Genomic DNA, 57,671 nt, shown 5'->3' on the forward strand with positions numbered 1-57,671 from the left:
TGAAGACCCAAGTGACATTTTTGCCGAAAGCAAACCTTTAAGAGGTTTCGGCTAAATGCTTCCAGGGGATAAACACACTTCGAAGCTGGAGTGAAGTCGATTCAGGGGTAGGGGAGCGTTGTATGTAGGTTGAAGGTGTACCGTAAGGAGCGCTGGACAGCATACAAGTGAGAATGCCGGTATGAGTAACGAAAAGATCAGTGAGAATCTGATCCGCCGAAAGCCTAAGGGTTCCTGAGGAAGGTTCGTCCGCTCAGGGTAAGTCGGGACCTAAGGCGAGGCCGAAAGGCGTAGTCGAAGGACAACAGGTTGAAATTCCTGTACCACCGTAAACCGTTATGAGCAATGGGGTGACGCAGTAGGGTAGTGACGCGAGCTGATGGATGCTCGTCCAAGCAGTGAGGCTGATGTGTAGGCAAATCCGCACATCGATAAGGCTGGGCTGTGATGGGGAGGGAAAATTTACAGTACCGAAGGTCATGATCTCACACTGCCAAGAAAAGCCTCTAGCCAGGTGAAGGTGCCCGTACCGCAAACCGACACAGGTAGGCGAGAAGAGAATTCTAAGGCGCGCGGAAGAACTCTCGTTAAGGAACTCGGCAAAATGACCCCGTAACTTCGGGAGAAGGGGTGCCCCGGTAGTGTGAATAGCACGAGGGGGCCGCAGTGAAAAGGCCCAAGCGACTGTTTAGCAAAAACACAGGTCTGTGCGAAGCCGCAAGGCGAAGTATACGGGCTGACGCCTGCCCGGTGCTGGAAGGTTAAGGGGAGTGGTTAGGGGTAACCCGAAGCTATGAACTGAAGCCCCAGTAAACGGCGGCCGTAACTATAACGGTCCTAAGGTAGCGAAATTCCTTGTCAGGTAAATTCTGACCCGCACGAATGGCGTAACGACTTGGGCGCTGTCTCAACGAGAGATCCGGTGAAATTTTAATACCTGTGAAGATGCAGGTTACCCGCGACAAGACGGAAAGACCCCATGGAGCTTTACTGCAGCTTGATATTGGACTTTGATACGATTTGTACAGGATAGGTGGGAGCCTAGGAAGCCGGAGCGCCAGCTTCGGTGGAGGCGCCGTTGGGATACCACCCTGATCGTATTGGAGTTCTAACCTGGTACCGTGATCCGGTACGGGGACAGTGTCAGGCGGGCAGTTTGACTGGGGCGGTCGCCTCCTAAAGAGTAACGGAGGCGCCCCAAGGTTCCCTCAGAATGGTTGGAAATCATTCGAAGAGTGCAAAGGCATAAGGGAGCTTGACTGCGAGACTGACAAGTCGAGCAGGGACGAAAGTCGGGCTTAGTGATCCGGTGGTACCGCATGGAAGGGCCATCGCTCAACGGATAAAAGCTACCCTGGGGATAACAGGCTTATCTCCCCCAAGAGTCCACATCGACGGGGAGGTTTGGCACCTCGATGTCGGCTCATCGCATCCTGGGGCTGAAGTAGGTCCCAAGGGTTGGGCTGTTCGCCCATTAAAGCGGTACGCGAGCTGGGTTCAGAACGTCGTGAGACAGTTCGGTCCCTATCTGTCGTGGGCGTAGGAAATTTGAGAGGAGCTGTCCTTAGTACGAGAGGACCGGGATGGACGCACCGCTGGTGCACCAGTTGTTCCGCCAGGAGCATAGCTGGGTAGCTACGTGCGGACGGGATAAGCGCTGAAAGCATCTAAGCGTGAAGCCCCCCTCAAGATGAGATTTCCCAACTAGTAAGACCCCTTGAAGACCACGAGGTTGATAGGCCTGAGGTGGAAGTGCAGCAATGTATGGAGCTGACAGGTACTAATCGGTCGAGGGCTTATCCAAAACAACTCCAAAAAGTGGCGTCAGGCTGAACAAGCCGATATGAGCACTTGAGGAGACTAACCGCAAATTCACGTTTCGTATCCAGTTTTCAAGCGATTAAGATGCTTGAACCGTTTGGTGGCGATGGCGGAGGGGTTCCACACGTACCCATCCCGAACACGACCGTTAAGCCCTCCAGCGCCGATGGTACTTGGACCGAAGGGTCCTGGGAGAGTAGGACGCCGCCAAGCAATGAAGAAGAGCACTGCCGATAACCTCGGCGGTGCTTTTTTGCTATTTAGGACTATCTCAACAGCAACTTAGCTGTAAAACCTGCAGTTATTTTCGCAAGATGAGCTTGTTTGAGACAAATAACTGTAAAATCTACAGTTAATTTGGAGGATTTGAGCTCTTATAGAGGAAAAGAGTGAAATTAGCTGTAGGTTATACATCTAATTCACATCATCAGCCTCACAAGACAAAATTAGCTGTAGGAAATGCATTTAATTTGCCAGGTATCCAATGTAGAACCGGTATCGTGCGGGCCCCCTAACAAATTTATGATAGGAGGTCAGGTGGCGCGAGGTGCTCGAACCGATACATCTAAGAAGGATGGTGCTTTAACTGTAAAACCTACAGTTATTTTCGCTAGAACAATTCTTTTGAGACAAATAACTGTAAAACCTACAGTTAATTCTGCGGTTTCCACTCGGAATGGCCTAAATCCTCCGAAATAGCTGTAGTTTTTGTAATTAATTTAACCCGGGAACCTGCTGGAGTAAAATTAGATGTAGGAAATACAGTTAATTTAAATAAGGTTTTAAGTGAGATTTGAGTATGATTAGTTTAAGTGAGGTTTAAGTATGATTAGTTAAGTGAGGTTTAAGTAAGGTTAGTTTAAGTAAGGTTATTTTAAGTGAGGTTAGTTTAAGCAAAGTTTGCAAAATGTGCAGTTTTGCAATTTGCGGTTTAGCAATGTATAAATTAACAATGTGTAGATTAGTAATGTATAGATAACAATGTGTAGATCACATGTGTAAATCAACAAAGTACAGATTAGCAATGTGCCCGATTATCAGCATGTTTATTGATAATGCGACTGAGTAACGGGTTGTAAAACGAGCGACTTCGGCCTTCATGCAGCCAAACCATACGCTGGGCTCATTAGTGCGCTTTAAATTAATTTTTGCATATCGTACCGTATCTACAAGATGCGTTTTTTCGTTTATAACAATGAGATCGAGGAAGATCTTCAGGAGGTGAGCCAAGATGCATAACGAAATAGAGGAAGGTCTGTCGGCGACTGCGGATCGAAAGGGTCTGTCGGATATATCGGAGTGGATAGGAGCGCACCAGCAGGCACTTCGGCTATACTGTCGTTCCTTAGCGGGTTCACCTTGGGAGGGCGACGATCTGGCTCAGGATACCTGGCTCAAAGTATGGTCAGCTTTGTTAGGTGGGAAGGATGACGAACAAATTACACGCGCCTATTTATACCGCATAGCCCGTAACGCTTGGATTGACCGTAGCCGTAAGAGAACGGTATCGACCGTGCGTGAACCGCTGGAAGACGAGTTACATGTGCCCCAGGTAAGTCCTCTAGAGATTTATACGGCTATGGAAACTCTGGTGCAGACGCTGGTCCCTGCACAGCGTACGGCTTTGCTGCTGATCGATATTTTGAAATATAGCGCAGCGGAAGCAGCCAAGCTTACAGGCTCTACGGAAGGTGCGGTAAAGGCAGCTCTACACCGGGCGCGAACGAAGCTAAAGATGGCCGTAGCAGTGAATAACGACGACAAAGGGTATCGAGCTAAGGATGGAGCCAACGAGAGAACCAAGGATAGAGCTACCGAAGGAGACAAATCGGAGACCGATGAGTTGATGACTTATGCCTATCTGGAAGCTTTTCGCCAGCAGAACACCACGGCCATGGTTATGCTGATGAATGATTCCGCGCCTAAAGAAGCCGTTGTTTCCTTGTTGCATGCCCGGCAAAAAGCCGAGCGTCCACAGATCCGCACCCATTCGTCGAGCATTCACAACCTCTATATGCAATTGGCCGCCTAAAAATAGGAGGTGTAGGTATGAGCACGGTAATTCCTTATGTTATTGAGCAAACGGGACATGGAGAAAGGTCCTATGACATTTACTCTCGTTTGTTGAAGGACCGGATTGTGTTCTTGGGCTCCGCGATTGATGATCAGGTGGCCAACAGCATTACGGCGCAAATGTTGTTTCTCGCGGCGGAAGATCCTGAAAAAGACATCCATTTTTATATAAACAGCCCCGGCGGCTCTACTTCTGCAGGCTTTGCGATCTACGATACGATGCAATATGTGAAGCCCGATGTTCAAACGATATGTTCGGGTATGGCTGCTTCCTTTGCCGCCATTCTGCTCATGTCCGGTGCCCATGGCAAACGATTTGCGCTTCCTAACAGTGAAGTGATGATTCATCAGCCGCATGGAGGGGCGCAAGGCCAAGCCAGCGACATCGAAATAAGTGCCAGACGGATTATCCGCACCAGAGAACGTTTGAATCAAATCGCCGCCGAGCGAACAGGTCAACCGATCGAACGGATTGCTCAGGATATGGACCGGGATTATTTTATGACGGCGGAGGAAGCAAAAGCTTACGGTATCCTCGATCAAGTCATTCAAAATCCAAAAGCGCTAAAATAACATATCCGGTCATAAGCCCGGCCAAACTGAACCGTTATCCAGGGGATAACGGTTTTTTCATATGCGTAATACCTCGTCGGGAATGGGATTCGGTGGTTTAGGGCAGTTTATTTTCAAATCGAATATATACGCTCAAGATAGAATGTGCATTCCCAAGAGACAGTAGTGTGCGCTGAAAAGGCGATTCGTATTTCCACAGGCTTATCCTTGACAGCCTATAGGCCCTTTGCTAAGATGGCAATAATATATTTTCGTAAGTAACCATTCGGCCTTGATTTATAAGGAAATTAGACCGGAAACCGATCATAAACAAGGAGGAAAACCAAAGGTGTGGGAAAGTAAATTTGATAAGGAAGGCCTTACATTTGACGATGTATTGCTCGTTCCTCGCAAGTCGGAAGTATTGCCAAAAGAGGTGGACGTGTCCACAAAACTGAGCGACAAGGTGAAGCTCAATCTGCCACTGATCAGCGCAGGAATGGATACGGTAACTGAGGCGGCGCTGGCGATCGCTATGGCGCGTGAGGGCGGTATCGGGATTATTCACAAGAATATGCCGATCGAGCAACAAGCGGAGGAAGTGGACCGGGTTAAACGCTCGGAGAGCGGCGTTATCACGAATCCGTTCTCGTTGTCGGCGGATCACCTTGTTTCTGATGCAGAGGCCGTCATGGGCAAATTCCGGATTTCCGGCGTGCCGATCGTGGATGACGAGCATAAACTGATCGGGATTTTGACCAACCGTGACCTGCGTTTTGTTCATGACTACAGCATTAAAATCAGCGAAGTCATGACTCACGAGAACCTGGTAACCGCTCCGGTCGGCACGACCTTGCAGGAGGCCGAAGTAATCCTTCAACAACACAAAATCGAGAAGCTGCCTTTGGTGGATGAGAATAATGTGTTGAAGGGCCTTATCACCATTAAGGATATTGAAAAAGCAATTCAATTCCCGAACGCAGCCAAAGATGCCCAAGGCAGACTGCTTGTAGGTGCGGCTGTCGGGATTTCCAAGGATACCTTTGACCGGACTGAAGCTCTTGTAAAAGCCGGAGTAGACGTAATTACGGTCGACTCCGCGCATGGCCATCATATTAATATTCTGGAAGCCGTAGCCGAACTGCGTAAACGTTACCCGGATCTCACCATTATCGCGGGCAATGTCGCAACTGGCGAAGCGACCCGGGCTTTGATTGAAGCCGGCGCTTCTGTAGTCAAAGTCGGGATCGGCCCAGGCTCCATTTGTACGACTCGCGTTATCGCAGGTATTGGCGTACCGCAAGTTACGGCTGTATATGACTGCGCAACGGTAGCCCGCGAATACGGCGTGCCGATCATCGCGGACGGCGGAATTAAATATTCCGGCGAGATTACAAAAGCGATTGCCGCAGGTGCTCACGCGGTTATGCTCGGCAGCTTGTTTGCCGGCACCGAAGAAAGCCCTGGCGACTCTGAGATCTACCAAGGACGTCGCTACAAAGTGTATAGAGGAATGGGCTCCCTCGCTGCCATGAAACAAGGCAGTAAGGACCGTTACTTCCAGGACGACGATAAGAAGCTGGTTCCGGAAGGAATCGAAGGCCGCGTGGCTTATAAAGGCCCGCTTTCCGACACAATTACCCAACTGATCGGCGGTTTGCGCTCCGGTATGGGATATTGCGGCACCAAAACATTGGACGAACTGCGCAATGATACGCAGTTTGTACGGATTACCGGTGCTGGTCTCCGGGAAAGCCATCCGCACGACGTACAAATCACAAAAGAAGCGCCAAACTACTCTCTCTAAGATTCCAAGCTCCGGTTTGCGGACATGGGAGAAGGCAGGCGCCAATATATACCAAGACAGGCAGGGCGAAATAGGCCCTGCCTGTCTTTTTTTGCGGTAGGCCCTGTGATAGAATAGATAAAGCAAATGAACGAGAATATGAGAGGAGCTTTAAGAACATTGAAACTGAAAGAAAACAACCGCACAACTTCGAAATCAAAACGGAAATTACTCCGTAAAGGGGTAGCGTCCGTTCTGTTGCTGAATATGCTGTGCTTCTCTCTGGTCCCGGCGATGGCGCTGGCTGAGGGTGAGCAGACCGAATCTACCACTTCTACCAAACCTGCTTCAGTACAAGCTGGGGCTACTCAAATTCCATCCGCCGAATCCCTGGATCTGCAAGTAAGCTCCGCGGTTTTGCTGGAGCCGGTCTCGGGACAGGTCCTTCTCAATATTAATGGAAACCAGCCTCTTCCTCCGGCAAGTATGACGAAAATGATGACGGAATATATCGTTGCGGATCTCGTCAAGCAAGGCAAATTTAACTGGGACGATGTAGTAACGGTTCAAAAGAATGCCGCTAACACCGTCGGTTCCCGGATCTTTCTTGCTGAAGGAGATCAACATACTATAGAAGAATTGTATACGGCGATGGCTATGGCATCCGCGAATGACGCAACGGTAGCGCTAGCGGAGCATGTTGCCGGTTCAGAACAAGCTTTTGTTAAAATGATGAATGATGAAGCCAAGAGAATGGGAATGAAAACTGCGCATTTCGCCAATTCGACCGGATTGGACATTGCCGATATGCCTGCAGAATTCAGAACGCAAGACGGCAAAGAGACCGTAATGTCGGCCATGGATGCAGCGATTCTTGCCAAATATATCGTAACCGATCACCCTGATTTTACCCGTTTTACCACGATTCAAAGCAAAAAGTTTCGGGAGCGCGATAAAGCGCCTATGTCGAACTTGAATTGGATGCTGGAAGCCAATAAAGATGTAACTAATTTTAAGCAGTTTGCCTATGAGGGCCTTGACGGTCTGAAAACGGGACATACGGCTAATGCCGGCAATTGCTTTACCGGGACGGCCGAACGGAACGGTATGCGTTTGATCAGCGTAGTTATGGGAACAAAAACAGAGAAGGCCCGTTTCGTAGAAACCCGCAAAGTTCTCGATTTCGGTTTTAACAACTTTGAAACCAAGCAAATCATTCCGCCCAAATCGACGGTAGCAGGTACGGAAACCGTTACCGTGAAAAAGGCGAAGAATACCTCTGTGCCAGTCGTCAGCGACCAAGGCGTTAGCTTTGTTATTCCTAAGGGCGCGGACATTAGCGGAGTTCAAGCTACAGTTACATTGGGTAACGAGACCTTGACGGCACCGTTGAAGCAGGGCACTAGCGTGGGAACGGTTAAGTATTCGTTTAAACCTGCGGGCATGGATCAGACGCTGGAGAAAACAGTGAACCTGATTACAGCTGAAGACGCTGAGAAAGCAGGCTGGTTCAAGCTGTTTATGCGCGCTATCGGCGACTTCTTCCGCGATTTGTTCAACGGTATCAAAAACCTGTTCTAGCAAATTAGTATTCCGACTATACGGGTTGTATATTTGAGGGGAATATTGTAAAATATCAAGTTAGATTATTATCGGGGGGCATGGATATGGAAACTGGAACATCGCGAGTAAAAAGAGGCATGGCTGAGATGCAAAAGGGCGGCGTCATCATGGACGTCATGAATGCCGAACAAGCTAAGATCGCTGAAGCCGCTGGGGCAACTGCCGTTATGGCATTGGAGCGGGTTCCTTCAGATATTCGTGCAGCAGGCGGGGTAGCCCGCATGGCGGACCCTACTATTGTAGAAGAGGTTATGAAGGTAGTGTCCATTCCTGTTATGGCTAAAGCGCGGATCGGACATTATGTCGAAGCGAAAGTTCTGGAATCTCTCGGGGTAGACTATTTGGATGAAAGTGAAGTATTGACTCCGGCAGATGAAGTGTTCCATATCGATAAACGTGATTTTACTGTTCCATTTGTTTGTGGAGCTAAGGATCTGGGCGAAGCCTTGCGCCGGATCAGCGAGGGAGCATCCATGATCCGTACCAAAGGAGAACCGGGAACAGGTAATATCGTGGAGGCTGTTCGCCATATGCGTTTGATCAACAGCCAAATCCGCAAAGTGAAGAATATGTCTAAGGACGAGCTGTATGCCGAAGCAAAAAACCTGGGCGTAGCTTATGACCTGCTGCTCGAGGTTCATGAGAACGGCAAATTGCCGGTTGTTAATTTCGCCGCGGGCGGTGTGGCCACTCCGGCGGATGCTGCTCTGATGATGCATTTAGGTGCGGACGGCGTATTTGTCGGGTCGGGGATTTTTAAATCCGACAGCCCGGAGAAATTCGCCCGCGCTATTGTGGAAGCTACGACGCATTTCACCGATTATAAATTGATTGCCGAAGTGTCCAAAAACTTGGGCACACCGATGAAAGGCATCGAGATTTCGAAATTGACCGCGGCTGAACGGATGTCGGATCGCGGCTGGTAATCATAGCGCTTAGTGTTTAACGCGCAGAGATAGGGTCAGACAGCCTGGGCAAGGGAAGAAGGGTAAAAGGATGAAGGTAGGCGTATTGGCGCTTCAGGGCGCTGTTGCAGAGCATATACGAAGTATTGAGAGTGCAGGCGCCGAGGGCGTTGTCGTGAAGCATCCCGAACAGCTGGACGAGCTTGAAGGGCTGATTATTCCTGGCGGGGAAAGCACAACCATCGGGAAGCTGATGCGCAAATACGGTTTTATTGAAGCGATCCGTTACTTTGCGGAGAAAGGTAAGCCGGTATTCGGAACTTGCGCAGGGCTGATCGTCATGGCCAAGGAAATCGAAGGCGGGGAAGAAGCGCATCTCGAACTGATGAATATCAGAGTCTCCCGTAACGCCTTTGGGCGTCAACGGGAGAGCTTTGAGACCGATCTGGACGTAAAGGGGCTGGAGAAGCCTCTTCGTGCGGTGTTTATCCGTGCTCCGCTCATAACGGAGGTCGGGAAGGATGTAGAGGTGTTGTCCACGTATAAGGATGAGATCGTAACGGCCCGTCAGGGACATTTACTGGTTTCTTCCTTTCATCCGGAATTGACGGACGACTACTCCCTACACGGCTACTTTTTAGAGATGATTAAGACGAACAAAGCAGTCGTGAATTAAAGCTATAGGAAAACCTTGACTCTTTTCCAAGGGTTAAGGTTGTTTTCTTTCTTAAATTAATGTATGTTTTCCTGCGATCCCGGCGGTCATGTTCTAGCGTAGAACGCCGGCATGGCTGCAGGTGGGATGATTCTAGGAGGGACTACCCATGTTGGATGTTAAAATATTGCGAAATGATTATGCGCGTGTCGAAGAGGCGTTGAAGAACCGGGGCAAATCCTTGGATTTGATCTCAGGCTTCCCGGAGCTTGACGAGAAGCGCCGGGAGTTGCTTCAAGAGAGCGAAGCGCTTAAAAACCGCCGTAATACCGTGTCTGCAGAAGTGGCACAGCGGAAGAAAAATAAAGAAAACGCAGATGAGCTCATTTTGGAAATGAGAGAGGTAGGCGACCGGATCAAGCAGTTGGACGATGAAGTCCGGGAGCTTGAAGTCAAAATCGATGAGCTGACGATGAATATTCCGAACATCCCTAGCAGCAGCGTACCGGTTGGTGCTTCAGAGGAAGAGAATGTGGAGATCCGTCGTTGGAGCGAGCCAAGGAAATTTGACTTCGCGCCTAAAGCGCATTGGGACGTTGCTGGAGAACTCGGCATTCTTGATTTTGAAGCCGGAGCGAAGGTGACCGGATCCCGGTTTACTTTTTACAAAGGCTTGGGTGCGCGTCTCGAGCGTGCGCTGATCAGCTTTATGATGGATTTGCACAGTAATGACCACGGTTATGAGGAAATGCTGCCACCATATATTGTGAACCGGGACAGCCTTTACGGTACCGGACAGCTGCCGAAGTTTGAAGAGGATCTCTTTAAGCTGACTGAAAGCGACTATTATCTTATTCCGACGGCTGAGGTGCCGGTCACGAACTATCATCGTGACGAGATTCTGAGCACGGAAGACTTGCCTCGCAAGTATGTAGCCTACAGCTCTTGCTTTCGTTCCGAAGCCGGTGCGGCAGGCCGGGATACGCGAGGCCTTATCCGCCAGCACCAGTTCAATAAGGTCGAGATGATCAAAATCGTTCATCCCGAGACCTCTTATGATGAACTGGAGCAAATGACGGCCAATGCGGAGCGGGTCCTTCAGCTGTTGAACCTGCCTTATCGCGTTCTTGCGCTGTGCACAGGCGATCTTGGCTTTACGGCCGCGAAGACCTATGACCTCGAGGTATGGCTGCCGGAAAGCGGCGTATACCGCGAGATCTCGTCGTGTTCCAATGTGGAGGACTTCCAGGCACGCCGGGCTAACATTCGTTTCCGTCCGGAGCCGAAGGCCAAACCGGAATTCGTGCATACGCTGAATGGATCCGGATTAGCGGTCGGACGTACGGTAGCCGCCATTTTGGAAAATTACCAGCTCGAAGACGGCAGTGTAGAAATTCCTGAAGTGCTTCGTCCTTACATGGGTAATTTACAGGTTATTTCCAAGCGGAAATAGCTTGATATCGTTTATGGTCTGTGATAGAATCTGATTTGTTACTCGAATCAGATTCACTTTTTGGAGAGGTACCGAAGCGGTCATAACGGGGCGGTCTTGAAAACCGTTAGGGGGCAACTCCACATGGGTTCGAATCCCATCCTCTCCGCCAGTTATATCCTTTAATAATGAATACAGTTAAGAGGGCGATGAGTCGCCCTCTTTTTATTTTTTGCGGCTACCCTTAGGGTTCTTACTATAGATGAATTTAACAGTATAAACCGGGCTTCAATGTTGCAGGTTAAATACCGTAATGCATTCTATATGAAGGGGGAGTTTCTGGTGAGCAAGCCAAAGACTTATACTACACCCGGAACACAACCGGATACGAACCGAAACCGGGAGCGGGGACATGGAGGGCCGGAACCGTTGTCCGGTTCGAAAAAGGTCAAGACGGCCAATCATGTCAGCCATAACAACCCGGAAGGAAGCTAATTCGTTGAAAAGAGGTAACCCGGCATAACGTGCCGGGTTATTTGTGTACCGGGTGGGCAATTTTATACCAATTTTGAATTAAGCAAGACATAAAGCTCATAAAATGTCATAATAAAGATAGGGATAATTTTGTTTAACCGATGGTTTATGAAACGGAGAGATGGAGAGAAAAGCTATACTTATTTTGAAAGGATCGTGATGCGATTGAACCTTGTAGAGTCTAACATCCCTTCCCCAGAGTCCTTTACTAAATCGGAGCCGCGCCAACATAAACAACGGAGCGTGGGCAGCATTGTGCTCAGGTTCATCTTCATTATTATCGGCGCAATATTGGTTTCGGTTGCCCTGGAGCTATTCCTTGTTCCGAATAAGATTACGGATGGCGGTGTTACCGGTATTTCTGTGATGTCCTCCTATTTGTCCAAATTACCACTGGGTATTTTTCTATTCCTCTTTAACCTCCCTTTCCTGATTGTCGGATACAAACAAATCGGCAAAACTTTTGCGATTTCTACTTTGGTTGGTATTACTGTCATGTCGATCGGCACAGCCTTGCTGCATCCGGTAGAACCCTTTGTCACGGACACCTTGTTGGCTTTCGTGTTTGGTGGCATTTTATTGGGTCTGGGCACAGGTATCGTGATCCGGTTCGGCGGTTCGCTGGACGGTACCGAGATTGTAGCCATCCTGATTTCGCGCAAATCCCCGTTCTCCGTCGGAGAAATTATTATGTTCTTTAACTTTTTCATTTTGCTCAGCGCAGGATTCGTATTCGGTTGGGAACGTGCTTTATTCTCCCTGTTGGCCTATTATATCGCTTATAAGACGATAGATATCGTCGTAGACGGTTTGAACGAATCGAAGTCGGCATGGATCATCAGCGACCAGATCGATGAAATCGGCGATGCTATTGTAAATCGTTTAGGTCGTAGCGTTACTTATTTATCCGGTGAAGGCGGTTTTTCCGGCGATCCGAAAAAAGTGATATTTTGCGTGGTTACTCGTTTGGAGGAAGCCAAGCTTAAGGAAATTGTAAACCATTTTGATGAAAATGCATTTCTGGCTGTAGGAAATATCCATGATGTGAAAGGCGGACGTTTCAAGAAAAATGCAATTCACTAAATTTTTCAGAAATGGGTTTCCGCTTACATGAAAATGGTTTATGATATGGAAGGGTTTGTATTTTTGCATGTCTTTTTATGACGGAGAGGAGTTTGTAATGTCAAGAAAGTTTTTTATGTCGGTTTTGGTATTGATGATGTCGGCGGTTCTGGTGCTGTCCGGCTGTAATGCCAAAAAGGAGCCTAAAGAGGCGCTGGGGAGCGCTGCAATTCAGGCACTGAAAATGGATTCTTATGTATCTACAAATCAGATTAAAATTGTCGATCTGACATTTGATGCAGGATCTTCCGCAAATGCGGAAATCGGCGCTGTGTTCTCTATGTTGAAGAATGCGGAAATCAATGTAAATCAGATTTATCAAAAGGATCCAATGCAAACAGAGGCTACGCTGGAGGTCAAATTGACCGGCGATATGTCCACGACGATTACGATTCCATTCGTAATGACGAAAGAGAAAATGTTCATCAAGATCCCGAACATTCCGTTCCTCCCTATGCCGGAGAGCGTAGTTGGGAAGTTCCTGGTCATGGACCTAAAGGAATTGGCTGAGCAAAGCGGCGAGGAATTCAATCCGGAGATGTTCAATCCGGAGAAATCGCAAAAGCTCGCAGGGGAAGTATCCAGCGCGGTTCTGGCCGAATATGACTCGGCAACCTACTTCAAAAATGTAGAGTCGAAGGATGTAGAGCTTCCGGACGGCTACAAAGCGAAGCAAATCGTTCAGTTCAGCGTGACTAATGACAATGTTAAGGAAGCATTGACGATTCTGATCAACAAAGCGTTGCCGAAAGTACTCGATATTATCGGCAAAGAGGAATATCGTACCTTGATGAACCTGGAGCCTAGCGATATTGAAGAGTTGAAAAAAGAGCTGCAAGAAGGCAACCAGGATGAGCTTGGCAAAGCATTGGATGAGATGAAGGATTATTTGAAGATCAACACGTTCACCGTAAACACGGCGATCGATAAAGATAACTATCCTTCTTATACGGATATGAATATGGACGTTGAAATCAATGATCCGGAAACGAATCAAAAGATGAAGCTGGCGCTGCAAGCGAAGAGCACGTTCAGCAAAATCAACGAGAAGCCGGCATTCACGATCGGTATTCCGACGGATACGATCACAATGGAGCAATTCGAAGAGGAAATGGGCGGCCTCGGCTATTAATATTGCGCCCTCAATGACAAAAACGTGCGAATCCTTGGATTCGCACGTTTTTTGCTTGTAATCATAAATAGACACCATACGAGGGTATGAGGCTGTGGACAGATGTGAGGCTGTGGATAATACTACGGCTTTTTCCGGAGCTTCCGGAAAAATTGAGTAAGCAGCGAAGAGCATTCCTCTTGCAGTACATCCCGAATGACCTCTGTCCGGTGATTAAAACGCGGCTCCTGCAGTAAATTCATGAGGGTGCCCGCACAACCCGCTTTGGGGTCGGGTGCGCCATAGATAACTTGAGGAATGCGGCACTGCACGATTGCACCGGAACACATGGGACACGGCTCCAGAGTAACATATAACCGACAATGGAGCAGACGCCAGGCATCCAGCGTTTCGCTGGCTTCGCGGATAGCGATCATTTCGGCATGCGCGGTGCCGTCTTTGGTACTCTCCCTTAAATTATGGCCTCGTCCGACAACTTGGTCGCCGAAGACGATTACCGCACCGATAGGTACTTCTCCGATGGCTTCCGCCTTCCGGGCTTCATTAATGGCCTCTTGCATCCAGTACTCGTGAGATTGAGTTGAAGGGGGCGGTTCCGGAATAAAGGGAAGCGGCATAAATAGATCAGCTCCTTTGGTAGTTTAGACACAGGTTGTTCGACGAACAAATATTCGTTGTTAACATGTTGTGGACAACACTGTGGACAACCCCGGTTTTATCCCCAAGCTTATTCACATATCCGACTTTTGGATTGTTGATATGTTTATAATATGTGCATAACTTATTTTCCTTAAAGTTATACCGGCGATAAATAGGTATTTTTACTTATTGTAGGGAATAGATCTGGGAAATTCAACGTCTTTGCAAAACTTATCGTTACAGGTATGATGAGAATAGTGTCGAACCATTCCAAATATCCCCAAATATTGACGAAGGGGGAGGAGGCATTTTGTCGATTAAGATCAAGCTTTCCCTGATTATGACCGTTTTCGCGGTAACGCTGCTTACGATAAATATCGTTCTCAGCTTCTTTACGACCCGGGATAATCTGCGCAAAGACAGCGAAGCCAATATGATCCTGATCGCCAAACAGATTGCTGTAGCTGTCGAGCAAAGCCGTTCCGTGTACGAACATATCAAGAACGGTACAGGTCCGGGAATAGACCGGAAATTCATTGAAGATACGCTAAGTATGACGAGTCCGGAGTTAATCACACAAGAATCGATGCAGGCCAACAGCGACCTGCTTGAAATAACGGGAATTAATCCGATTATTTTTGAGAGTGGTCAAACTTTAATGTTCGGGACCTATCGATATAAGAACGATACTCTCGTTGCCGAAAGGGCCCACAAGGCTTTACAGCAGAATACCCCCTTGTTATTTGAGACCAAGATTGAAGGTCAGAGGGTTGTGGATAGTTTTATTCCCATACAGCCACTATACCAAAAGCCCTACGTGATCCGGATTATTTCCAGTTATGAGCCGATTTCGTCGGCAATCTCCAAACATATGTGGAGCCAGCTGTCCATTTCCCTCGTCTTACTGCAAATCGTTATCTTTTCAAGTTATATTTTGGCAGGGGAACTTATCCGGCCTTTACAGGAAATTCTCATTAAGGTCGGTCGTCTTACTACGGGAGATTTTGATACCCGCATACAGACCAACAGAAAAGATGAGCTGAGCCAATTAGTCCGGCAAATTGATACGATGGCGGATAGCATGGGTCATTACATGACGGTATTGAAGCAGAAGAACGAAGAAAATCGGCAGATGAAGGAGCATTTGGAGTCGATTATTAACCAAACTGCGGATGCCATCCATGTAACGGATTTGGATGGAAGCATCCTGCGGGTGAATTCGGCCTTTGAGGAGCTGTTCGGTTGGACCAGCGAAGAGATCGTGGGCTCCAGGCTGGAGTTTATTCCCCCTTCGAAGGCGGATGAACAGCCGGGGTGGTCTAAGGAAGTCGGACAAGGCCGGCCCTTTGTCCTGACGGAGACGGTAAGGCTTCGCAAAGACGGTGCCGAAGTGCATGTCAGCATTAGCGAGTCTCCGGTGTATGATGAAGACGGACTTATTGTAGCTTTTATCAGCATCTCCCGGGATATGACGGAGCATAATAAAATGGAGGAGCTGCTTCGCCGCTCGGAAAAATTAACGACTGTCGGACAATTGGCTGCGGGGGTGGCCCATGAAATCCGTAATCCGCTTACGACGCTACGCGGGTTTCTGCAAATGCAGCAACGGACTAAAATGATCAATCAAATGCATACGGATATTATGTTATCCGAATTGGATCGAATCAATCTGATCGTGAGCGAATTTTTGATTCTCGCCAAGCCGCAGGCGGTACAGTACGAGACCAAGGATGTCCGTTTCACCTTGGGGGATGTTATCTCTCTGTTGGACAGTGAAGCTCACCTACATAATATTGAATTTAAGGCCCATTTCTCGTCGGCCCCCATTCTGGTACACTGTGAAGAGAACCAATTAAAGCAGGTGTTCATCAATGTATTGAAGAACGCCATGGAAGCCATGCCTAACGGGGGAACCATTACGCTTTGCCTTGATGGCGAGAACGAACGGGAAGCTGTTATTCAAGTCATTGACGAGGGCGAAGGGATATCGAAGGAAAGGCTGGATAAACTCGGGGAACCGTTTTATACCAACAAAGAAAAAGGAACCGGCCTCGGTCTGATGGTAACTCAACGAATTATCGAAGGGCATAAGGGGAACATGTCGATCGACAGCGAGGTGGGGAAAGGTACGGTAGTAACGATTACCTTGCCGAGGGTGGTTGAGGTAAGCAGGTCGGAAGATAGTACGGCAGGAAGAGTTTAGCGCGAAGGGTGACCAATGAAGTGAGAATCAATAAATTTATCAGTGAGACAGGATATTGCTCCAGACGTGAGGCGGACAGGCTGGTGGAGTCCGGAAAGGTAACCATCAACGGGGAGACGGCCCTGCTTGGCAGCCAGGCGGAAGATGGGGACGATGTCCGCATTAACGGAAAGCCCCTTAAGGAGAAGCTGGATCAGCATGTATACATTGCCCTGAACAAGCCAGTGGGCATTACAAGTACGACCGAGCGGCATATCCGCGGAAATATCGTTGATTTTGTCGGCCACGATAAGCGTATTTTTCCGATCGGTCGTCTGGATAAGGATTCCGAAGGGTTGATCCTGCTTACCAGCGACGGTGATATCGTCAACAAAATTCTACGTGCTGAAGGAAAGCATGAGAAGGAATATATCGTCACTGTGGACAAGCCTATTACGCCATCATTTCTGAAAGCCATGGGAGAAGGGGTTAAGATTCTGGGCGAGATGACCTTGCCTTGTAAAATTACCCGGATGACGGATCGGGTGTTCCGGCTTATTCTGACGGAAGGCAAAAACCGGCAGATTCGCCGGATGTGCAGCGCCCTCGGCTATGAAGTACGGAAGCTGCAGCGGATCCGGATCATGAATATTCAATTGGGCCATCAGAAGATCGGAACCTGGCGCGATCTGACCGAGCAAGAGAAGCAGGAACTGGGCGAGACCCTGGGATATACACTGACATAACAATAGAGCGTTAAAACACGAAGGGCAGCCCTGTAGGGCTGCCCTTTTGTTGTTCATCCTGCCTAGTAACCTTTAGTGCGTTGCCGGCATGCCGATTTGCTGATCGCCGTCCTGATATTTCCGGATAATCGATACTTCGACACGGCGGTTCTTGGCACGTCCGACGTTGTTTTCATTACTGGAGACCGGATGATATTCGCCATAACCGATAGCGCTGAATTTCTTAGGATCAAGCTGCTCGTTCAGCAGCAAGATTTTCATAAAATTCAGGGCCCGGACCGAGCTTAGGTCCCAGTTGGAAGGGAACTCATGATTTGAGATCGGGACATTATCGGTATGACCGGAAACGATCACCTCATAGTCCGGGAATTCCTGAAGCATGGCCGAGATGGCCTTGGCCAGGATCCGCGCATTGGGCTTGACCTCCGCTTCGCCGGAAGGGAAGAGCGCGTTGTCGCTGATCGTAACCATCAACTGCGATTGATTGAGTTTAGTATCCAGCTGGTCGGTCAACCCGTTATTTTTGATGTACGTATCAAGCTGCTTCTTAAGGGATTCGAGGTTCTCCTGCTCTTTACGCATGAGCTCGCTCTTCTTTTTCATCAGACCATCGGAAGAAGGCTTAGGAATCTGATTTTCGCTAATGGAATTCTTCGTATTGCTGCTCATCGAGTTCTGTTCCAGAATCCCGGAACCGCCGGTAAGCACGCTTTGAAACGCTTCGCTCATCTCTTGGAATTTCTGAGCATCAACCGTACTCATTCCGAACAAAACGATAAACAATGCAAGAAGAAGAGTCATCAAGTCGGAATAAGGCAACAGCCAGCTCTCGTCAGCATGTTCTTCGTGTTCCTGATGCTTCTTATTCTTTTTGCTCACCTTCACCCGCCCCCTTTTCTAAAATTTGCGCACGCTCCGCAGGGGTCAAGAATACGGCCAGTTTTTGTTGGATCGCGATCGTCGATACGCCGGATTGGATGGATAGCAGACCTTCGACCATCATCAGGCGTATTTCCATCTCTTTCTTGGAGAGACGTTTTAACTTATTGGCAATCGGATGCCACATCACATAACCGGTAAAGATACCGAACACGGTAGCGATAAAAGCGCCAGAAATCGCATGGGATAATTTCGCGATATCACTCATATCGGATAACGCAGCGATCAGACCGACGACGGCACCGAGTACCCCGAGGGTAGGCGCGTACATCCCGGCCTGGGAGAAAATTTGCGCGCCCGCTCTATGTCGCTCCTCGGTAGCGGCGATATCCTCCGTAAGCACGTCCTGGACGAAGTCCTGGTCGTTGCCGTCAATAATCATGCGCATGCCACCGCGAAGGAAGTCATCATCGATTTCTTCCACCTTGGCCTCCAAGGCAAGGAGACCTTCCCGGCGTGTGATCGTGGCCCATTCCATAAACAAAGTGATCAATTCAGCTTTACTGATCATTTTGGGTTTAACCATCGTCAGTTTAATCAGCACAGGGAATTTTTTAACCTCGGAAAGCGGAAATGCCACAAACAGCGTGGCGGCCGTCCCCACAAGGATAATAACAAAAGCCGCAGGGTTGGAGACCAGACTTTCAATAGGCGCACCCTTCAAGAACATACCTAAGATAAGGGCAACAAAACCGAGAATAAGTCCAATAATTGTTGATATTTCCATTGCACACCTCGTCCTTGAGATAATTGATTCCATTTTTCTGTCTCCCGCATCCTTGCTGGGGACATCGGACGTTACCAGTCAATCCGAAAAACGGTTTATCTTTTTTATCGACAGAAATCCCTTTTTTTTTAAGGTGTTTTTTCCGTTATAATAAGAAAGAAGACCGAAATGACAAAGATGAAGGGAGCCGTTTGGCTGTGGGCGTAAAGCACGGAAGAGATTATGAATTTATTTTGAAGGATTTGACAGCGGCGGTAGGCCGTATTCCAGATAGCTATAAATTTTTTGAAATGGAGGCTTTGGAGTGGCACGGGCTCTCCGATGAAGAGAGACAGGAGGTTCAGGAGGCGTTGGCTGAGGATCTGTTCTTTGCTCTTGGCACCGAGCCGGTAATTCCCGTAGGAAGCGCTGTAGTCATCCATGACCCCGAAGGGCACCGGATTAACTTCCTGATCGGAGAGGAAGAGCTAACCTCCGTCAAGCTGGTCTGACCGAAGTTTCCACAAGTTTTTGGATTATCGGATAGAGCCGTGGTAAAATATAATCTTGGAAGTAATGAGGAATGCCGCTGTCATGGCGGCAGAATCGAGAGCTCTCCTTCGCATGATCTGCAGTAGAGAAGAATACAATAAACAGATGCGGGGACAGAGCTAATGCTGCCGAGTATTGAATCCTAAACTGCAGGATTACATAGGAGTGGAAGTTTTTAGAACGGGGAGGAAGAAGAATGCCGTTTACACCGCAAGAAGTAGAAGCGCATTTGGAAAAGCTGGAAGGCTGGGAACTGGAGGAAGGTCGCTGGATTACTCGCAAATACACGTTCTCCAATTTTATGAAGGGGATTGCGTTTGTCGATGAGGTAGCCGCTATTTCGGAAGCCTTTAATCATCACCCTTTTATTACCATCGACCACAAAACGGTGACGCTTCGTTTGACATCTTGGGAAGAGGGCGGGATAACGGCCGTAGATATTAAAGAAGCGCAACAATATAACGAAGCCTTCGAGAAAGCCCGAGCGGCTGGCTAGCCCTATAGGGATAGCAGGAATCCAAGCTCAGGAATGTGAATGATTAGAAAAGCGCCCGCCGGGACTTATAAGTCCCGGCGGGCGCGTCTTTGTTTTTGTTTGTTATTTCTTTTCCGCAAGCCACATAGCGACGTTGGCGATTTCCTCGTCCTTCAATTTATCTTTGAAGGAAGGCATCATGCCTCCGCCTTTTCCTTTAGTAATTATGCCGTACAACTGTTCCGCCGACAGCTCGGATCCAATTTTTTGCAGATTCGGACCGGCTCCGCCTTGCAAATCAGTCCCGTGACAGGAAATACAGTTGGCTTTAACCGTAGCTTCGGCTTGCTCTGCGCTTACAGTAACCGCAGGCATTTGCGGCTTTTCTTCCTGGGCCACCTGATCTTTACCGGGTAATGTAAACATTAACACGGCTGCGAAGGCGCACGCCACGATGAGTATTCCGCTCATGATCCACTTCTGCATTTCAATCGTCCCTCCTATGTAAGCTACCTTCCATTATAGCTGAACATGCCCCGTGATCATAGCATTTGTGTCAAAAAAAGTAACGAATTATTTGTAGTATACGAAAAATACGTTAAAATCATGTGTGATTAATCATAGACGTCTCATTAAGGGGATGTTTTTTTACGCCTCGGAGGGTTTTCCGCGAAACACCATGCAGTAATATGGCTTGGAAATGCCGCCAGGAGTCATTTTCTCGTACAGATCGGTAATCACGAAGCCGGACTTCTGGTAAGCCCGGATCGCCCGTGTGTTCCATGTGAGCACTTCCAGGTCAATTACATCCTTAGGCTTTCTCCGCTGGGCCTCCTCGACGATTGTCAGCACAAAGGTCTTACCCAGCCCGTGGCCGCATAAATCAGGTCTCATACCGATGCCAAGCCGTGTAACGCCCTCCATAGGAAAGTACTGGGCGAATCCGGCAAGCTCCTCCTGCTGATCCAGCAAAGAGACGTACTGCTGGGCCCTTAAAACGGGATTCCCAAATTCCACATCGAGCGCCTTCATCTGTTCCCAGGGAAGCCAGCTATAAATATCGTAGGGAGAATCGTAACGCCAAGTACTGATATCTGCGCCATGGCTTTCTTCCATGGGTACGATTCGAAATGGTGCGATTGGTTTTTCCATTTTTGCGCCTCCTTAAACGATAGGAATGCCTATGCGGCTACCCATATGGCTGTAGTTCTTTTTAACCTCACTCTAACGGGATTTTTATTGGTTGTAAAGGCTTTGTGGAGGAAGAGGGGCCAGAAATCGAAGGCAGGCAAAAAAAATGCGTAAATTAAAAATTTCCTGTTTAGGCATCCGCATAACGGGTAAATTTTGGATATAGGGAAGATAGGATATGGAGTGTTAGAGAACGAGAACGGAAAAAATATTTTTGGAATGGGTTTTATCCAAGAAACCTTTTGATCGATTCCTTCGTTATATGAATAAGATGAAGGAAAGAAAAAAGACCGCGTTGATTCCGGCAAGAATCAAGTGCGGTCAAGCGAGCTATTGAGGTGAGGGCCTCAGCCTATCAGGGGTGATCAGGATTCTTTGGCAAAGCTGGAATAGCTGTCTGCGCTCAAAATTCTTTTTGCCCCGACATAACGTGTTTTATAGTAAGTGTTGCTTAATTTGTCTGTTCTGATTCCTTTGGAAGAAGAGGCATGAGCGAATTTTCCGTCTCCCAGGTAGACGCCCACATGGGACACTTTACCTTTGCCCAGGGTGTTGAAGAATACGAGGTCTCCCGCTTTCAACTGGCTCTTGGCCACTGGGGTACCTTGCTTGTACTGGGCGGTAGAGACGCGGGCAAGATCGACGCCCATTTTCTTGAACACGTATCTTGTAAATCCGGAACAGTCAAAACCGTTGGTCGTGACGCCTCCGTATTTGTAAGGTGTTCCGTACACGGATTTAACGACGCTGGTCAATGTGGTGTCCGCAAAGGCACTTCCTGTCCCCATGGTGAACAAAATAGCTAAACTCGTTGCTGCTGCTGCGAATGTCTTTCTCAAGATGTTAAACTCCTTCCAAGGCCTGCGAGGTTAGCTTGAGGATTCGGTTGAAGGTTCCCTATGATCCCTATGTAACGAAATCAATTCACCCAATGTGGTTCCCCCGTTTCCCGGGTGCCGGGAATTCGGCTAGTCTTTGTTGAATGCACCCGAAAAATTACGACGTTACAACAGTGATTACAAAGTTGTTACCATTTACTCTGGTCATTTTACCAAACATCAACGCGGGTTTGCAAGTTTGTTTTGTTATTTTTGAATAAATAAGTTGATTTGTCCTGTATATCCCGTCCTCTCCGGGTAATGTTTCCTAGGACGACGGTTTAAATAAAAGAAAAAACCCGCAGATTGCGATCCATAAAGAATCTCTGCGGGCTTCATCGTTACTATTCTACATCATCATGATCTTGAGTATCGCTTGTAACTTCTTCGAACTTATCAGTGCTCATAATGCGCTTGGCGCCAACATAGCGCTCGACATAATATTTATCGCTCAATTTGCTGATGATAACTCCTTTGGAGGAGGAAGCATGAGCAAACTTGCCGTCACCGACGTAAACACCAACATGAGACACACCTTTGCCTGAAGTGTTGAAGAACACCAGATCGCCAGCGATCAGTTCTTTCTTCTCTACAGCGGTTCCCATCTTGTACTGGGAGCCTGATTGGTGCGGCAATTTAATTCCGATTTTCGAAAAGACATACATAGTGAATCCGGAACAGTCAAAGCCAGAGGTGGTAGTTCCGCCGGAAACATAATCGCTTCCCAGAGCTTTTTCAATCGTGGTGTCCAATTTGGAATCTGCGAAAGCGCTACCAGTTCCGATGGAGAAAAGTATTGCAAGACTTACGGCTGCTGCGGTTAACTGTTTTTTCAAGGAAATGCTCCTTCCAATGCCTACGAGGTTAGCTTAAGGATTCGGTTGAAGGTCCCCTATGATCCCTCTCTTGCGAGATCAATTCACCCAAAGTGGTTCCCCCGTTCCCCGTGAAGGGAATTCGGCTGTAATTTACACCTGACTACTTACTTATTCGACACCCAGCAGAAGACTCCTGCTAATAGTGACAAAAATAATTACAAAACTGTTACTGAAATTGTGCTGTTGTTATTGTAACAAAGGCCAGTATATTTTGGCAATGGTTATTTAGCGAGTTTGAGAGGGGAAAACGCAGGACAAGACCCCCGAATAAGCTCGGAGGCCTTGTGGCACAAGGAAGGATAAAGATGAAAAAAAATTAACTTTTTTGTGATTTGGTATGCCAAAGCTGATATTGAGAGGTTAGAGTCCAAATTTGAAATAGACTGCGAATGAAAGGATAGGTTTGTTGCAGAATTAAAGCAATCAGTCCTGTCCAAATCCAGGAGGCCGTTCCGAACAAAAGGAACAAGGCGGCGCCGGCAGCTCCGAGAATAAGGGAAATGGCGATCCCCGGCAATAGATACCTCATGCTCAGCATCAGGGAGCCCCAGACGCCGGCCTTAAACAGATACCCGAACTGGGCGAACAGCAGGATTTGCCGGACAAGCCAACCGTAAACCACCCACCCCAGCAAATATCCACAAAGGGTCAAAAGGGGAGCGAGCCTGTCGCCTGACGTAAGGAGACGGGGCAAGAGGGCGTATAGGTCCGGGACGATCCAAATTCCCGGCAGGGAGAGCAGCGCGAGCTCCAACAGAAAGAAGAGAGTGACGGGCTTCCAGAATTCCTTCATTCCCCGGAAGAAGGGAAGTCCGGACGCCCGGGTCTCGGCGGGAACCAGACCGTAGAGAATACCCGCCTGGAACAGCGGCGTCAGCAATAGACGGAGAACAATCATCCCGATTAGCAGCCAGAAATACTGGTGAATCTCCGGATTGTGCTTCAATTCGAATTGCCCTTCGATCAAGTATAGAATCCGGTTCAGTTCATTCGGGGGCGTATCCGGGTACCTGGACAGTACGGCCACAACCGCCGAATGGATCAGACGGTACAGAAACAGCCCCCAGAGCAGCTGGTACAGGAACAGGATGATCACAGAGGGAAACTGGCTCCTGACAAGCCCCCATCCATTTCGTACATAGGTCATAACTTTCCCTCCTAAAAGTTTTGTGAGCATTACTGCTATGAATAAGCCTTATTCTTGTTCGTCCAGCCTACCAGAACAGAGTGCCAAGCAGGGATTCCAGCAGCTTGGTGATGCTTAAAGAAGCACGTGTGCTGACAGGTTCCTTGACCTCGGCCTTAATAAAGTTGTTGATATGCTTGTTCTCAAGCACCAAGGAATACTCGGGATCCAAACGGACCCATTCCAGGGGTTCTTTATATTGCAGCTTCATCTGAACGCGATCGCCATCGCCATTCCACACCTTGTGGATCGTATGGCCATCCTTGAAGCTGAAGAGCAGCGGTATTTTGGAGGCCGTTCCTCCCTTGCGGCTGATTTCCACCTCAGACTCGTAAATCGTGCTCCCATCCTTGGTTACAGGAGTTACGGTAATGCGGTCTACAGAGAAATCGGCCATTTTACCATCATATATATATTGATTAAAATATGACTTCCAGCTCCGTCCGGTCGTCTGCTCGACAACACGTTGAAAATCGGCCGTAGTCGGATGCTTGAATTTGTACTTCTGGGCATAGTTGTAGAGAATGCGCTTCATGGTCTTCGCCCCGACTTGGCGTTCGATATCCAACAAGACCAGTTTGCCGCGATAATAAGCGTTCTTGGCATAGGTATCTCCCGATCCGTATTTCCAGGCGGGTTGTGTCAGAGTAGCCGGAGAGGATATCAGCGCAGCCTGAATCGGCAGATTTGGCGCGATTCCGAACTCTTGCTCCATCAGTTTATCTTCAGCGTAGGAGGTAAAAGCTTCGTCCAGCCAAGCCTCTTCGAATTCATTGTTCGCGACCATGCCATAGAAGAACTGGTGTCCGATTTCGTGGATGACCGTCCGCTCCAATTCATCGTATCCCGGCGAGTCGCTGCCCGCTCCGAAGGCGGTGACGAGGGTAGGATACTCCATACCTCCCGCACCATTCCCTTCAATAGGAGGAACAACTACGGACAAGGTAGAGTAAGGATACGGTCCGTACCATTTACTGAAATTCATGAGGGCCACCTTGGCCGCATAAAAATAACGCTCCTTTAAATCCTTGTGCGCGGGATCCAGATAGAGCTTGATTCGGACGCCGGGAACCTCCGCCGAGGAAAATGGCTCTTCGGCATAAATGAAATCGGGGGAGGCGGACCAGGCGAAATCATGAACATCATCGGCGTAATATTGAACCGTTTTGCGGCCGTCTTTCAGGACTGCAGGCTTCGTCTGGAAGCCGGTCGCAGCCACGGTGTACGTCTCGGGAACATTAATGTTTACACTGTAGATACCAAAATCCGAGTAAAATTCCGAATTACCGTGATACTGATGCAGATTCCAGCCCTCAGCCGTTCGGCCGCGCGTTCCGGCGGGTTCGTACACACTTAGCTTCGGAAACCATTGACCTGCCATGACGAAATCGCCGGATGCGCCCATCCGGGCGAAGATTTTAGGCAGCTTCACGGTGAAGTTGATCTTCAACGTAATGCTCTCGCCGCCGCGGACCGTTACCGGCAGGCGGACCTTGGCAAGTGTCCGGTCATGCGTATTCCCGTCATCCGGCTGAACGAATTGAACCCGGTGAAGCAAGGATATGCCGTCCGTTGTCCGGATCTCGGTCAACTCCATGGCTCCCCATCCGTCCTTGGGCATGACGTCGCTGCGCAGCTTACCGCCGGATTCCTTCATAAAGGTAGAATTTGCGGAAGCAAAAGCATTGGGATATAGATGAAAATAAAGTTCATTGACGGCCTTTTTGCCGGGATGCGTCCAGGTCAGCGTTTCCGTGCCTGTCAGTGTGTTGTCCTGTTCATTAAGCTGGACCTGAATATGGTACTCTGAAATTCGGTCGCTCAGAATCTCCGCAGTCGGCTGTTGAATGCTTTCGGACTGGGGAAGCACGGGCCCGCTTTTTTGAGCGATTGCCTGGGGCTTGACCTTTTTGGGTGCGAAGGAAGTCTGTGTTGAAGGGCCCATACTCAGGGTATACCGGATCGTGCCGGCGATGAGGCACAGGGCAAGAATGGAAATGCCGAAGAATAAAGTTCGTCGGGTCATACAATGGATACCTCCCGTTGACAAGCATCTACAGCATGTATATGTTTGCATTTGGGAGATTATTAGCTAAAATTAAATTAAACTGCCAAGGGTTAAAACAGCCCTTTCGGCTGAAGCGAAATCGGCGGTTTAACTCCGCTTGGAATAGAAATTTAATTAAATTCAGATAGGTAACAATGGGAGGGACTCATGGACAACAACAATTCGAATTCGCAGAAGACGGGCAAGAAGATATTCGCCCTGAACATTATCAGCAATGAGGAGAAGAGTAAGCATAAGGGCTTTGGCGCCGGCTCCATCGACCTGAACAGCATGTCTCCGGTCATTATCGACGGGGATGAGGCTTATATCGATATCGGTGCGATGCACGCCAAGAGCAAGGTGGAGAAAGGTATCAAATTCTCGATGAACCGTGAAGATGTACCGGCCGGTCGCCAAGTTTGGGTCGTTTGGGTCGCGGTTGACCGTTCTCCCGAGGGCCAATTTTACGGCGGGATGACCGCCTGCGAAATGTGGATCGATACCGAAGCACGCCGCGGATGGAAAATTCTTGCCGATCACGTCAACAAAATGGACTACGCGTTGAAACGCCGGTTCATTTTGGACGGTTTGTCCGCTGAGCAAAGAGGCGCTCTTAAGAAGCTGCTGATCGAGACAAACCAGGAATGGTGGGATCGTTCTTCGGATGAACTGAAAACGTCATTGGAATCTTAAGAGTTAATAGTTCCACCCGGGGATGGCCGGGTACGATCAAACAGCGGTACACGCGCAGTTGCGCGTTGTACCGCTGTTTTTTTGTAAGAATGATTTTTACTTGGAAAGATCGTAGGTCATCGTAACCGCTTCGGAACCGAAATAAGACAGATGCCATTTAAATTTCAATTGGTCCCCGGTTCGGCTGATATACTTCAACCCGTCGCCAATACCGAATTCATCGTTTTGGATCCGGTCGATGACGTCCTTGTCCAGCAGGTCGAGATAGATGGACTTTGTCTTGCCCGAGCTTCGGTCAACCAGCAGCAGAGTCCCCGTAGAGTAAGGACGGATCAGCAAAAAGTCGGCTTCTATGGCTTCCAGACTGTAGACGTCATCCGGGCCACCGAACTTCTCGAGATCAATGCTCTCGGCGAGCTTTCCGTCGGGTGTGACGAGTTCGGCGACCTGGCCGTCATTGAGGATGATTTTGCCGTCATACGTTAGTACGTCTTTTTCCAGGTTAATACTTGAAGGCCCGCCATAAGACATGCTCGTCTGACGGACGATGGAGCCGTTATGCAATATACCACGATACCGTCCATCAAAGATGTGCGGCTCTCCGTAACTATTATAAATGTTCACCACATAGGTGGAATCGTTGATTTTATGGGCATCCATAGCCAGCCAATCGGGGTGTTCGACCTGAATGGTGCCGGTTCGGACGGGGAGTTGGCCACTGGAGCCTGCGTATAATACGCCTTTTTCACGGTTTAGCCAGAACAGCTTGTCTCCGGCTTGGGCCATGACGTACTTAGAGGAATAAACATAAGTGATTTCCTGTTTGCCGGACGGCGTAATTGAAATTCCGAACAGTTTCGCAAAAAGAGAAGCCGGTACATAGGTGACGCCTTGCTTAATTAGTACGGGAGCTCCAAGGGATACGGTGACGTTATTTTTGCCCGTGGCGCTTGCACTGCCCGCCTTCAATTTGGCATACTGGGTGACCCCGGTGAGTTCTAAAGCCTTAGTTGCATGGTTGTAGGTGAGCTGAAGATCGAAGAGATATGCCGCATCTCTCAAAGGAATATAAAGTTGCCCGGATTGTTTGAAGGGCTTATGCTCCAGCGCTCGGGTAGTTTTTTGATTGACGGAGTCGGTTGCGGCTGCCGCGGACTGTGGCGCCAGGCGGGGAATGCTTCCCGAAGCCATCGTGACTGTTAGGATTAGAGCGACAGCTGCAGCCTTTGCGACGGTCGATTTTGAGTTTTTCATTTGAAAAGCCTCCTTTACAACTATATGAACGCCTCAGGCCTAGGAAAAGTTGTGGTTATATAGATGAAATTGGAAAATAACGGAACGGTTCCAACATCTAAGGTCCATGATCTATTGCCTGGCGTCCCTATGACGTTAAGATCCTGGAAGTCTCATAAAGGCACTTCATTTGCATGCCCAATAGATGGATTTCCTACAGCTAATTTGCTGGAAAAACCGAAAAAGAAATAAATAACTGGAAAACCTACAGTTATTTGGGCCCCAAAGCTGCAAATTTGCACTTTGGGCCTGAATTAACTGCAGGATTTCCAGCTAAATAAGAAAATTAGTGGAGTTGATGAAAATTAACTGTAGGTTTTCCAGTTAATTAATCTGCTTGGTGCTGAGAATGCTTAATGGGAATTTTAGTTGAGGTAGAAGTCTTAGTCGTTGTTGGATCAGAACTAAACTCCCCTACTTATCTTTGCCCAGCAGGACGGTCAGTCCCAGCAAGGTTACGAGGATCGTCGCGCCCATGTCCGACATGACGGCAATCCATAGCGTCAGCCAGCCGGGGATGGTTAAGAGCAAGGCGATCAGCTTCAGCGTCAGGGAGATGCCGATATTCCAGCGGATGACTCGGCTGGCCTGTCTCGCGACGGAAATGGCGCCCGGCAGCTTGCCGAGGTGATCCTGCATCAGGACAATATCGGCGGTTTCCACCGCGCTGTCCGTTCCTTTACCCATGGCGATGCCGAGGCTTGAAGCGGCAAGCGCGGGCGCGTCGTTGATGCCGTCGCCGACCATCGCGACATTCCACTTGGCGGAAAGCTCGCGAATCCGCTCGACCTTTTGCTCCGGGAGCAGGCCCGCGTACCAGTCGGTGACGCCGGCTTTGGCGGCGACCGCCCGGGCGGAACCGGCATGGTCCCCCGTCAGCATGACGGTGTGGGCGATGCCGCTGCGGTGCAGCCGCGCGATGACGTCCGGACTCTCCGGACGGAGCTCGTCGGCGAGGCCGAACAGGCCGAGCACGCGGCGGCTATCGGCCGCCAGCACGACGGTGAGGCCGTCCTCCTTCAGGCGGGCCAGGTCTCCCGCGACCTGGCTCCGGTCGGCCGCCGGCAGGGCGAGCAGCTCGAGTACTTCCTCGCTGCCGACCCAGTACTGCGTGCCGTCGATGTCTCCGGACAGACCGACGCCGGGGAGCGTCGTCAGCCCGGAAGGCTTCGGCAGCGCAGCTCTGGCAAGACCGCCGGCTTCAACCTGCCGCACGATCGCCTCGGCGAGGGGATGCAGCGAGCCGGTCTCCATGGCTCCCGCGATGCGGTAGAACCGTTCCGAATCGTACACGACCTCGCGGATGACGGCGGGACGGCCCATGGTCAGAGTGCCGGTTTTGTCAAAAGCGATGGCATTGATCTTCCCGAGCTGCTCCAGATGAATCCCGCCCTTGACGAGCACGCCGTTCCGGGCGCTGCGGGTCATGCCGCTGACCAGCGCAATCGGCGACGAGAGCACCAGCGAGCAAGGGCAGCCGACGATCAGGATCGCAAGTCCTTCGTAGAGCCATTTCATCCAAGGCTGGCCGAAAAACAGCGGAGGCACAAGGATGACAAGCGCGGCAATGGCCATAATGGCCGGCGTATAATATTTGGCGAACTTATCGATGAACAGTTCGGTCGGTGTCTTGGTATCCTGGGCTTCCTGCACCAGGTGCATAATTTTAGCCAGCGAGGAGTCCTCGTAAGCTGCCTCGACTCTTATCTTCAGCAATCCCTCGGCATTGACGCTCCCGCCGAAGACGGATGCCCCCGGCTTCTTCGGCACCGGGATCGATTCGCCCGTAATTGCCGCCTCATTCACTGCGCTATGTCCCTCCACAACGGAGCCATCCGAAGGGATCTTCTCGCCGGGACGGACCAGCACAAGGTCTCCGATCCGAAGCTGTGTGATCGGAACCGTCACCTCGCGTCCGTCCTGTACAAGGACAGCCTGTTTCGGGGCCGCATCCAGCAGCGCTTCCATCGATTTGCGGGCCCGGCTCATCCCGTACCCTTCCAGAAGTTCATTCAAACCGAACAGAATCGCGACAAGCGTCGCTTCCTTCCATTCGCCGATCAGCGAGGCACCGACCAGCGCGACGGTCATCAGGGTATCCATGTTGAATTTAAGACGGAACAGATTGCGGAGCCCCCGTAAAAAGGTGGAGTAGCCGCTTAGTACAATAGAAACAATGTACATCAGGATAAGGGCGTTCCCGGGAATCCGGGTATCGACAATAAACGTAGCAGCGTAGAGCACAGCCGAGATGGTCAGCAGCCACTGGCCGATTCGGCCTTCACCTTCGCCATGAGTATGTCCATGGCTGTGCCCATGACTATCCGCATTTTCATGCTTATGCCCATGTTCGTCCCCATGCTCATGTCCGTGTTCGTGGTCATGTCCTGAGTGTTTGTGACCGGCCTTTCCGGTCCCACTTCCCTTATCGGTGCCGCCGGCTGTAGATGGAGTTACCAATGAGGCGCCGTCTCCGCTCAATATTCGTTGTACCCGTTGCAAATCCACTTCCGGCCGGACTAACAGGCGGCTGCTGTTAAATAACAAAGCGGCATCTTTCCCGTGATCCAGCTTCTGAATCTCCTCCTGCATCTCGCGTGCGCAATTGGCGCAGGACAAGCCCTGAACCTTATATTCCCTGCGGGAATCCCCATTCGGCAGCCCGGCTGTCTTAGGGGCGGAGTCCTGGTTATTCATGCTCGTTCCTCTCCTTTTGATGCTCCAGCGTCATCGTAATGAGCGTCTCGATATGATGGTCTTTCAGCGAATAGAATACATTCTTCCCATCCTTGCGGGATTTTGCGATTTCCATGAGTTTTAGTTGGCGGAGATGGTGGGAGGCGGTGGCAACCGAACTGCCCAATACGGCGGCGATATCACACACGCAGCATTCCTGTCCCCGGAGCAGCAAATAGGCGATCTTCATCCGATTGGGGTCGGATAATGCTTTGAAGATTTGTACCATGCCCATGATATCGTCTTCTTGCAGAGATTCACGAAGTTGGTCCGTACGGGCCGAATCGCCGCAACCATGCTCGCATATTTCTTCAATCGTTTCCAGATCTGATCCCATAAGTCTCCTCCTCTCTATTTTATTAATATTCAAATGAGTGTTTGATTGTTTAAGGCCATTATAAGACTTTCCCTCATCATATTCAAATGTTCACTTGAATGTCCTTGAACAGTCCAAAATTTGTTATTGTTTTTATTCTTCGGCAATCTTAGCAATTCAGGGGTTCAGGCCGATAAACAATTTATAAGTAACGAAAAGTTAGTTGTCCCGTCGGAGTGTAAGTCATCTTGGTGGTAAAGGGGAGGCCGACTTGAACAGCCTAATCTACGTAATCATTACCCTTATTTTTTTTATTGCTTTGTTTGCGGTAATCGGAATCTTTCAAAAGTGCATCGGTCGGGTTCGCAAAGAGCTGGAGGACGCGGGCCAACGGATCAGTCTGCTTGAAAATATGCTGCACAATATAGATGTAGGTACCTGGTCTTATGACGGCCGGCAAAAAAAGGTCATTTTTACGTCCAGGGCATTTATGACGATTACAGGATATACGCCGGACAATTTCCGGAGCAAAATGGCTTGGGAGAACATCGTTCATCCGGAAGACGCGAGTTACTTCAGTGAATTGGCTGCCAGTTTGCGCAAAGGCATATCCGACTCCAGTGAGTATAGGATCATTCACGCCGACGGCGCGATTCGTTGGGTAGAGGTCCGGGTCATTCCGAGCATCAATGAGTACGGCCAATTAATCCGTTTGGATGGCATGGTGCTGGATGTCACCGACAAGAGAAAGGCAGCGCGGGAGCTTAAGAAGAGCGAGGACAGATTTTCCAGGCTAATCGAGCTCGTTCCCCACCCGACGATTGTGCAGAGAAATGAGCGGTTCCTTTATGCTAACCCTGCCGGTCTGCAATTAATGGGCTTCGATACGCTGGAAGAGATGATCGGTCAGGAAATCTTCCGGATCCTTCCCCCGCACGAATGGAGTAAAGCCAGAAACAGAATCCGCGCCATCGTGCAGGAGGAATCTGGAGAACCGGTGGAATATCAGGTGATCGGACCAAACGGTCAATTAATTCATGCCGAGGTATCAGGTATTTATGATGCGCATACGGATTCAACCGTACACGTCTTTTACGATATTACCGAACGCAAGAAGATCGAGGTTGCGCTGAAAGAAAGCATGGAGCGGTATCGCAGGCTTGTAGAGCTAGCTCCTGTAGCAATCGCATTATGCCACAATGGCATTATTGTCTTTGTAAACCCTGCCGGAATGCAAATTCTTGGTGCCGAGCTTGCCCGTGTAGTCGGGACGACTCCATGGGATTGGGTCATCGAGGAGGATATGGAGCGTTGCAGAGATCTGTTTAGAATTTTGATGGATAAAGGCACTCTACCCCCGGAGGAAATTACACTGGTTCGGACGGACGGGGAAAAGGTCGAGGCGCGGGTGGTCGGAATATTCGATGCGTCGAACTCGACTGTGGAGATTGTTTTCGAGGATATTACCTCGCGGAAGCAGGCGGAACGAGCCCTGCTGGCAAGCGAGGAATTAAACCGTCAGCTCGTGGAACTATCCCCGATTTCGATTCTTCTTCATCAGGACAGCATTATTACCTATGCCAACCCTGCAAGCGCCGCGCTTTACGGTGCGAAGGATGAGAGCGAGGTTATCGGACTCACCGCTTGGGATATATTGGGGAGGGGAAATTACGAAGAGATCATGGAAGCCCAAGGACCCAAGGACATCTTTGAGTTGGGGGGCACCCCGATGACTCAATATAAATTAGTTTGTCTGAACGGCGATGTGATTGAGGTAGAGGCGGTGACCACGGCGCTCCCGCATCTAGGGAAAACAGCAATGACCTTGGCTTGGGACATCACTTCGCGAAAAAAAGCCGAGGTGGAGAGATGGAATGCCGAGCAGTTGATCCGGCAGAGCGAAGACCGTTATTTCCGGCTGCAAACCAGTCTGGACCAATTTTCATCCGATCTTTTCGGCGTGGTCAAGGTAGATGAGTTAAACAGCAGGCTGGTGAGGGAAGTCCGGCAGGTGCTCGGCACCAGTAAGGTCACCCTGTTAAGGGCGGATTCCGAAGGACAGGTGGTCGTGACGCATGGCTGTCCGGAAGTTCCCGATGAAGTGCTGCAGAGCATCCGGGAGCATGGCCCCGACAGGCTTCCTTTATGCAGGCTGTTCGATACGCTCGAGGGGCACTATGTCAAAATCGGGGAAGTCAACGGGGAGAGCAGAATTCTTTGCGTAGGAGAGAGCACAGCCCGGTTAATCGAACAGGCCCCAAGGGTTTGGCTTGAGACACTATCGCGTTATGTTAGCGTTTTGTATGATAATTTCCGCGTTATTGAGGATTTAAAAAGGAATGTGGACCTGTTAGCCTCGGGGCGGGTGATGCCGCAGTGGTTGCTAAGATTCATATTTCACCTTTCCGAAAATGAACGAAAGCGGTTGTCTCAGGATCTTCATGATGCGGCGCTGCAAGAGCAGATTGTCTGGTATCACAGGTTGAATCAGCTCACCTTGGATACCGGGCTGCCCGTCCAATATCGGAGGCAGTTGGCAGAAATCGAGCAGGGGTTGCTTGACGTCATTTACCAGATCAGGATTACTTGCAATGAATTGAGACCTCCGCTGCTTAAGGAAGAAGGTCTGGAGCGGTCCCTGGAAACGCTGTTCGAGTTTGCGCAGTTACGTACGAACTACGCGATCCATTTTGACTACTCCGATCTCGGCTATGCCATCCACGATGATATCATTATCGGCTTATACCGGATCGTTCAGGAAATGTTGGCTAACGCGACGAAGCACTCCAATGCGTCCCGGGTAACCATTAAAATGTATTCCGGCAACGATGAAATTTATTTGGAATATGAAGATAACGGCGTCGGGATGGATGTGGGAACAACGATCAATACATTTAACAGTATGGGGATCTATGGAATGAAAGAGCGGGTTCGCGGAATGGATGGACAGATTGAGTTTCTCTCAACACCGGAAGAAGGACTGTCCATAAGGATTTCTATTCCTGCCCGGTAGCTAAAGAAGACTGGAAGAAGGGGTGTTCAGTGATGGTCCATATTTTGCTGGTGGATGATCATCCTTCGGTCATGGCAGGCACCAAGGTACTGCTGGAACAGGAAGGAGATATGGTTGTGGCAAACGCCGAGACGGTAGAGAAGGCGCTGGAGCTCGTCCGTCAAGACCATTATGACTTGATGCTGCTCGATCTTCATATGCCGAAAATGAACGGAATCGATCTGGCCAAGCAAATCATTGCGATCAGGCCGGAGGCCGTAATTTTGATTTATACGGGATTTGAGTTTACCAACCATTTTAATCTCATGATGGAAGCGGGAATTTCGGGATTCGTCCTGAAAACGGCGAGCAAAGAGCAGCTTGTGACCGCGGTGCGCTGCGCCTTAAGGGGTGAGGCGGTGCTGCCGTTGTCCCTGGTCAGGCAAATGAGGAGAGTCTCCGCGCAGGAGACCGAGAAGACGAGCGGCCTGGAGACGGGTGTGGTGACGGGCAAGGAATATGATATTTTGATGCAAATAGCCAGAGGCAAAAGCAATAAGGCCATCGCCGAGAATCTTCTGGTAAGTCAGCGATCCCTGGAATACAGCTTAACGAGCTTGTTCCACAAGCTGGGCGTTAAATCGCGAATTGAAGCCGCCATGAAGGCAAAAACGATGGGATTGCTATCCGATTCGGACTTTTCGAATCCACCGGTCTAATATATTTTTGATGTCAGGCCCCAGCTTGGGGTCCTTTTTCTATTGGAAGGTTACAGAAGACGGTTAATAAATATGCTAGAATAATGGGATTCCATTGGTTTTAAAGTGTAGCAGGGGGAGGGCAACGCGTGAAATTTTCTTTGCGCCAGCAGATGATCTTCAGCTTTTCCATCGTATTTATAACTTTGATCGTTGCCTTCGGCAGTTTGATTCTTAATTACAATATTTCCAGCTATCAGAAGCAAAGCTATGATTCTATCAACAAAGTGGTGAAGGCGAACCTATCTTTGATCGATAATCATTTGGATCAGCTGATCACGGTGTCCAAAATCGTGGCGAATGATCAGGACATTATTAATGCGGTTACCTACCGGAACAGTGTCCAGGAAATAGATTACTCTGTCGAGCTCTACAACCAGCGGGAGGTGGCATCCAAGATCAAGCAGCTTGATGTGTTGGGCAACATCACCAACGCCTTGATTATTGGAAATAATCATGAGTATTTGTATTACTACGGGAGTTCGCCGGTCCGCGGGTATCGTTTTGATCAGCAAGATTGGTTCAATAAGGCGGCATATATGGAGGATAAGTATATACGTTTTACTAACTTCCATCCGACGGACTACCTGCTTAATTATCGGAACCGCAAGACCGTGTCCGTAATTACGCCCATTATTAACGCTAATCAATATTATTCAGCCGGGCGCACCTTTTTAATGACGGACTTTAATCTGGACCCGATTTTATCGGATAAAAACGGACAAGGAAATATGCAAATCGCCATTTACGACGGGGTGAACCCGGTCCATTTTGCTAACAACAGCCATCTCTCAACCCTGCAGAAGGAAGATATCAGCGAGGGGTTGAGGAAGGGGAAGAAGTCTTTTATAGTTGCCAAGAGCGGTGATCATCCGGTATCCTATTTAGTCGTTAATGAAACCTCGCTAGTTTCCGGTTGGGCTATTCTGGGCATTATGCCGCTCACCGAAGTGGAGGAGCTTCGTTCAACCAATAAGACCGTTGTTATAGCGATGGTTGTAATCGCTTGCATGCTGGTGGTTTTGTTGTCGGGATTGATATCTAAATCCATTCTGAATCCCATGCAAAGCTTACTGCAACGATTCAACCAGATCGCCTCGGGACGCAGGGACGTATCTTTCAAGGAATCCAAGAGTAAGGAAATCAACTTGATAGCTGAGACGGCCGACCATATGCTAAAGAACATTAACCAATTGACGGACGAAGTCGTTGAGGAACAAAGACGTCTCGCTACGGAACAGCTAAAGGTGCTACAGCATCAAATCAATCCGCACTTTTTAAATAATGTCCTGCAATCCATAAAGGCAATGGCGGTATGCGGCGATACCGAATCCATCTCTAAAGCGACTACGCTTCTGGGGAAAATACTGTCCTATTCCGTTTATAATCCGTATGAACTGGTGGAGTTGAAGCAGGAACTAAGCTATACGGAGAATTACATCATTTTGCAAAACATACGGTTTAACGGCCTGATTAAATACAGTATGAGTTGCGATGAACAACTGGATCATTTCCTTGTCCCGAAACTGATGATTCAGCCGTTAGTCGAAAATGCGATTGAGCATGGCTTTGAGGATCGGAAGGAAGGACATCTATCGATTGTGGTGGAAGATGCCGGGAGAGAAATTTATATAGCGATAACGAATGACGGTGCTGCTGTCGATTCCGCTGAAGTGAAACGTATCAATAGTATGCTGTCTAACCAGGATACTTACAAACAGAATCAAAGCATCGGCTTGCTGAATCTGAATCAAAGACTAAAGAGCTGTTATGGAATGCAAGCGGGGGTTAAAATGCTGTCCAGAGAAGGTATGAATACGAGTATCGTAATTACGATACCGAAGCGAAAAGAGGGTTAAAGTGCTATCAGCGATCATTGTAGATGATGAAGTGTTGTCTATTAAGATGATGGAAAATATTCTGGATTGGGATAGTCTCGGCATCCGTATTGTCGGTACGGCTCAGAACGGATTGGAAGCCCTGAACCTGTGCCATCAGGAGGATCCCAATATCATCATTACCGATATCAAAATGCCTAATTTAAACGGATTGGAATTTATAAAAAAAGCCCGGGTTACGAATCCGGGGGCGGAATTTATTCTGATCAGCGCCTACGCGGATTTTGATTACGTTAAAAGGGCGATTGAGCTGGGATGCTCCAATTATATCTTAAAGCCGGTTGATGAGTTTGAACTGGAGCAAACGCTCAAAAAAATCATTGCCAAAATCAGCGATAAGATGATTGCGGAGAAAAACGCGGTAAAAAATCGGGTGGCGCATGACAAACAGGTCATTTATCGATATATGAGCACAGGGGTAAATCCGCTGGCTGCCGGAAAAAGTACGAGCAGTCTCAATTTAAATTTATCATCTTATACGTTATTCAGCTTTAATCTCACGGAACAATCCATGAACGATTATATCGAAAACGGGTTGCAGCTGGATGCACAGATGGCCTTTATTATGGAGCGGATGTCCGCCGTGATGGAGGAGTTTGGTCACTGCGTACTATTCGACTATAAAGATTACGCCTGGACAGCCATTCTGAGCGGCGATTGCTCGAAGGAGTCGTTGTCTGCTTGTGCCTCGAAGATGATAGACTTGTTTGCCGAGGAAATTCATATGAAGATTCATGTGTGCTTTAGCCCCCGGGGATCTCGGTTGGACGAGCTGCCGCATCTGTACCGCCGATTGGCTCAGCTAAGCCGTTTCAGTTCTTATATCGGAGATGAAGAGGTTCTGGGCTACGGATATAATATGATTGAAACGACGTTCCAGCAGGTAGATTTATTGGCATATACTAAACGGTTGGCCGAAGCGCTGAACCTGAATGATGCTGAGGAAGCTGCACGCATTATAGAAGAAGTACTATTGCTGTCTTGTAAATCGGATCCGGCCTCGCTTCACCTGTTTATTGACTTCAACTACAACGCATTCTGTGCGATCCGGGAGAAGTTGATCAAAGAGAATCGGCTTACTGACGAGTATCATGAAATTCGCCTTTTAAGTTATAGGGACATATCGGATATCTCTACAGCGGATGAAATGAGCCGTTTTATGAACAGAATTCTTCAGCTTCTTTCATCAAATCGTTCTCAGACTGCAAAGCCTCGATACAGCGCGCTTGTTGAGGTGGGGATTCGCTATTTGGGTGAGAATTACGACCGGAACCTCTCTTTAGAGGAAATATGCACGGAATTATCGGTAAGTAAAAATTATTTCAGCTATTTGTTTAAGCGGGAAACCGGATGGAATTTGTGGGCCTATCTGACCGAGATCCGGCTGAACAAATCCAAGGAACTTCTGCGAACGACAGATTGTAAAAGCTATGAAATCGCCTATATGGTGGGGTATGACAATCCAAGCTATTTTTCCAAGTTATTTAAGAAAAATACGGGTATGACCCCGAATGAATACCGGGCGGAAAATCAGTAATAAAGTGCTAGAAAAGCAGAAGACGCTTCATTGTTTTAAGGCTTCCCCTCCTGTAATCTAAGGTCAGAAATGGGGGGAGGCTTTTTTTATGATTATTCAAATGCTTGAGAACGAGTATTGGTATGGCGGTTGTGTAAGCGACGGAACACGGATGCCCGTGGGTCCGGAGGATAATTTGGAGATTCAGCTTGATCCAAACCCGACTCCAAACCAGGCGATGCCGTTGTTCGTGTCGTCCAAGGGAAGATATATATGGAAGGACGCGGGATTTCCCATTCATTTTGATCGGGGAAATATCGTTGTTCCGGATGATGTTCGGTGCGAAGGCGGATTTGGCACGCTGCGAGGGGCTTATCTTGCCGCTATGGAGAGACATTTCCCGTTTAAACCGGTGAATCTTTCCCGGGCTCTTCTGGATAAGCCGATCTTTAACAGTTGGATAGAGCTTACGTTTCACCAGAATGAGAAGGATTTACTGCATTATGCGAACAGCATCGTTCAAAACGGGTTTGAACCCGGTGTACTTATGATTGATGACGGATGGAGCGAATATTACGGCGATTGGAGTTTCCATTCCGGTAAATTCCCCGATCCGGCCAAGTTTATAAACAAGGTGCACGATATGGGATTCTCGGTCATGCTCTGGGTTTGTCCGTTTATTACGCCGGATACGGTTGCCTACCGGGAAGCGCGTGACAAAGGTTTGCTGATCAAAACTGCAGAAGGAAAGCCGTATATATGCGAATGGTGGAATGGATACTCGGCTGTACTTGATTTCTCCAATCCGGAAGCGGTAGCCTGGTTCGACCGCCAGCTGCAGGCGTTGCAAGAAATTGGAGTGGACGGATTCAAGTTCGATGCCGGGGACAGCATCTATTATCGGGAAGGTCACCTGACCTTCGGAAATGTGACTCCAAACGAACAATCGAGATTGTGGGCGGAATACGGGCAAAAATATGCCTTGAACGAGTACCGGGTCACCTTTCGGGCCGGAGGATATTCCTTATTCCAGCGGTTATGCGATAAAGAGCATGGCTGGGGTAATAAAGGGATTGCTGCATTGATCCCTGACAGCCTGCTTCAAGGCATAACGGGCCATCCATTCTCGTGTCCCGATATGGTAGGGGGCGGGGAGTATTTGAACTTCCAACAACTTGAAGACAGCGGTCTTGATGAAGAACTATTCTGTCGTCACAGCGAAATTGCTTGTCTGATGCCTGCAATACAATTTTCTGCAGCCCCATGGCGGGTGTTGTCACCGGATCATCTTCAGATCATTCACCGCCACTTGGAACTCCGAAGTCAATATGAGTCCCAGAGAGAAGACAGCTTTAAAGCGGCGGTGAGCAGCGGGGAACCTATGCTGCGCTTCATGGAGTATCAATTCCCGGGGGAAGGATTCGAGAGAGTAACGAATCAGTTTATGCTCGGCAGTCATACGCTTGTCGCACCGATTTACGAGAAGGGTAAAGCTAGCCGGGAGGTGAGCATTCCCCGGGGGCGCTGGCTATTTGAAGGAAACACGATTGTAAGCGAAGGGGAAGTCCGGGTACTTACACCGCAAGCAGGAATGCCGATTGTACTTGAACTTCAGAAAGATCCTCAAAAGTAATAAAGTTATAGAAGTTTTGCGCACAGCGTAATATTGTGCAATCGCTTTCAAACGACTGGAAATTCCCCCCTCTATCCGGGTGAAATTCAATAACTTTGTCATATACAAACGGAGGAAATGACGTCTCCAATTCTGCCGAAAAGAGCAAGGACGCGGACAAACCGGTGGAGATTAGAATTATGGCATACAATGCCGAATCCTCACGGGCAACGTATTTGAAAATGCTGGATGAGAAGCTTCCTAACATTAAGATCGTTTTTGAATTTGTTGCTCTCGACAACTTCAACAACGTACTGAACTCCCAGCTCCAGGCTGGGCAAGGACCGGACATTATCGAAGTGGGCGGCGAAACCCGTCTTTTGGCAAACGCGGGCTTTCTCATGGATCTGACCAATGAGAGCTTTACTTCCAAATATGCGGATGCCGGTCTCGCACCCTACTCCGTAAACGGCAAGGTTTATGCTACGCCGCTTCAAAGCTGGTATGAAGGTATTTTCTACAATAAGAAAATCTTCAAGGAACAAGGGATCGAGGTGCCGAAGTCGTTCGACCAGTTCATTCAGATCCATAAAGATTTAGCGGCTAAAGGAATCAAGCCTCAGATCATGGGTGCCCAGTCTTGGGAACCTATGATGAAACAAAGCATCGGACTTGTGAATAATGACTTCTACTCTAATCCTGACAACAAAGATTTTGACGAGAAATTCAACAACGGAGAAGCCAAGCTTTCGGAGGCATGGTTGCCGTACGTTGAAAATTGGTCGCGGATGATTACGGAAGGTATTCTTACTCCAGATATGCTCGGATTGAGCTATGATCAGGCATTGGATGAGTTTGCTACGGGTAAAGCAGCTATGTGGGAAAGCGGCCCTTGGGCTGTGGGAACGATTATGGAGAAAAGCCCGGATTTTGAGCTTGGAATGTTCCCGATTCCCGGATCGGAAGAAGGACCGGGTTGGCTTGTAGGCGGGCCAGGATCCGCATTTGCCGTCAACGCCAAGACCCAGCACAAGGCTGAGGTGCTCCAGATTCTTGATTTAACGGCCACTCCTGAAGCGCAGCAAGCTTTGATTAAAGATAACGCAGGAAGTTCTTTCTTGAAGGGCGTAGAAGTGGATTTGGGAGAAATTTATGCGGACTGCGAAGAAGCCTTTAAAGCCGGCAATGTGTATGCTCCATGGACAGCAGCTTGGGTGTCGGGCAATCCTGTCGTGGAAGGGTACGGAAAGTCCCTGCAGGAAGTAGTTGCCGGAGTTAAGACGATCAAACAAGCGCTTGAAGACGCAGATCAAGTTAATCAGGTCATGCGTGATTCGTTGAAATAGAAAAGGGACCCTGCGGGAGATAAAAACCGGCTGCTTGATTATGAGCTCCCCGGTTTTTATTTCTCTCTAGTCCGAATTGGGGAGGAGAGACACCAGTGAATACGAAGCGAAGAGACAGGGTTTTTCTTTTGATGATACTCCCGGCCTTTATCGGTTTTCTTCTACTGTTTATCGTACCGTCGCTTATGAGCTTCGGTTACAGCCTGACAAACTGGTCCGTATATAAACCGAATTTTAATTTTGTCGGATTGGATAACTATGCAAGTCTATTTGCAGATACCAAGAATATAGCGGCTATTAAACATTCAATTACTTATGCATTAGTGATCACGGTGCTTCAGAATGGATTCGCCATCTTGTTTGCTGTCCTGCTGAATCGAAAAGGGATTATGGCCAATATGGTCAAATCGATCTTTTTCTTGCCGGCGGTGCTCAGTATTTTAGTTGTGGGATTTTTGTTTCAATACATTATGACATCGGCCGATTATGGATTGTTAAACAATATTATTCAGTTTTTTGGAGGCACTCCGGTCAACTGGCTTGGAAACGGCAAAATTGCGCTATTTTCCGTGCTGGCCACGCAGGTGTGGCAGTGGACGGGTTGGAGTATGGTCATCTATATCGCCAATCTGAAGAGTATCGATGGTTCGCTTTATGAAGCCGCCGAAATAGATGGTGCAGGCAAACTTCAAACGTTCCGTAAAGTTACGCTCCCTCTTTTGTATCCCGCCGCTTCGTTCAATATTTTAATGAGTCTCATCGGCGGATTGAAGGTGTTTGACGTCGTCTTTGCAATGACAAAAGGCGGTCCAGGCTATGCAACAGAGACCATCATGACAACGCTGATCCGAGAAGGGTTTAATTCCGGACGGACCGCGTATGCATCGGCCTTTGCCGTCGTTTTCTTCGTCATCGTATTTGCACTAACTCAAATCATCACCTTCTTCTTGAACAAATGGGAGGAGAGAATCGCATGATCCGGACACAAAAATTCAAGAATGTTACTTTTAATTGCCTTTATGCCATCATTGGAGCGGTGATGCTGCTCCCAATATACTATCTGTTGGTAACCACCTTCAAAACACCGGCAGAAGCCACCGCAAGACCGCTTGGTCTGCCGACAACGTGGAATTTCGGTAATTATATCGAAGCATTTACGGCTATGAACTACCCGAGAGCGTTCACAAACAATTTATTAATCACCGGAATTGCCGTAATAATTCTAATTCTGATTTCTTCCATGGCTGCTTACGTTATTGCAAGGAGCAACAGATTAATATTTAAATGGATGTTCTCTATATTTATGGTCGGACTCATCATCCCTTTTCAAATCGCAATCATTCCGCTGTATAAAATTATCGCGGGCCTGCATTTGATGAACACGCTTCCCGGTGTCATATTGATTGATGTATTTTGTATTAACCTGCCGCTGTCGATATTTTTATTCCGGGGCTTTATCAATACAGTGCCCATAGAACTGGAAGAAGCGGCGGCGATCGATGGTTATGGCACGTTCAGAACCTTTTTGAGCATCATATTCCCGCTCCTTAAACCGATCGTTTCTACGGTAGCCATTCTGGACGCACTGGCAATCTGGAACGACTTCTTAACGCCCCTTCTGTTTCTGCAGGATCCCACAAAGGCAGTCTTGCTTCAGGAGGTTTATAAAAACGTCGGTCCGTTTTCCACGGATTGGACGTCATTCTTCCCGATGCTTGTGCTATCTACACTGCCTCTGGTTATCTTCTTCTTAATTATGCAGAAGAGCATTATCGATGGTGTAGTAGCTGGGGCAGTAAAAGGTTAATATATCCAAACTCTGATGGAGGAAAAGTTGGACTTATACATCTAGGTAAATCGTCCTGGTTTTGTGCGATACAGATTTCAGGGACAAAATCAATAGAAAGAAGGCCGCCTTATCGTCATTCTTGACGTCAACAGGTGGTCTTTTTTTGTTTTTCGACAGAAATTAACAACATTCTACAAAACTCCGCAATTTTTTTGCGGGCTCACGCAAGACTTTTTCGGTTACCATTGCCTCACGCGCGTGTATCATGAGGGTACCATAAAAATAGGACATTCATCACAGAAGAAAGGGTTGTGCTTAGTGCAAAAGTATGAAGGAGCAACGGACTTGCTGAACAGCGCCATTGAATCGATAAAGCATATATTTAGCTGTCCCACGCGGGTTGATGCGCCTAATTTGTTCGATCAAACTTTGATACAAAGCGATGTCGGCGTATTGATAGGGATCGTAGGAGATATGGAGGGACGCCTGGTTATAGAAGGAGAAAGCCGAATCTTCACCAAGCTTAGCGAGAATATGTGCGGCATGCCTCTGGAGGGAGAGATGCTTCACAGCTTCGTCGGTGAAATGGCGAATATGATCGCCGGAAATACATCGACGCTTCTGTCAAACCGGGGCAAACACATTGACATCACCCCTCCGACGGTGATGGTGGGGCAGCTTCAATTATACGGATTTAAACGCGGGATCCGGGTGACCGTACATTTGGAGGCCGTCGGCCCGGTCAACGCGATTTTGCTGCTGCAAGGTTAAGGAGGAAGGACATGCATAAAATTTTGGTTGTTGATGACGCGGCTTTTATGCGATTGATGCTAAAAAACATTTTGAGCAAACAAGGATATGAGATCGTGGGTGAAGCCGAGAACGGGCTTGAGGCGGTGGAAAAGTACAAAGCCTTATCGCCGGACCTCGTGACCATGGACATTACGATGCCGGTCATGGAGGGGGTAGAAGCTGTAAGACTGATTAAGCAGCTCGATCCTAACGCAAAGATCATCATGTGCTCGGCGATGGGGCAGCAATCGATGGTAGTGCAGTCTCTACAAGCCGGTGCCAGAGATTTTATAGTCAAACCGTTTCAAGAGGAACGGGTTCTGGAATCCATAAGAAAGACATTAGGAGCTTAAGATCGAAAATGAGGGCGGTTAAACAAGTGAAGTTCATTAATTTCCATCATGAGGATAGCTTATCGGGAGAAGAACTGGAACTGATTTTGGAGCATCTTGAGGCAGAGCTGGAACAAATTAAAGACAGGGATAGCGAGGGGTAATCATGAGCTGGTTTCGCAATATGAAAATTTCGGTAAAATTATACTTTGGATTTCTGATTATGGCCGTTTTATTGGTGTTCATAGGCTACTTTGGACTAAGCAGTATAGATAAATTGAACGACAGTATGTCCGACATGTATGACAACAATCTGGTACCGGTTCGGGATATGTCCGGTGCTCTGGGATTATATCAGAGAATTCGGGTGAATATCCGCGACATGCAATCCTTGGCCGACAGCAAGGAAGACAGAGATGAGTATAATCAGAAAATCGACAGCTTTATTAGTGAAGTCGAAACAAATATCGGTCAGTACCAAAGCACGGAGTTGACCAGTGCGGAAGAAGACCTCCTGGAGTCTTTAAGTCCGGATTGGGAGGTTTTCAAACAAGACTTGAACGAGGCTAGAAATCTGATCTACGAAGGCAAGACAGAGGAACTTCATGCACTGCTGAAGGGTGATATGGATAAGCATGGGGATACGGTCATGGATCTCCTTCAAGAATTGGTTACCTTGAACGTAAAGCTGGCGGACGAACGCAGCGCACAGGGGAATCAAGTATATCTGGATTCGCGGAATACCACTTTCATAGTGCTCGTAATATCGGTACTGCTTAGTGTAGTCTTCGCCGTGTTTTTATCGCGAAGTATCTCCAATCCGCTCCGTAGAGTAGTGGACCTGGTTGACCAAGTATCGAAGGGCGACCTGACGGAAACGGCGGAGATTACTTCCAAGGACGAGGTCGGACAACTCGCAGTTTCCATGAACGAGATGATTTTGAGCCTGCGGGGCATCGTCGGTGGAGTAGTTACCACCGCAGAGGGGGTCTCGGCTGCAGCCCAGCAAATTTCGGCCAGTACGGAAGAGATCGCTGGAGGAAGCTCGGGTCAGGCTCATGCGGCGCAAACGATTAACGAGTTATTCAAGGAATTAACGGCCGCAACACACGCGGTAGCCCGGATTGCCGAACAGGCATCGGACATTTCCGAGGATACGATGGACATTGCCGAGCAAGGCGGAAAAGTCGTTCGCTCGTCCGTGGAAGGCATGAACCTGGTCAATGTGCATGTGACGAAACTGGAAGAGGATTCAAACCGGATCGGCGAAATTATCGAAGTGATTGACGATATTGCGGAGCAGACGAACCTGCTTGCCCTGAATGCGGCGATTGAGGCTGCGCGGGCGGGGGATCAAGGCAGAGGGTTTGCCGTTGTAGCCGATGAAGTCCGGAAGCTGGCGGAACGCAGCGGCGAGGCTACGAAACAGATCACCGATATTATTAAGGGCATGCAGGAAAATACGCGTCAAAGCGTGAAGGCTACCCGCGACGGGGTTGCACTTTCCAAGCAGACGGGCGAAGCCTTTGAGAACATTATCAACAAGGTCGGCGAGTCCGCAAGCAAAGTAACCGAAATTGCAGCGGCCAGCCAGCAGCAGGCAGCCCAGTCGGCCGAGGTGATGTCGGCGGTGGAAAATATATCTGCAGTAACCGAGGAGTCGGCGGCAAGCTGCGAAGAAACGGCCTCGGCGGCTCAGTCTCTTGCCGGACTGGCGGAAGAATTGAATCATTCTGTTTCAGTGTTTAAAGTGAATTCATAACTAGGTGGGGGCAAATGTGAAGTTAAAAAAAACCGGGTTTTCTATGAAGTTACGGACGCGTATGCTGGTCACGATTCTCGGGTCGATCGTTATTCTCCTCGGAAGCATGCTGACCGTAATTGGAATCACTACCAAAAATGAAGCCATGGATACGGCTATCTCGCTTTCGCAAATCTCAGGCGAAAAAATCGGAGCCAACGTTCAGCTGGAATTTGACAAAGCCATCGGGGTGGCCCGCAGTTTGGCCGAAACCACGGAGAGTTTGAAGCAGAGCGGTACGACGAATCGGAACACGGTCAATACCATCCTTAAAAATGTGATAGATAATAATCCTTCCTATATAGGGGTATGGGCGATCTGGGAACCGAACGCCTTTGATGGCAAAGACGGATTATACCGGAACGCTCCGGGCTCCAACGAGGATGGAAGATGGCTTCCTTATTGGAAGCGCACGGATCATGGATTAGAGCTAAGCACGCTTACAGCGGATGATATTGAAGGCGAAGACGGATTTTATGCAACTGTTAAGAGCCAGGGCAAGGAAACGATCCTGGATCCGTACAATTACCAAATTAACGGGAAGGATGTCATGATGACGTCGATGGTTGTCCCGATCAGGGAGAACGGTTCAGTAGTTGGGGTGATCGGTATGGATATCGAACTGGAATATCTTCAGAGCATGATGGAACAGTTCAAACTTTACACTACCGGTTTCGCTCATATTTACTCGAACCAGGGGACGATCGTCACCAATCCGGACAGAAGCGTAATTGGCAAGAAAATGGACGAGGCATTTCAAACTGCCAATTCCGAGGATATTATGAAATCAATTTCCCAAGGGAGCACTTACACGGGGAATTGGGAGGGGAACTACCTTCTTTATACCCCGATCTCAATAGGCAATACGGAAACCCCGTGGTCGGTAGCTACGGTAGTGCCGATGAAGGAAGTTACGGCTGATGCTGACAAGCTGTTAACATCAATTATTGCCGCGGGTGTCGTAACCCTGCTTATATTAGGGGTCATCATCGTGTTGCTGACCGGAAGTATCGTAAAACCGCTTAAACAAGCCGTAGAGGTCGGAGAGCACATGGCTCGCGGGGATTTCACCAAGGAGTTACCGGAACCGATCTTGCGCAGACATGACGAAATTGGCGTGTTGGGCCGGGGATTCCATGAAATTTCGCAAAGCATGAGAACTATGCTTGGAAAAGTCAGCTTGAATGCTTCCCAGGTTGCTGCGGCTTCCCAGCAAATTTCCGCAGGCTCCGAAGAACTGGCTTCGGGCAGCGGAGATCAGGCTTATGCCGTGCAAACGATCAATGAATTGTTCAAGGAACTGTCCAGCGCGATCAACTCGGTAGCTGCCAGCGCGTCGTCGGCTTCGGAATTGGCGAATAAAACCGCTAGCGTCGCCGATGAAGGAGGGGCGGTTGTTGGACGCTCCGTAGAAGAAATGAGTACGGTAAGTCGTCAGGTTCTCCGCTTGGAGCAAGATTCCACGCGTATAGGTGAGATCATCGAGGTTATAGACGACATCGCGGAGCAGACGAACCTGTTGGCTTTGAATGCGGCTATTGAAGCGGCGAGAGCCGGGGATCAGGGCCGGGGATTTGCCGTCGTGGCGGATGAGGTGCGGAAATTGGCGGAGCGAAGCGGAGAAGCCACGAAACAGATTACAAGCATTATTAAGGGCATGCAGAATAATACAACGGAAACGGTTAAAGCCGTGGAAGCGGGCGTGCTCTCTACCGAGAAATCCGGAGAGGCTTTCGGCAATATCTCAACGATGGTAAGCGAGTCGGCTAGCCGGGTCATGGAGATTGCCGCAGCGAGCGAGGAGCAGGCTGCTCAAGCCAGCGATGTGGTGGCCGCGATTGAAAGCATCTCGGCTGCGACGCAAGAAACGGCGGCGAGCAGTGAGGAAACGGCATCGACGGCCGGGGCATTGGCCGAGCTTGCCGAAGAGTTAAACCGCATGGTTGCGGCATTCAAAATTTAATCATGCGGGAGGCGGGAGTGGACATGCAGGCAAGCAGCCAGGAACAGTATATTGAGTTTGGAATTGAACAAGAGCAGTACGCCATTCGCATTCAGGATATACATGAAATCATCAAAATTCAGGAGATCACGGCCATTCCTAACGTAACGGAATACGTCAAAGGCGTTATCAATTTGCGCGGCCGGATTGTTCCTGTAATCAGCCTGCGGTGTCTGTTCGGCAGTGAAGAGGCGGAGTACACCAAGAGCAGCCGGATCGTCGTCATTCATCACCAGGAAGAGGCGGTCGGCATCATCGTGGACCGGGTGAACAAGGTGACGACATTTACGGATATTCAGCCTCCTCCCGAGCGGGTCGGGGGCGTACAGGGAAGCTTTTTTACGGGAATCGGGCTTGCGGAGAGCGGGTTGGTCGGCATCTTGAGACTGGACGAAGTTCTTTTGCATGAATAAGGAGGCTTACCGGCGTGCTGTCTGAATATAGAGAAGTATTTCTGGAGGAGCTGGAAGAACAGCTTCAACTGATGGATGAGGAGATTCTGAAGCTGGAACGGGAGGAGGACTCCTCCCGAATCGTGCAGGCCCTGTTTCGCGCAGCCCATACGTTGAAAGGTTCCTCGGCGGCCATGGGCTTTGATATCATGAAGCAATTGACGCATGAGATGGAGCAACTGCTGGACCTGGTGCGAAGCGGGAAAAGAACGGTAACCGGAGTTTTAATCGATCGATTGTTTCAAGCTCTGGATCACTTGAAGCTATTGAAGCTTGATATTGTGGATGGCGGAGGCGGAACGGGAATCGATATTTCGGCCTGTGTCCGGCAGCTTCAGAGCTTTGCTAACGGAACCGAAGATGCCGAGGCGGCGGAAACGGTAGAACTTCCGGAGACCGAGGAGATCACCGGTTACGCGGAGACCGATGCAGCAAAAGCAAAACCGGTATTGGCACTCAATTACCGGCTTAAGGCAAGCGAATGTCTGGATCAGGGCCGCCAGGTCAATTGGATTTCCGTACGGATTTCAAGCTCCTGTCCGATCAAGGGGGCGAGGGCATTTGTCATCCAGTCCAGCCTTGCTGAGTTAGGGGAAGTATTGTATACCCAACCTGATTTGGAAGAGCTGGAGGAGCAGGCCGAGGGAGCGACAGAGATCCTTTATCTCCATGCGGGCGACCGGGGGCAGGAGGAACTGGAGGCCTTTACTTTGGCGCTAATGGATGTGGAAGCCGTATTGGTTGAGGCCGTTTCCTCCGAGGAAATCGAGCTTGTCCAGCCTTCAACTGTGCAGACGGCCGTGAAAACGGCAGGTCCGGAGGAGGGTTCGGGCCAGACGTCCGGCAAAGCCAAATCGCAGACGATTCGGGTGAGCGTCGAACGCCTGGAGCATCTGATGAATCTGGTCGGTGAGCTGGTGATTGACCAAACCCGGATTCATCAGGTCGAACGCACCCAGAGAAGACGTTTTACGGATGATTCGGTGGAAGAGCTCGGTCATATTTCCGATCATTTGTCGCGTATTATCGGAGATTTGCAGGAGAGTGTGATGAAAACGCGGATGCTTCCGATCGAACAGCTTTTTAATCGGTTTCCACGGATGATCCGGGACTTGTCACGTGATCTTGGCAAGGAGATCGAATTGGTGATAGAGGGAAAAGACACCGAGTTGGACCGGACGCTGATCGAGGAAATTGCCGATCCGTTGATTCACTTAATCCGAAATGCTGTGGACCATGGGATTGAAGACCCTGGAGTACGAACGGCAAACGGCAAGGCGGCCAAGGGTACCTTGACCATCCGGGCGGCTCATGAAGATAACCAGGTCGTCATCTACGTGGAAGACGACGGGGCCGGGATTCATGCGGAGAAGATCCGGGCTTCCGCCATTGCCAAAGGGGTCATTTCTCCCGAGGAGGCTTCCTATTTGTCGGAGATGGAGTCGGTCGATTTGATCTTCAGTCCGGGTTTCTCCACCGCAGCGGTCGTCAGCGAAGTCTCCGGGCGGGGCGTCGGAATGGACATCGTTAAGAGTCATATCGAGAAATTGAACGGCCTGATCGAAATTCATACGACGGTCGGTAAAGGGACAACCTTCAAAATCAAATTGCCGCTGACCCTGGCGATCATAGAAGGATTGCTTGTAAAGCTTGCGGCTCAAACTTTCATTATACCTATGAGCAATATATCGGAAATCGTGAGAGTGACCCGGGAAGACATCGTTACGGTGCGGGGGCAATCGGTAATCCTGCTCCGCAACCAGGTGATTCCGGTAGCCTGGATTCATGAGTATTTTCAGCTGCCGAAATCGTCGGCGGCCAAGCAAAATATTTCTCTGGTCATCGTCGGTTCGGCCGAGAAGCGGCTGGCTTTGGTGGTAGACGAACTGATCGGCAACCAGGAAATCGTAATCAAGTCGCTAGGTTCCTACATCGGCAAAGTGACCGGAATTGCCGGCGGAACGATTCTTGGCGACGGAAGCGTGGCCCTGATTATGGAGATCGCGGGCATCATCGCAAAAATGGGCGGTAAAACCGTGTCTTAGTTAAAAGGAGGCGAAATGAGGCATGTTGACCTCTCTGCAGCCTAATCAGGATTTTGCGCGGTTTGTCCAACTAGTGAAGACAAAATCCGGCATTGATTTGGCTTTATATAAAGAACCGCAAATGAAGCGCAGATTGAACAGTTTGCGCGAAAGAAGAGGCTTTGCCAGCTTTGTTGATTTTTATAATGCATTTTCAAGCCAACCTGACTTATATGCTGAGTTTCTGGACCAGATGACCATCAATGTGTCGGAGTTTTTCCGGAATCCGCAGCGATGGGATGTGCTGAGGGATAAGGTGTTTCCCGAGCTTATGAAACTCAGTCCCAAGCCGAAATGCTGGAGCGCCGCCTGTTCGACGGGAGAAGAACCGTACTCTATGGCTATGCTGCTGTCCGAATTTCTGGAACTGAGAGATATCCGGCTGCTAGCCACGGATTTGGACCAACATGTGATTGAACGGGCTCAAATCGGAAATTATGCGGCGGCTGCGGTAAAAGATGTGCCGAAGGCGCATCTGAATAACTATTTTACTAAGCAGGGCGAGCGATATCAGATCTCGGACCAAATCAAGCGATGTGTGCAGTTCAAGCGGCATAATCTGCTTGCCGACCGTTATGAGACGGGCTTCGATCTGATCGTTTGCCGGAATGTGCTGATCTATTTCACCGATGAAGCCAAGGAAGCGATCTTCACGAAGTTCAGCCAAGCTCTGAGACCCGGCGGCTACTTGTTCATCGGGGGAACGGAGCAGATTTTTCAACCTCAGCAGTATGGGCTTGAAGCGACGGAGACCTTTTTTTACAGAAAGAAACAGTAAATTTACAAAACATATAGAAGGAAGATACCGGTCATGGAGAAAATCAAAGTACTGGTCGTTGACGATTCGCTGTTTATGCGCAGAATGATCGTTCGACTGGTGGAAGAGGATGAGAATATCCAGGTCGTCGGTACCGCCCGCAACGGCGTTGAAGGTGTCAAGCTGGTCAAGGAGCTGCGGCCGGACGTAGTGACGATGGATATCGAAATGCCGGAAATGAACGGAATCGAAGCGTTGGGCAAAATCATGGAGGAGCTGCCTACGCGGGTGGTCATGCTCAGTTCCCTGACGAAGGAGGGAGCGGAGGAAACCATCACCGCTCTGCAGAGCGGTGCGGTTGACTTTATAGCGAAGCCGTCGGGATCGGTGGGCACCGGTCTGACCGGAGCCAGGGAAGAGATCATCGGCAAAATCAAGGCGGCGGCCCGCACCCCGCTTTCGGTGCTGATCGCCGCTCGTCGAGGCGGGGTTCCGCAGACCGTATGGGAGCCGAAGCGTGCTGTGCCCGAAGCGGCCAAGGAATTCCGCCAAATTGTGGCGATCGGTACTTCGACGGGAGGGCCGAAGGCTTTGGAGACCGTGCTGACCGGATTGCCGGCTGATTTTCCGTATCCTGTGCTCGTTGTTCAGCACATGCCGCCCAAGTTCACTTTGTCACTGGCGCAGCGCTTAAACAACTTGTGCCGGATACGTGTCGTGGAGGCGGAGGATGGCCAACTCGTACAGGGAGGGACTGCGTATATTGCACCCGGCGGATTCCATATGACTTTGACCAAAAAGAGGGATGGGGTTCGGATCGCCTTGCATCAGGAACCTCCTCAAAACGGACACCGTCCTTCGGTCGATGTCATGTTTGATTCCGTTTCCGCTTTGCCGGACTTGAAAAAGCACTATGTGCTGATGACCGGCATGGGCAGCGACGGTGCGAAAGCGATGGCGCAGGCCAAGCGGCAGGGGGCCGAATCCACGATCGCGGAGGCTCAGGACAGTTGTGTCGTATTCGGCATGCCGCGGGCGGCGATCAGCCTAAACTGCGTCGACCATGTCGTGCCGGTAACGGTCATCGCCGCCAAGATCCGGCAGCTGACAAAGACTTGAGCAGCTGGCTTATGGAGAATAGGGGCATTCCCTGGTTAATAGGGAATGCCCCTTTCTTTGTCGATTACCGAGACATAAGGATTGTCTCGGTAATAAAACCGCCATGGCATGTCGGCGTACTCCGCCGCATAGGCGATGTTGATGCGCGGCGCGGCGATGATGGCGGGCTGCGGGTCCCCCGGCGATGACGCCGGCGCCGGGGGAGGAGCGCCCGCTTCCAGGCGCAGCGGGCTGGCGCTGCTGTGCAGCAGCACGCCGTTTAGCGACTTGTCTATCAGGAGGGCCCGGCACAGTTTGCCGGGACCCCCCGACAAGTCGGCTGGCCGGCGCGCGCGGGAGCCGCGGTGGAGGCGCATGAGCGCTTCGTCCTGCTGCGTCAGCGGCTCCACGGCCCGGATCAGGACGGCCTGCGGATCGTCCCGGGACCCCGTGACCACATTTAGGCAGTGGTACATGCCGTAAATCAAATAAATATAGGCGGCTCCGCCCTCGGCAAACATGATCTCCGTCCGGCCCGTCCTCCGGCCGCCGTAGGCATGACTTCCCTTGTCCTCGATGCCGCCATAGCTCTCCGTCTCGACGATCCGGCAGCGGATTTCACCCTCATCGGTCTCATGGACGAGCGTCTGCCCCAACAACAGGGGAGCCGTCTCCAACGCCGAGCGGGCATAGAAGGACAGCGGGAGCAGTTCCCCCGCGCTGAAGTTATTAGGAATGGATTGCATGAACTTAGACCTCCTCGGATTTTTGCCATTCCGGTTCCGGAGTATTGGCTAAAGAGACTCCAGAATTGGCGTTCAACCCTCGTCAGTTTTACCCTAATAATATATAAACCGCTTTTGGGAACGCAAGGCAAATGAGGCCCTGACAGCTCGCCGCGTAATTCCGTCTACTAACGAACCGTACAGCGCTTATTGACGAAGAAATGGCCGCAAAACAGATCTAACGAACTCCAGCGGCGCTATTAGGTGGATTTAGCAAAAGAATTCTGCTAAATCCGCGAATTAAGGCTACTGGGGTTCGTTAGAATCTCAAGCCGCTGTAATTTGGCCAAATAAGGTTCGCTGAGTTCGTTAGAAACTGCACCGCACGCGATCCCGGCGTGCGGTGCTCGGTCATTCATACGGTAACGGTCAACCCCGTTTCATGATAAGCCCCTTACTTTATCACTCCATCCACCAACGCTTCAGATCGCTCCACCAGGAATGGCTCTCCGGCTTCTCTTCTACCGGCAGCGGCTCGGCCGGCTGTTCGCCGTGTGCCGTACAGAACTCGGTCGGTTCCGTGCCCTGCACGAACACCTCCAGCTTCTTGTCCGGGCAATCGGCCGTGGCCAGCTTGCCGGTGGCGGAGTCGATGTACACGCTCACCACGCCGCTTGGCATCGGAAAAATTTTCGGCGGCACCTTTTCCAGTGCTTTCTCCATAAAATTGGCGAAAATCGGTGCCGCTTTACGCGACTCGGCCGTGCCAAGCGTCTTGCCCTTGTCGTAACCGACCCAAACGGCCGTCGACAGCTCCGGCGTAAACCCGACCAGCCACGCATCCGTGCTGGTCGTTCCGGTCTTGCCGGCCACCGGCCGTTTGATCTCGGCCGATACCCGGTTGCCGGTGCCGCCGATTTCGAACACGCTCTCCATGAGCTGTGTCAGCACATAGGCGGCGGCCGGCTCGATCACTTGCTCCTGCTCCTTCGCTTGCGGAGCTTTATAGAGCGTATGCCCTTCCTCGTCCGTAATTTTAAGCACGGCGATGGGCGTGACCTTTTGCCCTTGATTGCTGATCACGGAAAATACGGTAGCCATTTCGAAAGGACTGACCGGAGAAGTTCCCAGCGCCAAAGAAGGGACGGCCTCCATGGGGCTCGTGATTCCCATTTTTTTGCCCAGCTCGATGACCTGGTCCGCTCCCACTGTCAGAATCGTGTTCACCGCATAAATATTGTCCGACGCCGCAATCGCCTTGCGCATATCGATTTCGCCAAGGTATTTGTCCCCATAGTTTTTGGGACTGTAGGTTTTGCGGTTATCGTCATAGTGGAACAGCGTAGGCTGGCTGTTGAATGTGCTGACGGGCGTCATTTTTTTCGAGGCCAGGGCTGTAAGATACATGATCGGCTTGAAGCTGGAGCCAGGCTGCCGGGTTGTTGCGAATACGTGGTTATACTGGCTCGTTCCGTAATTCACTCCGCCCACAAGAGCTTTGACATACCCGTTCCTTGGATCAATGGAGACGAGAGCCGCCTCCAGATCCGGACTGTTTTGTAGCTCCGAGGCAACAGCCGCCTCCGCCGCCCGCTGGGCATCCATATCCAGCGTCGTGTAGATGCGAAGTCCGCCATGCTCCAGCAGACTCTCTTCAAAACCCAGATCATGCACCACAATATTCCGGATATAGTCCCGGAAATAAGGAGCCGCGTCGGTACGGGTCCGCTGTTGCGGAGAGTTGAAGGACAGCAAACGATTATAAGCTTCATCGGCCTGCTTCTGAGTAATCGACCCCGTCTGGACCATGGCCGACAGGACGATTTTTTGACGGTCCTTGGCGTTCTTCATATGGTTGTAGGGAGAATAATAGGTGGGACCTTTCGGAATGCCGGCCAGGATGGCACTCTCAGCTAAGCCCAGCTCCTTTGCCGGTTTGCCGAAATACATTTGCGAGGCTGCCTCAATACCATACGCTCCCCGTCCGTAGTAAATTTCATTAAGATACATATTCAAAATTTCATCTTTGCTATATTTCATTTCCAACTGTGTCGTGAGTTTGGCCTCTTTAAGCTTGCGCGACCACGTGCGTTCGTGCGAAAGATAGAGATTCCGCGCCAACTGTTGACTCAGGGTGCTGGCCCCTTGTACCTTATCCATCTCCTTCAAATTGACGAACATCGCTCTTAACATTCCTTTGATATCGAAGCCGAAGTGATCGTAAAATTTCCGGTCCTCCACCGCCAAAGTCGCTTTGATCAGCCAAGGGGATATTTCATTTAACCCCACAGGCTGCCGGTTGCGCTCGCTGCTGGAAAATACAGTAACGGCCTGCCCTTTAAGATCAATAAGCTGCGAATTTTTAGCCGAATCCGCCGGAGGAAGACCAGATTGCGATAAATACAACAGGGTAAAACCAAAAAGCGCCGCACCAAACAGGCTTGTGTACAACGTATATTTCAACAGCCTCAGAAGACGGCTGCGCCGCGGTTTGCGCTGGCTGCGGACAAGTTTATGCATAAGGGTCCTCCTCGTTTTAATCCTGGCTTGGATGAATAAAGGAAAATGCCGGATATGTCGTAAAAACTCGCAGCATGCTTAACGCTGGATAATTCTAGTATGGGACAGATTATTAAGGTTATTCATGAAGGGTAGCAGGACGATAGGGCGATATTTAGTTGACGATGATAATCATTATCAATTAGAATGTTAATTAATTACTATATGGCGTTTTTTAGGAGGGGTAGGTCGCCGAGCAGGGAATCGCCGAGGAAGGGACTCATTATGAGCTTATGGAAGCCGGAGGAGCCAACAGCCGCCTGCACCGTGCCCAATTCGGGATGGCCGAGCTAGTCTCCTGATGACAGGAGAAGCAGCGATGGACGTAACTAGGAGCAAATTTGCACTGGAGGAATATAAGATGTCGAGACCTTTGGATCTATATGACGTGACTATCATTGGGGGAGGACCCGCGGGAATGTATTCCGCTTTTTACAGCGGGATGCGGGACCTCAAGACGAAGCTGATCGATGCGAACCCGGAGCTGGGCGGACGCATGCTGATCTATCCCGAGAAAATGATCTGGGACGTAGGCGGCGTAACGCCGACACTTTGCGGGACGCTGATCAAGCAATTGGTACAGCAAGCAAAAACCTTCGATCCGACGATCGTGCTGGGCGAGCAGGTGAGCCGGCTTCAGAAGCAGGAGGACGGCACGTTTATCCTGACTACGGAATCGGGCCAGCGGCATTGGACGCGCACGGTGATCATGGCGATCGGATACGGGATCCGGAAAATGGCCAAGCTCGAAATTGAAGGAGCCGACCGATATGAAGTGACGAATCTTCATTATACGGTGCAGGAACTGGAGGTATTCCGCGGGAAGAAGGTGCTCATTTCCGGCGGAGGAGATTCAGCGGTGGATTGGGCCAACGAGCTGGAGAGCATCGCGGCCCGGGTCACGATCGTTCACCGCCGCGAGGAGTTCGGCGGACATGATCGGAACGTAGCCCGGATGCGGGCTTCTTCCGTGGATGTGCGGACTTCTTGCCTCGTCGATAAACTGCACAGTCAGGACGGCGAAACGATCGGGCAAGTCACGATCTCTCACGTCGACGGGAACTTCGAGGACACGATCGATGTGGATGCCGTTATCGTCAATCACGGAATGCGCAGCGACTTCGGCCCGATTCGGGAATGGGGGCTGAACATGGGCGAGTGGACGGCGGAGGTCTCGGGGACAATGGCGACCAACATTCCGGGAGTGTTTGCGGCCGGCGATTTCGTCGACTATGAGACCAAGGTCCGGCTGATTGCCGGGTCCTTTACGGATGCGGCCTTAGCCGTGAACAGCGCCAAGCTGTACATGGAGCCGGATGCCGATAAGGTAGCCTACGTTTCCTCCCACAACAGCCGATTTAAAGAGAAGAATCGCGCTTTGGGCGTGGTGGAGGATGCATAATTGGGTATAGAAACGGTGAAGCTTCCGATAATAGGGAGCCAGCCGTTTTTTATTGCGTAAATTAGCGGGAACATTTGGCGGCAAATCACTCGCACAGCGAACACCAACTGTGTTATTATCAATTTTGTTTGGTATGGGTGAACGATGATTCAAACACTATTCTGGCGGAAAGAAGGGTTGTACGATGGAATTGTGGTATACGGAGAAGCAAACACCCGTCTTCGGCATCACAGCAAAGATTCGTGAGACATTAGTGACGGAGAAGACGGATTTTCAAGACCTGGCGATGATCGATACCGAAGAATTCGGGCGGATGCTCGTGCTCGACGGTATGGTGATGACGACGGTTAAGGACGAGTTTGTTTATCATGAGATGGTGGCCCATCCGGCGCTGTTTACCCATCCGAATCCTAAGCACGTGCTTGTCGTAGGCGGCGGCGATGGCGGGGTGATCCGCGAAGTGATCAAGCATCCCCAGGTGGAAAAGGCCGTTCTCGTTGAAATTGACGGAAAAGTAATCGAATATTCGAAAAAATACTTACCGGAAATCGCCGGCGAACTGGATAACCCCCGGGTTGAGGTTCAGGTGAACGACGGATATATGCATATTATCGAAAGCAAGAACAAATACGACGTGATCATGGTCGACTCGACCGAACCGGTG

General features: G+C 49.7%; 48 protein-coding genes, 1 tRNA gene, 2 rRNA genes and 2 riboswitches (2 of these 53 running past the window's edge). Of the genes, 37 read left to right on the plus strand and 14 right to left on the minus strand.

Going from position 1 to position 57,671, the window contains the following annotated elements; translation table 11 throughout:
• From NYE70_RS18550 to NYE70_RS18610, 13 genes are all read left to right on the plus strand, one after another.
• Positions 1 to 1,804: ribosomal RNA gene (locus tag NYE70_RS18550) — 23S ribosomal RNA — on the plus strand; it begins 1,244 nt to the left of the window's first position.
• 113 nt (positions 1,805 to 1,917) lie between these two features.
• Positions 1,918 to 2,034 (plus strand): 5S ribosomal RNA (gene rrf, locus NYE70_RS18555).
• 1,018 nt (positions 2,035 to 3,052) lie between these two features.
• On the plus strand, positions 3,053 to 3,853 hold the full coding sequence (locus NYE70_RS18560) for an RNA polymerase sigma factor (RefSeq protein ID WP_341047346.1): 801 nt from the start codon (positions 3,053 to 3,055) through the stop codon (positions 3,851 to 3,853).
• A 17-nt stretch (positions 3,854 to 3,870) separates the two neighbouring features.
• Positions 3,871 to 4,467, plus strand: coding sequence for an ATP-dependent Clp endopeptidase proteolytic subunit ClpP (clpP, locus tag NYE70_RS18565; protein ID WP_290408713.1), 597 nt, complete (start codon positions 3,871 to 3,873; stop codon positions 4,465 to 4,467).
• 328 nt (positions 4,468 to 4,795) lie between these two features.
• The gene (gene guaB / locus NYE70_RS18570; protein ID WP_211024598.1) at positions 4,796 to 6,253 is read left to right on the plus strand and encodes an IMP dehydrogenase; all 1,458 of its coding nucleotides are present in this window, start codon (positions 4,796 to 4,798) and stop codon (positions 6,251 to 6,253) included.
• Between the two features lie 138 nt (positions 6,254 to 6,391).
• Positions 6,392 to 7,813 carry a D-alanyl-D-alanine carboxypeptidase family protein gene (locus NYE70_RS18575; RefSeq protein ID WP_435530240.1) on the plus strand — a complete coding sequence of 474 codons (1,422 nt, stop codon included), beginning with the start codon at positions 6,392 to 6,394 and terminating at the stop codon, positions 7,811 to 7,813.
• 86 nt (positions 7,814 to 7,899) lie between these two features.
• Positions 7,900 to 8,781: a pyridoxal 5'-phosphate synthase lyase subunit PdxS gene (gene pdxS / locus NYE70_RS18580; RefSeq protein ID WP_211024602.1), complete on the plus strand. Its 882-nt coding sequence runs from the start codon at positions 7,900 to 7,902 to the stop codon at positions 8,779 to 8,781.
• A 70-nt stretch (positions 8,782 to 8,851) separates the two neighbouring features.
• Complete coding sequence (pdxT, locus tag NYE70_RS18585) at positions 8,852 to 9,436, plus strand: pyridoxal 5'-phosphate synthase glutaminase subunit PdxT (protein WP_211024604.1); 585 nt, start codon at positions 8,852 to 8,854, stop codon at positions 9,434 to 9,436.
• A 148-nt stretch (positions 9,437 to 9,584) separates the two neighbouring features.
• Positions 9,585 to 10,868, plus strand: coding sequence for a serine--tRNA ligase (gene serS / locus NYE70_RS18590; protein ID WP_341047348.1), 1,284 nt, complete (start codon positions 9,585 to 9,587; stop codon positions 10,866 to 10,868).
• 62 nt (positions 10,869 to 10,930) lie between these two features.
• Positions 10,931 to 11,019, plus strand: a tRNA-Ser gene (locus NYE70_RS18595).
• Between the two features lie 170 nt (positions 11,020 to 11,189).
• Positions 11,190 to 11,342 (plus strand): small acid-soluble spore protein P, encoded by a 153-nt coding sequence (locus NYE70_RS18600; RefSeq protein ID WP_211024634.1) that lies wholly within the window; start codon positions 11,190 to 11,192, stop codon positions 11,340 to 11,342.
• 198 nt (positions 11,343 to 11,540) lie between these two features.
• Positions 11,541 to 12,464 (plus strand): YitT family protein, encoded by a 924-nt coding sequence (locus NYE70_RS18605; RefSeq protein ID WP_213656519.1) that lies wholly within the window; start codon positions 11,541 to 11,543, stop codon positions 12,462 to 12,464.
• A 97-nt stretch (positions 12,465 to 12,561) separates the two neighbouring features.
• The gene (locus NYE70_RS18610) at positions 12,562 to 13,635 is read left to right on the plus strand and encodes a DUF6612 family protein (protein ID WP_213656488.1); all 1,074 of its coding nucleotides are present in this window, start codon (positions 12,562 to 12,564) and stop codon (positions 13,633 to 13,635) included.
• 122 nt (positions 13,636 to 13,757) lie between these two features.
• On the opposite strand, the gene tadA is transcribed toward NYE70_RS18610, so the two are convergent.
• Positions 13,758 to 14,252, minus strand: a complete 495-nt coding sequence (gene tadA / locus NYE70_RS18615) for a tRNA adenosine(34) deaminase TadA (protein WP_211024638.1) — start codon at positions 14,250 to 14,252, stop codon at positions 13,758 to 13,760.
• A 332-nt stretch (positions 14,253 to 14,584) separates the two neighbouring features.
• On the opposite strand from tadA, the gene NYE70_RS18620 reads away from it, so the two are divergent.
• On the plus strand, positions 14,585 to 16,477 hold the full coding sequence (locus tag NYE70_RS18620) for an ATP-binding protein (protein ID WP_341047351.1): 1,893 nt from the start codon (positions 14,585 to 14,587) through the stop codon (positions 16,475 to 16,477).
• Positions 16,478 to 16,497: 20 nt separating this feature from the next.
• Positions 16,498 to 17,202 (plus strand): 23S rRNA pseudouridine(2604) synthase RluF, encoded by a 705-nt coding sequence (gene rluF, locus NYE70_RS18625; RefSeq protein WP_211024642.1) that lies wholly within the window; start codon positions 16,498 to 16,500, stop codon positions 17,200 to 17,202.
• 72 nt (positions 17,203 to 17,274) lie between these two features.
• Here rluF and motB read toward each other — a convergent pair whose 3' ends face one another.
• On the minus strand, positions 17,275 to 18,081 hold the full coding sequence (motB, locus tag NYE70_RS18630) for a flagellar motor protein MotB (RefSeq protein WP_213656491.1): 807 nt from the start codon (positions 18,079 to 18,081) through the stop codon (positions 17,275 to 17,277).
• Positions 18,065 to 18,868, minus strand: a complete 804-nt coding sequence (gene motA / locus NYE70_RS18635) for a flagellar motor stator protein MotA (protein ID WP_211024646.1) — start codon at positions 18,866 to 18,868, stop codon at positions 18,065 to 18,067. Before motA ends, motB begins: the two co-directional genes overlap by 17 nt.
• A gap of 197 nt (positions 18,869 to 19,065) precedes the next feature.
• On the opposite strand from motA, the gene NYE70_RS18640 reads away from it, so the two are divergent.
• Both NYE70_RS18640 and NYE70_RS18645 read left to right on the plus strand, forming a co-directional pair.
• Complete coding sequence (locus tag NYE70_RS18640; protein ID WP_211024752.1) at positions 19,066 to 19,359, plus strand: hypothetical protein; 294 nt, start codon at positions 19,066 to 19,068, stop codon at positions 19,357 to 19,359.
• 236 nt (positions 19,360 to 19,595) lie between these two features.
• The gene (locus NYE70_RS18645) at positions 19,596 to 19,895 is read left to right on the plus strand and encodes a 4a-hydroxytetrahydrobiopterin dehydratase (protein ID WP_341047353.1); all 300 of its coding nucleotides are present in this window, start codon (positions 19,596 to 19,598) and stop codon (positions 19,893 to 19,895) included.
• A gap of 102 nt (positions 19,896 to 19,997) precedes the next feature.
• Here the strand turns inward: NYE70_RS18645 and NYE70_RS18650 are convergent, their stop codons facing one another.
• The 6 genes from NYE70_RS18650 to NYE70_RS18675 form a co-directional block, all read right to left on the minus strand.
• Positions 19,998 to 20,360, minus strand: coding sequence for a c-type cytochrome (locus NYE70_RS18650; RefSeq protein WP_211024650.1), 363 nt, complete (start codon positions 20,358 to 20,360; stop codon positions 19,998 to 20,000).
• A gap of 162 nt (positions 20,361 to 20,522) precedes the next feature.
• Positions 20,523 to 21,026 carry a GNAT family N-acetyltransferase gene (locus tag NYE70_RS18655; protein WP_211024652.1) on the minus strand — a complete coding sequence of 168 codons (504 nt, stop codon included), beginning with the start codon at positions 21,024 to 21,026 and terminating at the stop codon, positions 20,523 to 20,525.
• Between the two features lie 404 nt (positions 21,027 to 21,430).
• Positions 21,431 to 21,904, minus strand: coding sequence for a C40 family peptidase (locus NYE70_RS18660; RefSeq protein ID WP_244861681.1), 474 nt, complete (start codon positions 21,902 to 21,904; stop codon positions 21,431 to 21,433).
• A 4-nt stretch (positions 21,905 to 21,908) separates the two neighbouring features.
• Positions 21,909 to 22,045, minus strand: a riboswitch (cyclic di-AMP (ydaO/yuaA leader).
• A 242-nt stretch (positions 22,046 to 22,287) separates the two neighbouring features.
• Entirely contained in the window at positions 22,288 to 22,779 is a 492-nt protein-coding gene (locus tag NYE70_RS18665) for a C40 family peptidase (RefSeq protein ID WP_211024655.1), read from the minus strand.
• 2 nt (positions 22,780 to 22,781) lie between these two features.
• Positions 22,782 to 22,916, minus strand: a riboswitch (cyclic di-AMP (ydaO/yuaA leader).
• Between the two features lie 221 nt (positions 22,917 to 23,137).
• The gene (locus NYE70_RS18670; RefSeq protein ID WP_341047355.1) at positions 23,138 to 23,968 is read right to left on the minus strand and encodes a hypothetical protein; all 831 of its coding nucleotides are present in this window, start codon (positions 23,966 to 23,968) and stop codon (positions 23,138 to 23,140) included.
• Positions 23,969 to 24,035: 67 nt separating this feature from the next.
• Complete coding sequence (locus tag NYE70_RS18675; RefSeq protein WP_341047356.1) at positions 24,036 to 26,033, minus strand: M1 family metallopeptidase; 1,998 nt, start codon at positions 26,031 to 26,033, stop codon at positions 24,036 to 24,038.
• A gap of 189 nt (positions 26,034 to 26,222) precedes the next feature.
• Here NYE70_RS18675 and NYE70_RS18680 point away from each other — a divergent pair, with 189 nt between their 5' ends.
• Complete coding sequence (locus NYE70_RS18680) at positions 26,223 to 26,747, plus strand: YwhD family protein (protein WP_213656494.1); 525 nt, start codon at positions 26,223 to 26,225, stop codon at positions 26,745 to 26,747.
• Positions 26,748 to 26,843: 96 nt separating this feature from the next.
• On the opposite strand, the gene NYE70_RS18685 is transcribed toward NYE70_RS18680, so the two are convergent.
• The 3 genes from NYE70_RS18685 to NYE70_RS18695 form a co-directional block, all read right to left on the minus strand.
• Positions 26,844 to 28,001 carry a copper amine oxidase N-terminal domain-containing protein gene (locus NYE70_RS18685; RefSeq protein WP_341047357.1) on the minus strand — a complete coding sequence of 386 codons (1,158 nt, stop codon included), beginning with the start codon at positions 27,999 to 28,001 and terminating at the stop codon, positions 26,844 to 26,846.
• 453 nt (positions 28,002 to 28,454) lie between these two features.
• Entirely contained in the window at positions 28,455 to 30,737 is a 2,283-nt protein-coding gene (locus tag NYE70_RS18690) for a heavy metal translocating P-type ATPase (RefSeq protein ID WP_341047358.1), read from the minus strand.
• Positions 30,730 to 31,113, minus strand: a complete 384-nt coding sequence (locus NYE70_RS18695; protein ID WP_211024667.1) for an ArsR/SmtB family transcription factor — start codon at positions 31,111 to 31,113, stop codon at positions 30,730 to 30,732. Before NYE70_RS18695 ends, NYE70_RS18690 begins: the two co-directional genes overlap by 8 nt.
• 250 nt (positions 31,114 to 31,363) lie before the next feature.
• Here NYE70_RS18695 and NYE70_RS18700 point away from each other — a divergent pair, with 250 nt between their 5' ends.
• The 17 genes from NYE70_RS18700 (at position 31,364) to NYE70_RS18780 (ending at position 52,342) form a co-directional block, all read left to right on the plus strand.
• Positions 31,364 to 34,105: a PAS domain S-box protein gene (locus tag NYE70_RS18700; RefSeq protein WP_341047359.1), complete on the plus strand. Its 2,742-nt coding sequence runs from the start codon at positions 31,364 to 31,366 to the stop codon at positions 34,103 to 34,105.
• 32 nt (positions 34,106 to 34,137) lie between these two features.
• A complete protein-coding gene (locus NYE70_RS18705; RefSeq protein ID WP_341047360.1) occupies positions 34,138 to 34,803 on the plus strand; it encodes a response regulator transcription factor in 666 nt (221 codons plus the stop codon).
• 128 nt (positions 34,804 to 34,931) lie between these two features.
• Positions 34,932 to 36,701 (plus strand): cache domain-containing sensor histidine kinase, encoded by a 1,770-nt coding sequence (locus NYE70_RS18710; RefSeq protein ID WP_341047361.1) that lies wholly within the window; start codon positions 34,932 to 34,934, stop codon positions 36,699 to 36,701.
• A gap of 1 nt (position 36,702) precedes the next feature.
• A complete protein-coding gene (locus NYE70_RS18715; RefSeq protein ID WP_341047362.1) occupies positions 36,703 to 38,277 on the plus strand; it encodes a response regulator transcription factor in 1,575 nt (524 codons plus the stop codon).
• An 88-nt stretch (positions 38,278 to 38,365) separates the two neighbouring features.
• Positions 38,366 to 39,889 (plus strand): glycoside hydrolase family 31 protein, encoded by a 1,524-nt coding sequence (locus NYE70_RS18720; protein ID WP_341047363.1) that lies wholly within the window; start codon positions 38,366 to 38,368, stop codon positions 39,887 to 39,889.
• A gap of 95 nt (positions 39,890 to 39,984) precedes the next feature.
• Positions 39,985 to 41,214, plus strand: coding sequence for an ABC transporter substrate-binding protein (locus NYE70_RS18725; RefSeq protein WP_341047364.1), 1,230 nt, complete (start codon positions 39,985 to 39,987; stop codon positions 41,212 to 41,214).
• Positions 41,215 to 41,309: 95 nt separating this feature from the next.
• Positions 41,310 to 42,191 (plus strand): carbohydrate ABC transporter permease, encoded by an 882-nt coding sequence (locus NYE70_RS18730; protein ID WP_211024684.1) that lies wholly within the window; start codon positions 41,310 to 41,312, stop codon positions 42,189 to 42,191.
• Entirely contained in the window at positions 42,188 to 43,021 is an 834-nt protein-coding gene (locus tag NYE70_RS18735; protein WP_341047365.1) for a carbohydrate ABC transporter permease, read from the plus strand. The genes NYE70_RS18730 and NYE70_RS18735 overlap by 4 nt, the downstream gene beginning before the upstream one ends.
• Positions 43,022 to 43,321: 300 nt before the next feature.
• A complete protein-coding gene (locus NYE70_RS18740) occupies positions 43,322 to 43,774 on the plus strand; it encodes a chemotaxis protein CheX (RefSeq protein ID WP_213656503.1) in 453 nt (150 codons plus the stop codon).
• 11 nt (positions 43,775 to 43,785) lie between these two features.
• A complete protein-coding gene (locus tag NYE70_RS18745) occupies positions 43,786 to 44,148 on the plus strand; it encodes a response regulator (protein ID WP_213656504.1) in 363 nt (120 codons plus the stop codon).
• Positions 44,149 to 44,156: 8 nt separating this feature from the next.
• Positions 44,157 to 44,291: a hypothetical protein gene (locus tag NYE70_RS18750; protein WP_341047368.1), complete on the plus strand. Its 135-nt coding sequence runs from the start codon at positions 44,157 to 44,159 to the stop codon at positions 44,289 to 44,291.
• A 2-nt stretch (positions 44,292 to 44,293) separates the two neighbouring features.
• Positions 44,294 to 45,889: a methyl-accepting chemotaxis protein gene (locus tag NYE70_RS18755; RefSeq protein ID WP_341047370.1), complete on the plus strand. Its 1,596-nt coding sequence runs from the start codon at positions 44,294 to 44,296 to the stop codon at positions 45,887 to 45,889.
• A 43-nt stretch (positions 45,890 to 45,932) separates the two neighbouring features.
• The gene (locus NYE70_RS18760; RefSeq protein ID WP_341047371.1) at positions 45,933 to 47,891 is read left to right on the plus strand and encodes a methyl-accepting chemotaxis protein; all 1,959 of its coding nucleotides are present in this window, start codon (positions 45,933 to 45,935) and stop codon (positions 47,889 to 47,891) included.
• Between the two features lie 2 nt (positions 47,892 to 47,893).
• Complete coding sequence (locus tag NYE70_RS18765; RefSeq protein ID WP_341047372.1) at positions 47,894 to 48,343, plus strand: chemotaxis protein CheW; 450 nt, start codon at positions 47,894 to 47,896, stop codon at positions 48,341 to 48,343.
• Between the two features lie 14 nt (positions 48,344 to 48,357).
• Complete coding sequence (locus NYE70_RS18770; RefSeq protein ID WP_341047374.1) at positions 48,358 to 50,427, plus strand: chemotaxis protein CheA; 2,070 nt, start codon at positions 48,358 to 48,360, stop codon at positions 50,425 to 50,427.
• Between the two features lie 22 nt (positions 50,428 to 50,449).
• A complete protein-coding gene (locus NYE70_RS18775; protein ID WP_213656508.1) occupies positions 50,450 to 51,244 on the plus strand; it encodes a CheR family methyltransferase in 795 nt (264 codons plus the stop codon).
• A 33-nt stretch (positions 51,245 to 51,277) separates the two neighbouring features.
• A complete protein-coding gene (locus NYE70_RS18780) occupies positions 51,278 to 52,342 on the plus strand; it encodes a protein-glutamate methylesterase/protein-glutamine glutaminase (RefSeq protein ID WP_213656509.1) in 1,065 nt (354 codons plus the stop codon).
• 35 nt (positions 52,343 to 52,377) lie between these two features.
• Here NYE70_RS18780 and NYE70_RS18785 read toward each other — a convergent pair whose 3' ends face one another.
• Both NYE70_RS18785 and NYE70_RS18790 read right to left on the minus strand, forming a co-directional pair.
• Positions 52,378 to 53,067: a DNA-3-methyladenine glycosylase gene (locus NYE70_RS18785; RefSeq protein WP_213656510.1), complete on the minus strand. Its 690-nt coding sequence runs from the start codon at positions 53,065 to 53,067 to the stop codon at positions 52,378 to 52,380.
• 441 nt (positions 53,068 to 53,508) lie between these two features.
• Positions 53,509 to 55,566 (minus strand): transglycosylase domain-containing protein, encoded by a 2,058-nt coding sequence (locus NYE70_RS18790; RefSeq protein ID WP_213656511.1) that lies wholly within the window; start codon positions 55,564 to 55,566, stop codon positions 53,509 to 53,511.
• 400 nt (positions 55,567 to 55,966) lie between these two features.
• Between NYE70_RS18790 and NYE70_RS18795 the strand changes: the two genes are divergently transcribed.
• Entirely contained in the window at positions 55,967 to 57,007 is a 1,041-nt protein-coding gene (locus tag NYE70_RS18795) for an NAD(P)/FAD-dependent oxidoreductase (RefSeq protein WP_341047634.1), read from the plus strand.
• A 184-nt stretch (positions 57,008 to 57,191) separates the two neighbouring features.
• Positions 57,192 to 57,671 carry the 5' portion of a polyamine aminopropyltransferase gene (speE, locus tag NYE70_RS18800; protein ID WP_211024709.1) on the plus strand. The gene runs 348 nt beyond the window's last position, so only the first 480 of its 828 coding nucleotides appear in the window; its start codon is at positions 57,192 to 57,194; the stop codon falls past the right edge of the window.

It is taken from the genome of Paenibacillus sp. FSL R5-0407 (assembly GCF_038009185.1).
In the GTDB taxonomy this organism is placed as follows: domain Bacteria; phylum Bacillota; class Bacilli; order Paenibacillales; family Paenibacillaceae; genus Fontibacillus; species Fontibacillus vini.

Coding starts and splice junctions, on each gene's coding strand:
- NYE70_RS18795 (WP_341047634.1), top strand. CDS start 55,967: ATGTCGAGACCTTTGGATCTATATGACGTGACTATCATTGGGGGAGGA.
- clpP (WP_290408713.1), top strand. CDS start 3,871: ATGAGCACGGTAATTCCTTATGTTATTGAGCAAACGGGACATGGAGAA.
- pdxS (WP_211024602.1), top strand. CDS start 7,900: ATGGAAACTGGAACATCGCGAGTAAAAAGAGGCATGGCTGAGATGCAA.
- NYE70_RS18735 (WP_341047365.1), top strand. CDS start 42,188: ATGATCCGGACACAAAAATTCAAGAATGTTACTTTTAATTGCCTTTAT.
- serS (WP_341047348.1), top strand. CDS start 9,585: ATGTTGGATGTTAAAATATTGCGAAATGATTATGCGCGTGTCGAAGAG.
- NYE70_RS18720 (WP_341047363.1), top strand. CDS start 38,366: ATGATTATTCAAATGCTTGAGAACGAGTATTGGTATGGCGGTTGTGTA.
- NYE70_RS18610 (WP_213656488.1), top strand. CDS start 12,562: ATGTCAAGAAAGTTTTTTATGTCGGTTTTGGTATTGATGATGTCGGCG.
- NYE70_RS18760 (WP_341047371.1), top strand. CDS start 45,933: ATGAAGTTACGGACGCGTATGCTGGTCACGATTCTCGGGTCGATCGTT.
- NYE70_RS18790 (WP_213656511.1), bottom strand. CDS start 55,566: ATGCATAAACTTGTCCGCAGCCAGCGCAAACCGCGGCGCAGCCGTCTT.
- NYE70_RS18675 (WP_341047356.1), bottom strand. CDS start 26,033: ATGACCCGACGAACTTTATTCTTCGGCATTTCCATTCTTGCCCTGTGC.
- NYE70_RS18690 (WP_341047358.1), bottom strand. CDS start 30,737: ATGAATAACCAGGACTCCGCCCCTAAGACAGCCGGGCTGCCGAATGGG.
- NYE70_RS18575 (WP_435530240.1), top strand. CDS start 6,392: ATGAGAGGAGCTTTAAGAACATTGAAACTGAAAGAAAACAACCGCACA.
- NYE70_RS18745 (WP_213656504.1), top strand. CDS start 43,786: ATGCATAAAATTTTGGTTGTTGATGACGCGGCTTTTATGCGATTGATG.
- pdxT (WP_211024604.1), top strand. CDS start 8,852: ATGAAGGTAGGCGTATTGGCGCTTCAGGGCGCTGTTGCAGAGCATATA.
- NYE70_RS18765 (WP_341047372.1), top strand. CDS start 47,894: ATGCGGGAGGCGGGAGTGGACATGCAGGCAAGCAGCCAGGAACAGTAT.
- NYE70_RS18680 (WP_213656494.1), top strand. CDS start 26,223: ATGGACAACAACAATTCGAATTCGCAGAAGACGGGCAAGAAGATATTC.
- NYE70_RS18670 (WP_341047355.1), bottom strand. CDS start 23,968: ATGACCTATGTACGAAATGGATGGGGGCTTGTCAGGAGCCAGTTTCCC.
- NYE70_RS18750 (WP_341047368.1), top strand. CDS start 44,157: ATGAGGGCGGTTAAACAAGTGAAGTTCATTAATTTCCATCATGAGGAT.
- NYE70_RS18560 (WP_341047346.1), top strand. CDS start 3,053: ATGCATAACGAAATAGAGGAAGGTCTGTCGGCGACTGCGGATCGAAAG.
- NYE70_RS18695 (WP_211024667.1), bottom strand. CDS start 31,113: ATGGGATCAGATCTGGAAACGATTGAAGAAATATGCGAGCATGGTTGC.
- NYE70_RS18785 (WP_213656510.1), bottom strand. CDS start 53,067: ATGCAATCCATTCCTAATAACTTCAGCGCGGGGGAACTGCTCCCGCTG.
- motA (WP_211024646.1), bottom strand. CDS start 18,868: ATGGAAATATCAACAATTATTGGACTTATTCTCGGTTTTGTTGCCCTT.
- NYE70_RS18755 (WP_341047370.1), top strand. CDS start 44,294: ATGAGCTGGTTTCGCAATATGAAAATTTCGGTAAAATTATACTTTGGA.
- NYE70_RS18685 (WP_341047357.1), bottom strand. CDS start 28,001: ATGAAAAACTCAAAATCGACCGTCGCAAAGGCTGCAGCTGTCGCTCTA.
- tadA (WP_211024638.1), bottom strand. CDS start 14,252: ATGCCGCTTCCCTTTATTCCGGAACCGCCCCCTTCAACTCAATCTCAC.
- NYE70_RS18705 (WP_341047360.1), top strand. CDS start 34,138: ATGGTCCATATTTTGCTGGTGGATGATCATCCTTCGGTCATGGCAGGC.
- NYE70_RS18655 (WP_211024652.1), bottom strand. CDS start 21,026: ATGGAAAAACCAATCGCACCATTTCGAATCGTACCCATGGAAGAAAGC.
- NYE70_RS18605 (WP_213656519.1), top strand. CDS start 11,541: ATGCGATTGAACCTTGTAGAGTCTAACATCCCTTCCCCAGAGTCCTTT.
- NYE70_RS18645 (WP_341047353.1), top strand. CDS start 19,596: ATGCCGTTTACACCGCAAGAAGTAGAAGCGCATTTGGAAAAGCTGGAA.
- NYE70_RS18650 (WP_211024650.1), bottom strand. CDS start 20,360: ATGCAGAAGTGGATCATGAGCGGAATACTCATCGTGGCGTGCGCCTTC.
- NYE70_RS18775 (WP_213656508.1), top strand. CDS start 50,450: ATGTTGACCTCTCTGCAGCCTAATCAGGATTTTGCGCGGTTTGTCCAA.
- NYE70_RS18780 (WP_213656509.1), top strand. CDS start 51,278: ATGGAGAAAATCAAAGTACTGGTCGTTGACGATTCGCTGTTTATGCGC.